We start from the raw sequence: 57,671 nt of genomic DNA on the forward strand, positions 1-57,671 counted from the left end.
CAGTTTTTCTTCTTTAACGAAGAAAGAAAACATACTCTCTACCGAATTTTCGAAGTAATTGCCTAACAGCTTTTCTGTTGCATGGCGCTTGTACTCTTCTTTACTGATTAAAGGGTAATACTGATGGGCCTTACCAAAGGCTTCGTGACCAATAAAACCTTTGGTTTCTAAAATTCTAATAATGGTTGATACGGTATTGTAAGCCGGTTTAGGGAGGGGTAATTCATCAATAACCTCTTTAACGAATGCCTTCTCCAATTGCCATAAAACCTGCATAATCTGCTCTTCGGCTTTGGTTAAATCTTTAATTTCCATAATAGTTAATAATAATAATAAGGATGATGGCAAATGAATTGCCTTAACTAAAGTTAAAACTAATTAGTTAGTTGTCCAAATTTTATTTAATAATTATTTTGAAAAGTAAATTCGGTGCAAATTTCTTTTACTTAGGGATTATTCTTTACAAATAAATTGTATAATTTTTAATCGTATTTTACTGTAATACAGTGCTTTGATTGTAGTCTGGGCTAGATGTTAATCAGGTTGTTTTTGATGCCGTATACCACTAATCCGGTGCGCGACTTCATGTTTAGTTTAGCAAAAAGGGATTCCCTATAGTTGTCAACTGTTCGGGGGCTAACATTCATGAGGTCGGCAATTTCTTTATAGGTAAGCTCAGTGCTGCAATGTTGCAGAAAAGTAAGTTCCCTATCAGAAAATGTTGGTTTAATGCCATTGTCTTTTAAAGCGACCAAAAGCCTGCCCGATACGAGCTCATTTATATAGAACCCTTTATTTACAATTACTTTAATGGCTGTTAATAAATCAGATGGTGTAGCTTCTTTAAGCATATAACCTCCGGCGCCAGCTTTGAGCATCCCAATTATTGCTTTTTCATCTTCGAGCATGCTTAGTGCAAGTACATGAACATTTGGATGGTTGGCTTTAACCCATTTAGTGGCGGCAAAACCATCCATTACCGGCATGTTAATATCCATTAAAATAAGCTGAACTTCAGCGTGCTGATTAATTTTAGTTTGAAGATCGATTCCATTCATGGCTTCGAACATAACCTCTATTTCATCAAATTCTGATAATAAACTAGCTAATCCGGAGCGGAAGAGGGTGTGGTCATCAACAATTGCAATAGAAATACTTTGGTTCTGCATAATTAAGGGTAGGGGATTTCAATTGAAATAGACGTACCTTCGCCAGGCACCGAATTTAGTGCTAATTTTCCATTGATCATCTCAATTCTTTTATAAATTGAATTTAGCCCCATTCCAGATTTTTTAGCTTTAATCATATCTTGGTCAAAGCCTATACCATTCTCAGTCACCTTTAAATGTAAAGCACTATTCTCTAGATAAGAATCGATCTGTATATATTTTGCCTGGGCATGTTTTATAATATTATTGATAATTTCCTGCAATAAGCGAAGAATGATCAGATCCTTATCAGGAGATGTGATCTGAAGATCTACCAATTGGTTATTAACTTTTAGTTCATACGTTCCTGCTTTATTAAGCCAGTTAATTTCCTGATCTATTGCATGGCCAATGCCATTTTCTACCAGTTGCTCTCCATGTAACAGCTTGGCCAGCTCTCTTAATTCTTTGATGGATTTGCTAACAAGTGTTAATGAATTATCGATTTTCTTTTTGGCCTTTTCTCCATCATTTAAATTTATAGAGTTTAAGGTGAGTGTGGTAAGACTGAGCAACTGGCCAACATTATCATGTAATTCTGTTGCTATACTTTGCATTGTTTGATCTTGTACTTCAATGCGGGTTTGAAGCATTTCGGACTCAAATTTTTGTTGCATATGCTGCTTTTCCAGAAAATGGTTTTTTTTATGCTGGTTGTAAGATCTGATATATAAAATCAAAAATACCGGCACCAGTAAGAATACCAATGTCGAAATGGCAACTAAGAGTGCAATTTTCGTTGTTTCATTCTGCATATAAACGAATATACCCAAAGGCTATATAAAATAAGGTTTAACAATACGTAAATACAATATCTTAATGTTGCAACACCTATAATTTTTACTGTGAATAAGCCATCAAAAATATTCGACATGGTGCTTCCGAAATAATAAAACAGGACACCTGTTACCCACCAAAATTCGGGATGGGTTTTGATATTGATAAAGTTTTCATCTTTTAACAACAGGTAGTAATAGTAGAGGCAATAAAGGGTGAAAAATACAGACATTACGCTAATGGTAAGCGTATTTGAATCAGTAAATGGATGCGTAAAAAGAAAAATGAAATAGGTAAGGTAAATCACACCCGAACCGATTAAAAAAATAGGTTTCGGGCTGGTGTATTCTTTCAAACAACAATAAAGGCCATATAAAATGGTACTGCTTTCGAATATTAAAAAGATATTGAAAAGCCATAAATTGTGTGTGTGTTTCGACGCAAGATAAATGGCATAAAGTTCTGTACCCAAAGCAATGGCAATGTAGCAGGTGACTACCTTCCAAAAAACCTTCTTGTCTTTCCAAACCAACAAGATTGCGCTGGTTAAACAGATAATCTCCGATATAACTATGGGCGATATGTACCTCATTCTTTATAAACTGGTTCCTTCACACATATCCGGGCATGCAGTACCCCTGTTTTCAATATTGCTCAAATCATCTCTATGGTTTTCTTCGCCGTTTCCATTGCCATTACCCACGCCTGGTGTAGTTGGTACCAACAGTAAAGTATTTCTGCCTTCATAAGATTTAGGAACACCTTCTATTGCTCCTTCTAAATACTGTGCAAAATAAATTCTTAATCCATCATATTTGCCTTCGCTCATTGATTTTGCGATTTCTAAAATCTGCTCAGCGGGAAACCATACTGCCTTTGTGTAAGATTCTGTAGAAGTCATCCCGTCTTTGGCATAGGCAACAACCATGGCCTTCGCAACCTTCGGATCGATAGGTTCCATATTTAATTTTTTGCTCATAAAATTAAAAGAGTTTTTTGGTTTGTAAAGAGACTAAAAATCGATAATAAATTATGATCTAGCAAGAAGTATTTACAATTAAATACCGTAAAAATACCCTTCTATTTAAGGCATTTTACGCTAACATCAAATTGCGCTCCGCCACTACTTTTGGTATACAATAACAACTAAATATTTGTGATTGTAAAATAAATACTGTCTATCTCATGAAAACAAACATTTTGGACTGATATCAAAATAAGTCTGTTTTCTAGTAAAGCTTGACCATTAAAAACATTCACCATTAATTCTCAAAATGATAAATAACATCCTATTGCAGGAAAATCATAGTTCGATTAGCGAAAGGGAAGTCGAAATTGTACACCTGTTATCAATGGGCTACAACAGTAAAGAAATTGGCTCAATGCTTTTTATTAGCGAGCATACGGTTAATACACACAGAAGAAACATGGTAAGAAAGCTCGACCTTAAAAATTCTTATCAGTTAATTGTTTGGGCATTTAAAGAAAGAATATTATCCATCTAAGGATATAAAGTACATATAACCTCTCATTCTAACAATAAAACCTGCTATTTGATACTAAAGTCAAATTAGCAGGCTTTTGTTTGTAGGTATGTTTATTTGGGTAATTACTTTTGTTCTTGAATTCTGTTGGTGATTAAGCGGGATTACTTTATGCTCTTTTTGGTTACGATAAAATAGCCAACGATGAAAAGAACCGAAGCATAAATTAAACTTGTCCATATTTCTTGCGTAAAAACAGGAAAAGCTAATGGATCAGCACCTTTTGTTACTTTCGTTATTCTTAAAGCCAACGTCGGTAAAGAATAGGGGATTACATAAGCATATTTCCAGCCTACATTTGCAGTAATAATGCCCATAATGGTGCCAACAAAACCAATGCCCATTGGTTTAAGGAAATCGCTCCATAATAAACTTAATATAAACTGTAGCGATAAAATCCCTAGAGAAGCTAAGAATAATTTAGCGTAAGAGTTAATCAGAATATTTGATGGGTTGTATTGATTAAAATTAAACTTAGGGATTAATACCTGTAATATGTGACCAAATGTGTAGGTAAGTGTAGCAAATAAGAATAAGCAGATAAATATTAACAATACTGCATACAGGTATTTTGCCGCATAAATCGAAAATTTATTTAAGGGTTGGGCAAATAACATTTTCCAGGTATCGTTTTTATGTTCAATATTATTGACTGAAAAGGCCATGAATATGACATAAAAGGGCATGATCAAAAAACCCATTACGCCGAGTGCTGCACCGCTATAGTGAGCCCATAAGAGCATTGGAGGATAATGGTTGGAGATGATTTTTTCAGCGTCGTAATAAAAGCCAAAGCTGATTAAGCCGCAAATAATAATAGGTAATAGTATGGCTGCCCAGAAAGCTAAAGTTTTTCGGGATTTGTAAAATTCTGATACTAAAGAAATATAAAGAGCGTGCATGTTAGTTTGTTTTAGTAATATCCAGGAATAAATTTTCCAGATCTTTTCGTTGCTGATAAAGACTGCTCACTGTAAAACCATTTTGGATCAGCAATGTGTTTAGTTCTCCACTTTTTTGCGATGAGGCATATGGCAGGGTGATTACCTTATCTGTTTTTGCCACAATTTCATAACCCGAATTTGTTAAAAAGGTACCTGCACTTTCGATATTATCTACTTCGATTTGGAGCATCGGTTTGCTGAGTAGATGAAGTTCGTTAATCGTGCCCTGAAATAATAATTGACCTTTGTTTATAATGCCAACATGGGTTGCTGTTCTTTCTATTTCGGCCAGTAAATGACTTGAAACCAGTATTGTTTTTTGGTGTTTTGTAGCTAAATCGATCATCAGGTTCCGAACCTCAATAATCCCATTCGGATCTAAACCATTGGTAGGCTCATCCAATAGAAGTAATTCAGGATCTGAAATTAGTGCCTGCGCAATGCCCAGCCGCTGTTTCATGCCCAACGAATATTTGCTGGCTTTTTTATTTGCGGCTTCTGCCAAACCCACTAGCGATAGCATTTCATCAGCTTTCGCTTTTTTAATGCCTAACAAGATGCAACGGTTAACCAGGTTTTCTTTTCCTGTTAAATGACCATAAATGGCTGGTTGTTCAACCAAAGCACCTATGCGTTTAAGAATCGAGATGCGATTACTGTTTATTTCCTTACCAAATATAAATACCTGATCGGATGGCGACTTCAGCAGGTTCAATAGGATTTTTATGGTTGTTGTTTTGCCTGCACCATTGGGGCCTAAAAAACCATAGATGCTCCCTTTTGGTACTTGTAACGACAAATCTTTTACTATAACCTGGTTGCCAAAGTTAAAGTTCAGACCTACGGTTTCGATAGCGTAATTACCCATTATTTCTATTTGAAAATAGCAGTTGCCTGTTTCACAATAGAACCAGATGTTTTTGTAGTTTTTACAGCTATTTCGGCATCATTCTGATTGGTGTTAACGGTAAGCGTTAAAATAATCATCATAAATACAGGTAATAATAAAAGTAAAAATGGCGATGTGTTTGCTAACTTTTTCATGATCGATAGTTTTATTTGAGAGGTTGCGAAAAGACCATCAGTAATTACTGTTTGATTTTTGAAGTTGATTGCTGATGATGTTTTCATTTTGTTTTCGTTTTGATGATCAAAGAAACTCAAGAAAAATAACCTGCTAAAATCTATTATACCAAGTGCTCAAGATTCTAGATCAACAGACATTTTTGGCGTTTGTCGATAAAATTTGCCTATTGGGCCGTTCGTAGAAAAAAAATGCCCGTTGGTAGATTGTGTGAGTAAATCGATAAAACTTTATTTATTTTGTGGCTTGAATGATATGCTTTTTGTTAGTGTATATTGGCATTCATTACAATTTAATAGATATCGAATGAAACAAAGTAGGGGACCTTTAATATTACATGCTATTTTTTGGGGATTTATATGCCTTCTTATTATAGTTATATCTATGATGGCGAGTGAAAAGCATACCATTAAAGATTATTTTCTGTCGTATTTTGTTTTTGGAATCGTTAATGTTTCTGTATTTTATATTAATTATATTTTTCTGATCCCATCACTAATCAAAAAGAGAAAAAAGTACTGGTTATATGTCCTATCATTTATTCTTTTAATTGTTGTTGCAACATTTGTTAAAACTGTTATCGCTGTTTTAAACCCCGAGGAGATGCTTCGTTATACCTTCGATGGCAAAAGCCATAATATGTCTGTTAATAATTTTGCTATCAACACGGTTTTTATAATTGGTTTTTTCCTGGTTTCGAGCTGTATAATTAAATTCACCATCGATTGGTTTGCGAGCGAAAGGATTCAGCGCGATTTAGAGAGCGAACGCCGCGAAATGGAGCTTCAGTTTTTAAAGTCGCAGTTAAACCCACATTTTCTTTTTAATTCGCTTAATAACATCTATTCGCTGGCCTATCAAAAATCGGATAAAACAGCCGATGCGATTATGAAGCTTTCTGAAATTATGCGTTACATGATCTATGAAAGCAATACACCAACCGTAGCGTTAAGTAAGGAGGTAGATTATTTAACAAGTTATATCGAACTGCAAAAAATAAGGTTTAAAGATGGTGCTTATATCGAGCTTACCTTAAACGGCGAAATTGACAATCAAAAAATCGTTCCTTTAATGTTGATTTCGTTTGTGGAAAATGCATTTAAACATGGTGTAGTAACCGATCCGGCAGAACCTGTAAAAATCAATATCATTGCCAATCAGAAAATTTTGCATTTTAGTGTAGTGAACAAAAAGAACCAACAGAATAAAGATGCGCAGGGTGGAGTTGGCTTAACCAATGTAGAACGACGATTACAATTGGTTTATCCTGATAGATATAAATTAAATGTTGTAAATTCGGCTACCCATTATACCTGCGAACTGATGATTGACATATAATCCGGTAACTAACCTTACCCGGATTTAAAATCATTAATTAAAATAATAACCTAAAATGAACTTAAACTGCATTGTTGTTGATGATGAGCCTCTGGCGCTTGATATTCTACAGGACTATATTTCGAAAGTGCCTTTTTTAACTATGGTTAAAAGGTGCGAAAACCCTATTGAAGCCTTGCAGATTGTTCAGGGCGGAGGGATTGATCTGGTATTTTTAGATATTCAGATGCCTGAGCTAACCGGAATCCAGTTTTTAAAAATTGCCGGTAATAAATGCCACTATATATTAACTACTGCTTACCCACAGTATGCTTTAGAAAGTTACGACCTTAATGTTTCGGATTACCTGTTAAAGCCAATTGCATTCGACCGTTTTTATAAAGCGGTAGAAAAAGTTCACAATCAGGTAAAACCGGTTGAAACTCCTGCTAGTGTGGCCCAGCCGATTGTTACTCCAGCACCATTTTCCGGCTCACCAAATCCAGTTCAGGATTATATTTTTGTGAAAACGGAACATAAGATTCAAAAAATCTATCTGCACGATATTTTATTCATAGAAGGTTTAAAAGATTACATTTCAATTTTTACAAAGGATGAACGTGTAATTACGTTACAAAGCATGAAAAAGATGGAGGAAGCTTTGCCTCAAAGTCAGTTTATCCGGGTGCACAAATCTTATATTGTGGCTGTCGATAAAATTGAAAGTATTGAGCGCAGCCGCATTACCATCAACCAAAAAATTATTCCGGTTGGAGATACTTACCGCGATGAATTTTTCAGGGTGATTGGAAATAAGAATATTTAGAAAATATGTAAGATGTGAAATGGGAGAGGGAAGGCCATGGCCACGAATCGTCATTTCGACCGTAGTGGAGAAATCTTTAAATTTGATTTCAATACTTGGTACAAAAGATCTCTCCATTTCGCTGCGCTACAGTCGAGATGACGACCATTCTATGGAAATCTGTCTATGGTGTCGGAATCGAAAGATCCTTAATGAGATTAATAAAATTATAAAGTAGCTGGCTGTGCCATCGGCTGACCCAGAACTTTCCTGATTTCGTTTTCTATTTCCAAAGTAATATCGTTTGCTGATTTTACGTCCGGTTCTATTGGTTTTAAAACGGTCCATCTTAAGGCATTTCCTGTAGTTAGGGGAAACATGCCAAAGCGGACAATTTTCCATGAATTTTCTATCGCCACCGGAACGATCAAAGCATTAGGAACTACTTTTAATATGGTAGCAATACCTCCAAATTGAAAGGTTTTCAACTGACCATCTTTCGCACGCGTTCCCTCAGGGAAAATAACAGTACTCCAGTTATTTTCTTTCATTCTGCGGCCAAGTTTTATGATTTCAGAGATGGCTTGCTTATTGTCTTTCCTGTTGATGTTTGCCCCACCGCCTAAACGCAGGTTAATGGATATGGATGGAATGCCTTTGGTAAGCTCAATTTTAGAGATAAATTTTGCACTGTGTTTCCTTAAGAACCAAATTAACGAAGGAATATCGTACATGCTCTGGTGATTTGCGGCAAAAATAATCGGCCTATCTGTTGGTAGCTCGTATTCATTTTTAAAACTGACTGAATTGAAAAGGAAAATCTGGCAGTAGGTTAGAAAAAAATTAAGAATATCTACAGAGACCTTGTGCGCTTTATATCCAAAAAGCTTAAAACAAAGCCATTGTATAGGATGGAAGATGCAAAGTGTTAATCCAAAGAAAATATAAAAAATAGGGCTTAAAATATATCCGAAAAGCTTGCTCATTTGGTTGATTAATACGTGGCAAAGATAATAATAAATTATTCTGGTTCTTTGAAGATGTATCTTTCTTCGTATTCAATCTCAAACGTTTTTAAGAAATGGGTGTACTCCTGTAAAAAGCTCTCTTTTTTATGGTGCTGTTCCTGGTTTTGAATGTATTGAATGACCTGTTGAATATGGCTTTTCGAATATGAAAATGCACCATAACCTTCTTGCCAGGCAAATTTTGTTTTACAAAATCGCTGGTCATTAATCCATTTAGAACTTTCTGTCTTTACATTTTGAATCAGGTTGGAAATAGACTGATGTGGCCGCATGCCAATAAAAATGTGAATATGATCGGGCATACAATTAATCTGTATCATTTTATGGTTATTTGCCTGAAATATTCCTGTGAGATATTTTAATAGCCTTTCTTTCCACTCCGGACGAATTAATGAAGCACGAAATTTAACAGCAAAAACAAACTGAATGTGTAATTGGGTATAGGTATTCGGCATAGCGTTCTAAATTTAAATCATAATCAAACGTTCCTACGGAACGAAAATTGCCGTCTGCAATTTCTACCGAGGAAATGTCCATACTGGACATTAATAATTATTAGGATGATTTAATATTTAGGGATTGCAGCAGCAATATAAAACAAATGGCTTTATAGAACAAGCGCTTACGCAATATATTTAGGTATTGGGCAAATTTTATAACAACCCACTGTTAAAAGGACTAATAAGCCGATATTTCTCTGGGACATCAATGATTTTTGGAGTTATTTAACATTTAGGGATTGCACCAGAAATTTAAAACAAATGGCTCTATAGAACAAGTGCTAATGCAATATTTTTAGGTATTGGGCAATTTTATAATAACCCACTTTTAAAGGGCTAATAAGCCGATATTCCCTGGGATAACAATAATTTTTGGGATGACTTAACATTTACGAATTGTAGCAGCAATTAAAAAAATGCCTTTATAGGACAAGTGCTTACGCAATATTTTTAGATAATAGGTAAATTACAACAACCCACTGTTAAAAGAACTAATAAGTCGATATTTCTCTTGGACATTAATAATTTTTAGGATGATTTAATATTTAGGGATTGCACCAACAATTTAAACAAATGGCTTTATAGAACAAGTGCTTACGCAATATTTTTAGGTAATAGGTAAATTACAACAATCCACTGTTAAAAGAACTAATAAGCTGATATTTCTCTGGGACATCAATAATTTTTGGGATGATTAATATTCAGGGTTTGTTCAGTAGATTAATATAGATAATTTTAACATCTAATCATGCGAATGTCCCATAGGGACATATGCCTGGTAGAAAAAATATATAATATTTTTTATGTTCCGTTAGGAACATTTGGTGGTTCTGCCGGTTACAATTCACCATTTAACATCATCAGCTTAGCTTTTAAGATTGCAACTACGCTCATCGAGTCGGTAATCTGTCCATTCAAAACCATTTGATAGGCCTCATCAAATGATAATTTTTTTACGACGAGTTGTTCCGTTTCTTCTGGCATCGCGATACCTTGAATTAAACCAGTTGCAACATAGATTATGCTCAATTCATCGCTCACAGAGTTGGATAGGTGCATCCTTTGTATCTCTTTCCAGTTTCTTGCACTCATTCCCGTTTCTTCCAATAATTCTCTTCTTGCACTTTCTAATGGCACTTCATGGAATGGCCCCCCGCCTTCGGGAATTTCCCAACTGTAGGCATTTAGTGCATACCTGTACTGGCCAACCAACCAGGTATTGTAGGTTTCATCCAAAGGAAGAATTCCGATGGCCAGATTCTTAAAATGAACAGTGCCGTAAATTCCTTGCCCGCCAGATGGATTAATGACCTGGTGTTCGGTTAAACGAATCCAGTTGTTGTCGTATTTTACCTCGCTTTCCAGCGTTTTCCAGGGGTTAATCTCTTCCATGGCCGCAAGATAACAACTTGTTATAGTTTTAAGAAGAAAGGATTTGTATTGAAGAAAATTTAGGATAAAAAAAGAGTGCTTAGATTTTCTAAGCACCCTTGGATAAAATTAGAACGATCCTTCATCAGGACGGTTATCCTGCTCTTCTTTCTTCTTTTTGTTTGTACCGGTAAATGTAGTTTTTCCAAAGCGGTAAGAGAAAGTTAAATTCCCCATTGTTCCCTGAAACTGGCGTTCAAAATCAACAATTGTGGCTCTATCTTCAGTGGTCATGCTCCATCTTCTGGTATTAAATACATCTCTGACATTGAAACTCAAAGATGCTTTTTTGTTTGGGAAATCGTATTTGGCCCCACCGTCAATCCCATACATCGCATTACGTTTTCCCTGTGCCATCACTTCTGGCGCTCTATAGTCACCGCGTACCTGTAGCGATAGACTTTTAACTACTGTTAAATTTCCGGTCAGGTTGGCGTTCCAGCTAAAGCCACTGCTTGATGGAATGTCAAATCGTGCATCACCGGCAAACTTGGCCTGGTACAAGTTTACATTGGTAGTGAAGTTTAAAGCTTTAACAAGGTCAAAACGGCCAATTAATTCTAAACCGCTATTAATCTGGTTTGTTAAATTTTGAGGGGTTGAAGTAATAATTCCATTAACTGGTGTACTTCTTACGCGTTGGATCACATCATTGGTCTGACGGAAATACAAGCTTGAAGTTAAGGTTACTTTTTTCCAGTATTTACTATAACCCAACTCAAAAGAGTGTACATCTTCTGGTAATAAATTAGGATTACCGCCTCTGTAGTTTAATGGATCAGAAACATCTAAAAATGGATTGGTGTCCCATGGGCGTGGACGGTTTACACGACGGGTATAACTCAGTTGAAGCTGGTTATCGCCCTTCAGTTTCTGTGTTAAGAACACACTTGGGTATATCCTTTTGTAATGGATATTTCCTTCGGCAGTGGTTAATACATTGTTGGTGTAGCCTTCTAGATGGGTATCTAAACGTGCATCTTCCCCCCTTAAACCAATTTGGTAACCAAAATCTTTAATCTGGTTCTGGTAATTGAAATACAATGCATGCACCTGGTCTTTGCTATCAAAACCATTAATCAACTTATTGTTGCTGATGTAGATACTGCTATTGGTTAGGATTGAATCTGCATATTGATCATTCTCGCCTAAGCGGATCTGGCTGCGGTAACCCACTTCAATTTTACCCGCTTTACCTACAGGTAATGCGTAATCCGTTTGGATATTGTAATTGGTGTTGTTACCGGTATTAAATACGCGCTGTAAACTTAAGGTTTCATCAATGGGTACACCATTGCGGTTAGTGGTGTTTGTTCTATAATACTGATTACTATTATTGGTGCCGTAAGAATAACCAAAATTAAAGCTTAGTTCTTCTTTCGGTTTCTTGAACTTTTGTACATAATCTAAATTTGCATCATAACTTGTTCCAAAACCGTCGGTGCTGTTCGCTCTGTTGCTTAGCAGAACTGGCGACCGGTTTTTATCTAATTGTATGATGTCGAGCTGATCATTACGGTCATTATCTCTTGAGTTAAAACCTCCTGATAAGCTGATTACACTTTTAGGGGCTAAATAATAATCAATACCCGCTTTGGCATTATGTCCTTTATCCAATGATGTGGAAACTGTATTTTGACTGGCAAATCTTGTTCTCAATGAATCTGATTTATAGGTAATATCCTGAAAACCACCTCCAACACGATTCCCGTAACGATAGCCATAGTTTCCATAAATATTAACTTTACTGTTCTGGAAACTTAAGTTGGTATTGGCATTATAGTTATCGCGGTTACCTGCTGTTAAAGCAACTGAGCCATTAAACCCAAGTTTTGTATTTTTCTTAAGAACAATGTTGATGATGCCTGATTGACCTTCAGCATCGTATTTTGCTGATGGATTGGTAATTACCTCAACACTTTCTATGGAGCTGGCCGGGATGGATTGCAGGATTTGCGCTACGTTACCGCCTGCAATTAAAGATGGCTTTCCATCAATTAATACCTTAACACCTGCAGAGCCACGTAAACTCACATTGCCATCCATATCGGTAGAAACAGAAGGAACATTTTGCAATAAATCGCCGGCAGAACCGCCTTCGCTGATCACACTCTGATCAACTGCGAAAATCTTTTTATCAATCCCCATTTGCATGCCCTGTTTCTGGCCGGTCACGGTAATTTCGCTTAGTACATTACCCTTTGCCGCATTCATTTTAATGTCGCCAAAATTTAAGGTACCAGTACTGGCAGTTATCGTTACATTGTCCCTAACCATGGTTTGGTAACCAACAAAGCTGATTTTAAAGGTAAAAGTCCCGGTAGGGATTTCAGTCATTACAAATGCACCATTCACATCTGTTTGAACTATTTTGGCGTTTTTTGCTGTGGCTTTATCAATTAAGATTGCTGTGGCAAAAGGAATGGTTTCTTGTGTTTTGGCATCTTTAAGTACTCCGGTAATTTTTGCGTTTCCGCTTGTTTGCGCAAAAAGACTAAATGAAAGGGTGAGCAGTAATAGGGTAATCTGTATTGTTCTTGATTTTAAAATTCTCATTAAAAATAAAATTTCGTGTGTTTTTATAAAGGGAGACAAAGTAACGGCAAGTAAGTTTAATAAATGGGCCGTAACTATTTTATTACAGCCATTTTATAGTAATATTTTTGTGGGTTAATTTACAGTTGGTAGTTCGTAATTAGCAGTTTTCAGTTTTGCCTAAAACAATGATGGAATATTACAATTGGTGAATGTGCAAAATGTTACTTTTGTTCATTATGAATAAAATATTAATTGTTGATGATTTGCACCCTGTATTTAAAGAGCAGGCCATTGCCATGGGCTACCAGGTTGATGATGAACCGCAGATTACCCGTCAACAAACTTTAGATAAAATAAAAGATTATACCGGTATTGCCGTAAGGACTAAATTTAGGATAGATGCCGAAATTTTTGCTGCTGCTCCGAATTTAAAGTTCGTGGCCAGGGCGGGAGCAGGTTTGGATAATATTGATGATAAAATAGCCTTTGAAAGAAATATAGAGTTGATTAATGCTCCGGAGGGTAATTGTGATGCCGTTGGAGAGCACGCCACGGGTTTGCTTTTATCATTAATGAATAACTTCCGCAGGGCAGATATGGAAATTAGGAACGGTGTTTGGGATCGGGAAGGAAACCGCGGTTACGAGCTGAAAGGCAAAAAAGTAGGTATTATCGGATATGGTTTTATGGGGCAGAGCTTTGCTAAAAAACTGGCAGGTTTTGAGGTGGATGTAATGGCTTACGATAAATATAAAACAGGTTTTAGCGATGCTTTTGCCCGTGAAGTAAGCATGGAAGAAATTGTAAAACACAGCGATGTGCTCAGTTTGCATATTCCACTAACTGCCGAAACCAAACAAATGGTTGATGATGAATATTTGTTCCACTTCAAGAAGCCGATTTTCTTTATCAATACGGCCCGCGGCGAAATTGTAAATACACCTGCAGTGCTAAATGCCTTAAAAAGCGGCAAGATTTTGGGCGCAGGTTTAGATGTTTTACAGACAGAAAAATTCCCTGCTTTGGGTGAACAGCCTTGGTATGATGAATTAAAGAATAACGAAAAAGTGATTTTAACTCCACATGTGGGTGGCTGGACTTTTGATTCCTACCGTAAAATTTCGGAAGTTTTAGTTGAGAAATTACGTAATATTTGATCTTTTATGGCAAATAAAGTTATCCATTCAGGAGAATATATTAAAAGTATCGATTTTGAATATATAGAGACCTATTCCTTTCAACAAGAGGCTTATTATTCTGAAACTAATAGAGATACAGGAGAAATGTCTTGGCATAAGCAGCGTATTACTGATCCAGATAAAAAATTAAATCTATCTTCAATGAAAATCAGTTCATTCCAATTTAATGATGCTGATGTATTGACATTGGTCCACATTTTGGAAATTGATGTAGTAAATTTGCCTTCTTGGATGTGTGTCCCTATTTACAGGGATGCAATGGTATTCTATAATAAAAAGAAGGAAATGGTTTCTGCACTTAATATATGCTTTGAGTGTTTGTATATGGAAACCGATAAGCAAATTAATATTAACGCAGATGAAAGAACTTATGAATTGCTCAAATCGTTCTTAAATTCAAAAGGACATCATATTCGGTAAGACCTCGCAGGTTTCTGAAACCTACGAGGTCTGGAAGTAGGTGCAAAAACAGGAAATCTCCATTTTATTTTCTTAAATTGGCTATATAATCTAACCAATTTTATCATGCCGAAAGATCATTTATATTCTACCACAGTTACCTGGACGGGCAATAAAGGCTCGGGTACAATGGATTACCGTTCGTACGATCGCGATTATGTAATTTCAGTAAAAGGCAAAGCCGATATTTCCGGTTCATCAGATTCTGCCTTTTTGGGCGATAAATCTAAATACAATCCCGAAGACCTCTTATTGGCATCAATTTCGAGTTGCCACATGCTTTGGTATTTGCATCTATGCTCTAAGAACGAAATCGTAGTTATCGATTATAAAGATGAAGCAGTAGGTACAATGGAAGAATTGGCTGATGGAAGCGGGAGATTTAAAGAAGTTACCCTTCATCCGCAGGTTTTAATAGCCGATAAGGCACATTACGAACTTGCAGCAACGCTGCATCATGAAGCCAATAAAATGTGTTTTATTGCCAATTCATTGAATTTTCCGGTTAAACACGAGCCGATTTGTAAAGCGGAGAACGGTTAACGGTCTTCAGTTACGGTTCATATTTATCGTCCTCGTTTTGTAACGAGGATGAAAGAGAAAGGCGATTTTATCGCCACAAATTGTGCTTTAAGCCGCATTAAAAATGCGGATCTCAATAATCCCCGTTGCAAACGGGGACTATAAAGTTAGTAGTTTCAGTTCACAATTTTCAATTGGCATTTATATCAAATTGCCAGCTGAAAATTGCAAGCTGTTAATTATTTCGCTTTCCAAACATTGTCTTTTGGAGTAGCATCTACATAAATGCCATTATCCAAACTGATTGACGTTATTTGTTTAGTGGTGTTAACTGTGATATTAACTTCTTTCTGGTTTGCTTTCCAGACCGCTGGTGTTTGGTGTATGGTATCAACTTTACCATCAGCATAGCTTACCAACACATCAAAAGGAATTGCAAAACCACCAACATTTTTAACAGCTACCGTCGATTTTCCTTGTGCAGGCGTTACTTTGCTAATCGCTAAATCAAGATAATTGTTGGTAAAGAACCAGTTTTGGAAAAACCAGTTTAAATCCTGCCCAGAACCTGCATTCATCGAATTAAAATAATCCCATGGAATTGGGTGCTTGCCATTCCAGTTGCTCATATAAGTATGTAATGCTTTTTTGAATAAGTCGTCTCCAAGCATATCCTTTAACGCAAGGTAAGATAATGAAGCTTTTCCATAAGAGTTATTTCCATAACCAGCTCCCGAAACCTGGTCGGACATTGAAATTACCGGTTGATCTTCTTCTGTAGATTTATCGTTAATGTATTCATCAACTCTAAATTTCTTGTAAAAATCATCAGCAGCTTGCTTGCCATGCTCGGCAATACCAATTAAATATTCGAAGGTAGTGGCCCAGCCTTCGTCCATATAGGCGTAACGGGTTTCGTTAATACCCATGTAGAAGGGGAAGTAAGTATGTGCCACTTCATGATCCTGAACCAACTGTGCGAAAACAGGATCGCCAAATTGAGAATCGTTTACCATCATTGGGTATTCCATATCGGCAAAACCCTGAAAAGCAATGGTTTTTACATAAGGATAGGGGATGCCAGGCCAATTATTTGAGAACCAATCTAAAGCGTTCAAATTGTATTTAACCGAGTTAACAAAGTCTTTTCCGGTGGTTGGATTATAAGCCGCCTGAGCGCTCGATCTGCGGTTAGTTTTTTTATCTACAATTACACTCGCACCATCCCAAACATAGTGGTTACTTAGGGCAAAAGTAACATCGGTAATGTGGTTAACCGCAAATTTCCAGGTATTCCAGTCTTTTTGCTGGGTTACTTTACCATCCTTCATTTCCTGTTCGGTAGCAATATGGATGACCTCATCGCCATTATACGATTTTTTTAAACGGGCAGAAATTTCGGGTTGTAACACCTCATCCGGGTTAAGGAAATCGCCTGTGGCATATACCACATAGTTTTTAGGTGCTTTAATGGAGAATTCGTAATCGTTAAAATCGTTATAAAACTCGGCTCTATCAGTATGTGGAATGCGGTCCCAACCATTATAATCATCGTATACCGATATGCGCGGATAGCTATAGGCTACAAAAAACGAGTTAGGATCAATCTGCCCCTCGCGGCCACTTTCTTTTGATAATGGGTAATCCCACTCTATTTTAACTGTAATTTTCGATTTTGGCAATAAAGGTTTCGTTAGCGGTACATTACCTACTGTTCCCCAGCTTTTGCTATCCACTTTATAGGTTTCGCCATTTACCGAAAAAGCGATAATATTTAGACCCGTACTCAAAAAATCTTCACTTACAGCGCCACTTCTTGGCGAAGTTGGTTTATGCAGGTTGTTTACAAAGCGGATGGCCAGGTTTTTTAAGGTATCGGAACTGTTGTTGCTGTATAAAATTTCTTCTTTACCGCTAACCACTTTGGTTTCAGCATCTACCTTAATATCCATGTTGTATTTACCATGGTTCTGCCAGTAATTTTGACCGGGTTTTCCATTCATTGAGCGTGTGCCTTTGGTGTATGCCGCTTTGATATTTCGAGGCATATAGAGCTCCTGGGCCGAAGCCATATACCCGCCCAGACTGAGGAGCAGAGCGATAGAAAATAACTTTTTCATTTTTTAAGAATAATTTAAGCTAAATTAAAACTAATGATTGGATTTTAAATGGGTTTATATTTAATGTTACGTTTTTAATGGTAAAGTATTAAGGGTAGGTGTTGATTCGTATCTGTTCTCAACTGTCCTATTTTGGGTATATTAAGTCCTATTAATCCTTAAATCGTAAAAATCATGAGTATTTATTTGCTTTTGTAATTTCCACATTTTATCTTCGTTATAATTGAAGCAAGACTATGTAGCAAACCAACTATATAGTCTTGTTTGTTTTTTATAGCGTTTGAATAAAATTAATAGAGCAATGACAGAGGTAACATACTATACCCAAGAAGGGTTAGATAAATTAAAAGAGGAAGTTCATTATTTAACAACCACCGGTCGTCAGCTTATATCTAAAGCAATTGCAGAAGCAAGGGATAAAGGTGATTTATCGGAGAATGCAGAATACGATGCTGCTAAAGAAGCGCAAGGTTTGCATGAAGCTAAAATTTCAAAATTAAAAAATACGCTGGCAAATGCACGTTTAATTGATGAGTCTAAATTAGATTTATCGAAAGTATTGGCATTGTCTATCGTAAAAATAAAAAATGTTAAAAACGGTGCAACCATGACTTACCAGTTGGTGGCAGAAACAGAAGCTGATTTAAAAACCGGGAAAATTTCTGTTAAATCGCCAATTGCGCAAGGTTTATTGGGTAAATCGGTAGGCGAATTTGCCGAAATTGAAGTACCTGCAGGTAAAATGCAGTTTGAAGTTTTAGAGATTTCGAGATAAGCGAATAGCGTTTGGCGGTAAGTGATTATTAAAACGCCTGTCGCCAAACGCTTAACCCTATACCTTCCACCTTTTAACCTTCCACCTTATGACTGTCTTTTCAAAAATCGTTGCAGGCGAAATCCCTGCACATGTTGTAGCCGAAACCGTAGAATATTTAGCCTTTTTAGATGTTCAGCCGTTAACTGCAGGGCATGTATTGGTGATCCCTAAAATTGAAACCGACTATATCTTCGATATGGATGAGGATTTATATGTTGGGTTGTGGATGTTCGCGAAAATTGTAGCCAAAGGGGTAAAAATTGCTTTCCCTTGTAAAAAGGTAGGTGTTTCGGTAATCGGATTGGAAGTTCCGCACGCACATATCCATTTAATCCCGATGAATAGTGTAAGCGATATGAACTTTAGTAAAGAAAAATTAAAGCCAACCAATGAAGAGTTGGCTGAAGCTGCTGAGAAAATTAAGCAGGCTTTATTAGCTGTATAAAAAAGGCCGGCTGCGAAAACATCAGCCGACCGTCCTAACCCGCCTAACTCAATTATTTTTATTGTGCCGGGGCAACAGTAGCGTTTAGCTGCAACACTGGCCAAACTGAGCCAACTGGGGCATTTGCTGGTTTTATTGTAATGCCATTGTTATCGCCTCTTTTTACATCTGATATCCAGTAGTATAAAGGCCATCCTTTATAGGTTAACTGTTTTTTGCTAATTGTAGCTACAGTAATTACACCAACATCGGTTTTTGTTATTGCAGAAGGTACATTAAGCACTTCAGATTCATACACTGGCCAGATACCTTCTTGTGTTACACTCTTGGTGTATGTATTTACGCCATTTTTGTCTGGCGCAAAAGCATACAAAGTACGTCCTTTACTATCGGTTAGGTAAATGGTTTTTCCATCGCCAACAGCATAAGTACTGGTGTAATTGATATTGTTTCCAGTTAATTGTGCATTAGCCAGCATTAACGAATAATCGGGTTTGGCTACAAACCAGATGCCACCAACACCATCACCTTTAATTTCACCTTTTGAGGCATCGCCAGCGTAATAATAAAGTGGGTAACCACGGTAAGTGCTTTGTTTACGGCCGTCAGCGCGGGTAACCTCGCCAACTTCTGCTTTGTTCAGGTTTAAATCGGTGCTGGCATCTGCTGAGTAATAAAGTGGCCAGGCGGTTTCACAACCATCAGTACAGGTTGGAGTACCTGCAGCATCGTTTGCAAAAAAGTATAGGGTTTTGCCGTCTTTATCGGTTAATACTGATCCGAATTTGGCATCTGTTGCCAGTTGGATTCCTTTTTTGTTATTACCCGCGGGTGTAGGGCCTTCTGAATTATTTTTTTTGCAGGCCATAAATACCATGGCTACACATACAACAGCCAATAGGTTTCTTTTTAAGTAGATTAGCATAACATTTCGTTTTTAGTTTTAACTTTAATAAAAATTGATATGCTGCTATTACGCCCCCAAGTTGTAAATGGTTGCTTGCATAATGGAGATTTTTAGACCAAAATGAATAATATAAAATTTTTTAAAAAAAGTAATTTTTGAAGCAACCTTTCGTTGTTCCTCATCGTAATATATTTTGAAAGGAGAACTTGTGACCGCTAGCCGCGATAGTGAAGGAATTATACAAAAGTACATTCAGGGCTGCATTAGAAATGAAAGAGATAGTCAGAAAGCACTATACAAACATTTCTATAGCTTCGCTATGGGCATTTGTTTGCGTTATACAAACGATCGGTTAGATGCCGCAGGTATATTGAATGATGGATTTTTTAAAGCTTTTAAAAATATAACCAAGTATGAGCCTTCTAAGGCTTTTTTGCCCTGGCTTGGGCGTATAATAACCAATACTGCTATTGATTATTATCGTGCCAATTTAAAATTTGCTGATCATGTAGATATTGAGGATCATGAAAATATTGTGCAGGTAAGTTCTGTATACGATAAGCTTGCCTACAATGATTTATTAACCTTAGTTCAAAAGCTAAGTCCGGCATACCGTACCGTTTTTAACCTTTTTGCAATAGATGGTTACAGCCATGAGGAAATTGCCGAGATGCTTGGAATATCAGTAGGTACATCAAAATCTAACCTGTTTAAGGCAAGGCAAAAATTACAGGAAATGTTAAAAGCTACAGATGCGAAAACTTACCAGGTAAGGAATTCGGAAGTAGATAGAAACCTTTTACAGGTAAGGTTAAACACAAATATGCAATGAAAGAGGGAAAAGATATAGATAAATTATTTAAGGAGGGATTGGAAAACCCCGATCTGCCTTTTAATGATTTAGATTGGGATAATCTGGAGGAGAGATTGCATCCGTCGCCAAAAAGAAGGGTTGTGCCGCTAATTTGGTTAACTGCTGTGGCTGGGATAGCCGCGATGTTGCTGCTGGTGTTTTTATTGGTTAAACCGAAAGCTGATCAGACCGGGAACAAGCCACTGGTTAAAACAAAAAGAGAAACAAACAAAAAAAGTGATAAGCCTTTAAATGATAAAGACAATTTAATTAATAAGCCAGCAGATGAAACCACTGCTAACGAAAATGAGGGGATAAGTTTATTGGCTGGGAATAACAATAAAAACAAAGGCGAGAATGCCCAAAAAGGAGCCGAAATAGGATTTACGCATGAAATTTCCACAAAATCTATAGAAATTAGAACCAGTAATGCGATCAACTATTTAGCAAATGTTATTTATAATCCTGAAATAAGTGCTGAAACAAAACCAGTAGAATTTGAAAAACAAAATCTTACAATTGAACCTTTCAAAGGAAAAATGCCAGGAATTAAAGATCCAATTTTTAAGAAAAAATCACGGTTTGTGTTGAGCATTCTGGCTGCACCAGATTTAACCAGCGTGCAGAAATCAGGGCAAAGTAGCTTAAGTGGTGGTTTCGGCATAGAAGCGACTGTAATCCTGACGAAAAAATTAAGTGTTACTACCGGGGCTTCTTATGCAAAGAAAATTTACGATTCGGATTTTAGTTTATATAATCCCAATACAAACTATGTATTCAACATAAAACCAACAAATATTCATGCCAATTGCGATGTTATTGATATCCCGATTAATTTAAACTATAAAGTTTTTAATGGACGTAGAAATTCTATTTTTGTAAGTACAGGCCTATCCAGTTATTTAATGTTAAAAGAGAAATACAGCTATTCTTATAATGGAACTTATCAAGGTCCTGAAAATTTCGAAGTAAGAAATCAGAACCAGCATTATTTAGGTATAGCCAATGTAGGTGTGGAGTTTCAGCATAAAATAAATAATAATTTAAGTATAAGCGCTAAACCATTTATGAAAATCCCTTTAACGGATATTGGCTATGGAAACTCTAAATTATCATCAACTGGTGTTGCCGTTTCGGTAAATATGAACCTGTTTAAACGGAATTAATGTTTAATATTTTTAATAGGATCTGGTAAAGGCACAAAACCTGTTTCACCAGGAACGGGTTTGAAACTTTGTTCTATCCATTTAATTTTGGCTTTTTCAATTAATTCCTTATCCGAGGCAACAAAGTTCCAGTAGATAAAACGTTCTTCAGGAAAAGGTTCGCCGCCGAAAATGTAAACTGTGGTATTTGCATGCATGGTAAATTCGCAGAGTTTGGCATCGTTGGCAATTAAAATCTGGCGGGGTTCGAAAATATGGGCATCACTCTCTATTGCGCCTTCTAAGATATACAGGGCACTCTCGCCGAAAAGATAATCGCCAATATTCACTTTCTGGCGATCAGTGCTTTTTAACTCTAAAAAATACAGTGGGCTATATACCGGAACCGGAGATTTATGGCCAAAAGCTTCTCCCGCAATCAGTTTAAAGCTAACGCCATCTTGGGTCCAGCTTGGAATGTCGGCCCCTTCAACGTGGCAAAACTCAGGTTCCATTTGTTCTAAATCTTTAGGTAGAGCCACCCAGATTTGTAAGCCATGGAGCATTTTGTCGGTATGGCGGAGATATTCAGGGGTTCTTTCCGAATGTACAATGCCACTGCCTGAGGTCATCCAGTTTACCTGTCCGGGTTTAATCACAATATCTGAACCCAAGCTATCTTTATGTGTAATCTCGCCCTCAAACAGGAAGGTTAAGGTAGATAAGCCGATATGTGGATGAGGTGGAACGTCGAGATTTTCATGATCGCTCATTGCTGCCGGCCCCATGTGGTCGATAAAAGAAAAAGGACCAACCATGCGTTTCTCTCTGAAAGGCAACAACCTGCCAACCATAAAATTGCCAATATTTGCGGGTCTTTCTTCAATAATGAGTTTAATGTTCGACATGGGATGATCAATTTTAAAGAGGTGAATTTAAGGAAAAAGGATGGGATTTAAATTGAAATTCTATTCGTCACTTCATTTCAAGCGAAGTGTAACGGAGTCGAGAAATCTGTCTCGATGACGCTCAAATCGAACTTTTAAGAGCTTGTTTAAAATTAAATAAATTTATTTCGTATGTCAGTCTGAGCGTAGTCGAAGACCATTTCAATGCGTTAATAAAGCAATCGACTACGCTACTATTTACGGGGTCTATCAATACGGTCGTCATTCTCGCGCAGGCGGGAATCTTAAAGCGCTTGCATTACGATTCCCAATCAAGTTGGGAATGACGATTCTCGCAGCCTATAATCCGCTTAAAAATCTGTCATTCATATTGATTTTAATGATAAATTATCCCCTCAGTGCGACAGCAAAAGGCTATTTATGCTTGTTATAAAAATTTAAACAGGCTCTTAGTTAAAACTTTAATTCAATTATATTTTCGTTGTTTTCCAACGTAATTTCAGTTGGATTACTTTCAGATGGAGTTTGGGTTGGATACCAATTTCGATTTGGACGTACCAAAATCAATAAAGCTTCATTATCACCAATCGCAGAAAAAACTTCGCTATTAGCATTTTTAGAAAAGAAGTGCAATTGGTGTTCTGCAATTAATTTATTTCCTAGTTCCAAAGGATTTTCAGTAACGATTCCGATTTCACTTATATTTAAAATTGATGCGCCAGTAAATTTACCAACCTGTTCATTATTGAGGTCATGTCGGGCAATGAATTCTAATAAGTTCCCGTTATTGTCGTAGAAATAAACGGCATGTGCATTCCAGTTTTCAAAATGGGTAATAACATTTTTATCTTCAATAGGAATTAAATCAACTTTGTTTTTGCACCATTTAATGGCCTCTTCAAGCTGATTTTCTGGAATGTTAAACGCAAAATGATAAATGGAATTGAACTGAGAATCTTCGACAAATTTTAAAACCGAATCCCCAGCCCTAATCATCACAGAATTTTGATCATTTTTCAAAATAAAAAGATCTAATACACTTTGATAAAATGTCCTGGTTTTCTTAATGTCATTGGTTTTAATTTGAATCTGACTTATTTTCATGGTGTATTATTTATAAAGGAAATATAAAAGCTTCTTCTTGTTAAAACGAATTTATAATGTGGTGTCGTATGGTAACATCTGACACCACTGGAAAAGAAGAGGGCCTGTTTTGTTTTGGAAAGCAATTGCAGAAGCTTTTGGGTGGTTGTAGTCCCGCTTTCGCTTCTGCCAATTTGAAGGAATTGGCATCCCGCTTTAATCGGGTTTAGGTGGACACGGCATTGCTGCTGTAAGAGGTCAAATAAACCCGACCGACAGCGTTATTCCGACATTTTCAGTCGGGATTAAGCAAAGGGCGGGTCTGGAGTAACCGAAGCATTGCATGCACTGCTTTCCTAATCATAGAGAAAAAAATCTATTCATTTATCATACAACTCACGAAATTTCTCCTTCGATGCAGAAAAAGCCTGCTCGTAATGACGGACTAGGCGAAAGTGTAACTAATTCCGTGATTTCTGTGCTCTCCGTGGCAAAAACTCTAATGTCAGATGGTAACATCTGACATCACAAACAAAAAAAGCATCCCTTTCGAGATGCTTTTCTAAGTTTAAAAAGAAAAAATATGGTTTTATATCAATTCCATTAAAGCCTCTTTACTAAAGCCTTTCAATTCTTCCATGCGGTTATGTTTAATTTTTTCTACCCAGTTCGGATCTGCTAAAAGCGGACGGCCAACGGCTACTAAATCAAAATCGCCACGGTCCATTCTGCGTACCAGTTCGTCTAACGAGCTAGGTTGTGAACTTTGACCTGCGAACGCACCAAAGAAATCCCCATCCAAACCAACTGAGCCTACTGAGATTGTGGCTTTTCCGGTTACTTTTTTGGCCCATCCTGCAAAATTTAAATCAGAACCTTCAAATTCCGGTTCCCAGAAACGGCGTTGCGAACAATGGAAAATATCAATTCCGGCTTCAGCAAGTGGGGTTAACCACTGTTCCATTTCCTGCTCATTTTTAGCCAGTTTAAAATCGTAGGCAGCAGGTTTAAATTGCGATAAACGGATAATTAAGGCGAAATCTTCACCAACCCTTTTCCGTACCTCTTTAATTACTTCAACGGCAAAACGGGTACGCTCGGCTAAGGTTTTGCCACCATAAATATCGGTGCGGTTATTTGTACCATCCCAAAAAAACTGATCGATCAGATATTGGTGTGCACCATGTATTTCAACGGTATCAAAACCTAAAGCTTTGGCATCAGCAGCTGCCTGGCCAAAAGCTGCAATCGTATCTGCAATAGCTGCATCCGTCATTGGTACGCCGTTTTCGAAACCTGGTTTATTTAAGCTTGATGGGCCTTCGAAAGGTGCGCTTGGTAACCAACCTGATGCGTGGTTATCCATAATCCCCTGGTGCCAGATCTGCGGCCCCATTTGTCCGTCTGCCTGGTGAACTTCGTTAATTACATGTTGCCAACCTGCTAAAGCTTCGGTACCGTAAAAATGAGGAATGTTAGGATCGGCAGAGGAAGATGGACGGTTAATCACGGTTCCTTCTGACAGAATTAAACCCACTTCGCCGGCTGCTCTTTTTGCATAATAGCTGGCAACATCGGCCGTTGGTACGCCACCCGGAGAAAATGACCTCGTCATTGGGGCCATTACTATTCTGTTTTTAATATTTAATGTTTTAAGGCTAAATGGCCTGAATAAACTATCTGTGTTCATATATATTGCTAAATTATAATGCGGTGTTGATGATTTCGCTTAATTTTTCTAAACCTTCTTTATTGCGTTTGTAATAAGTCCACTGACCTACGCGCGTGGAACTGATTAAATCGGCACGCTGTAAAATAGACAGGTATTCGGAAATGGTACTTTGAGATAAGCCACTTTTAAGCTGGATCTGCCCAACGCAAACCCCTACATTTTCAAAATCGGCATTTGGCTGTTCCGGAAAATTAAGTTCGGGCTCTTTTAGCCAGCCTAAAATCTGTAAACGCGTTTTGTTCGAAAGGGCTTTGAATATTTCTACCTGATCCATGGCACAAAGGTATATCGACTTTTCCCGATATGTCAATTAAAAGAATAAAGTTTACAATTGGATGTAAAACATAGTTATTGCTGAGAAAGAACGATGAAATAATCTTTCCTATTGCAAATTTGCATTAGAGATTGATTCTGCCGATTAAATATCAGTCTAGGGATAAGCTCTGGTGGAGATTTCGAGGTTGTTATGTATGCAGAGCTAATGCTAAAGATTCTTCGCTTTGCTACCATTGACGTTATTTTACAAATTATTATTAATCAACACTTTAATTACTATAGTATTTCCACCCAGCTAGGCCATAGCACGATATCTCCGTTCTATTTAAATCCGGCCTAACAAATTTTTCGGGCTGCACTGTCCAAGCCTGGCTACTAGCTTCGAAAGAAAAATTTTCAGCCGGCAGTTTTTGTTTTTTCATATGTGTTTATATTTTTAATGGCATTCAAGCTAGCTTCGCTGGTCTTTTTGATGCCAAAAAGAAAGAGCCCTTCGGCGGCGGCGAGCCGAGGCAAGACCGAGCCCTGGGACAAGAGAAGACAATTATACGTCACTCATATTGATTTTAAACAATTAATTAACCCTCAGAATGACAAAGATGTATGCAAGGGCAAAAAACGGCTAAAAAAGAACGGGGATAAATCATACCGACCTATCCCCGTCATCTAAATTAACGCTCTCATATATATAAACAACCAAAAAGGTGATTTATTATATTTGATGTAAAATATTTTTTATTTTTTTGCTGCCGGCTTTTTTGCCGCTGCTTTTACTTTCTTTTCAACTACTGGAGTCTCTTCAACTGCTTCCGCTTTTTTCTTTGCAGGCGCCTTAGCTTTTTTAACTTCTACAGTCGGTTCTTCAACTGCTTCAGCTTTCTTTTTAGCAGGTGCTTTTGCTTTTTTAACCTCGGCAGGCACTTCTTCAGTTACAGCTTCTTTCTTCTTAGCTGGAGCCTTCGCTTTTTTAACTTCGGTAACTGGTATTTCAACAACAGGTTCTTCTTTAACCTCTACTGCTTTCGGAGCATGATCTTGTTGTAGATAGTTTGCCAGGATCTGTCGCAAATAGACCTCTGGTTTTGGCATATTAATGATGGTTCCTGGTTCTTTATCCTGAGATTGTTTAATATAAGCTGATTTTATTTTGCCCCAATCTTTAGAGTAAAGTCTGATAAACATCTCTACAAATTGTTCGTCTGTATATTTTTTAGGCAACCTACCCAGCACTGCCTGAATTTTTTCTTCTTTTTTATGTAATACCGCCATCGATTTTATTTTGTACAAAGATAACCGAATTTTATCATTATCAGTTTTTTGCTTTTTTTGATAGAATGGATGGCCCGTAAGGTTAAATTTAACTCCTAAAGAGAAGCTGTTATCTCTGCTACGGCCGATTCGGTTTTTCTATTCTTAACTAACCGTTCGCGATGTTTTAATCCCCAATCCCTTAATTCATTAATTACTTTATCTAATGATTCGCTGTATGGGGTAAGTTCGTAAGTTACGGTAACCGGAGTGGTAGCATATACTTTGCGGATCACAAATTCATTTAATTCCAGATCTTTAAGTTCTTTCGATAATATTTTGGGTGTAATTTCTCCAAGCGATTTTTGGATCTCATTAAAACGTTGCGGTCCTTCTTGCAAAGAAATAATCAGGGGAAGTTTCCACTTGCCATTTAACACATAGAGTGCGTCTTTTACGGCATTTAAACTTGCTGTACAGGTTTCTTTATTGTGGTGTTCTTTTCTCGGTCCCATAATACAAAGGTATAAGCTTTCATAAAGGATATCACTATCCTTTTGGATACTACTATCTTTTAGATAGTAAAACTACATGAGTTTAGCCACAATAAAACAAACGGCTATTTTTTCCATCCTTTCTGCATTTTTTTATAAGCCTTTTTACTGATGGTTGATTTCTTCTTCGATCTTGATTTTTTTTTCTTCTTTCGGGCATTGATGTTGTTGACCAGCGAATTTTTAACGCCTAATTTATTCTTTTTTCCACTTTTCTTTTTCTTATTTCCTTTTTTCTTTTCTTTCGCCATAACCCATTGTATCTACCTGATTAAAATAACAGCGTTTGTACTTAAAAGTTCTGATAAACCCAGTTGAGCTTTTTAACAAAGTAAGTTGAGCCTTTAAGCAAAGCTTTTCCTTAATTATCGACCTACCTTTGATTCATAAAATATAGAAAAATGAAAAAAGTTTGGTTTATAACCGGTAGCTCACGTGGATTAGGGCGTGACCTAACCGCACAGGTACTGGCAAAAGGCGATTTGGTTGCCGCAACAGCAAGAAATACTGATGCTTTAAAAGGCTTGATAGAAAAATATACCGATCAGATTCTGCCAATTACATTAGATGTTACCGATTACGATCAGGTTCATATGGCAGTTGAATCGGCTATTGCACACTTTGGTAAAATAGATGTTTTAGTCAACAATGCCGGCTTTGGTATTGTAGGCGCTGCCGAAGCTTTTACCGAAGATCAGGTTCGCAGCCAGCTCGAAACAAATTTATATGCACCTATAGAGATTACCAGGGCAGTATTGCCATTTATGCGCAAACAACCTTCTGGCAGAATTCTTCAGATTAGCTCAATAGGCGGACGTGTAGGGAATGCAGGGGTGAGTATTTATCAGGCAGCAAAATTTGGCCTTAGTGGTTTTAGTGAAGCGCTGGCGAAAGAAGTGATTGATTTGGGTATTTATGTAACCAGTGTAGAACCTGGTGGTTTCCGTACTGATTGGGCAGGCGCTTCTATGTCTTATGCACCACACATCGCAGGGTATGAAAATACGGTAGGGAAAAGAGCTGATTTTTTTCAGAGCGGTAATTTTGTACCGATGGGTGATCCGGAAAAGGCGGCCAGAGCAATGCTGGAGCTTGTAGAAAATCCTGAACCACCGGTACACCTGGTATTTGGGAGTGAAGCCATTGGAATGCTTAAACATGCTGATGCCGCCAGAGCTGCAGAAATGGAAAAATGGATGCAGGTAAGTTTATCAACAGATCATGATGAGGCCGAGAATTTTTTAGCTACTGATCTGGGTAAATCTTTTATAAAGAAGTAACTGGTTGTATCGTCATTTCAAATGGTGTGCAACGCAGTATGGAAATCTATTAAAGGTTTATTAACACTTGTAAGTGGTTTATTGTCAATGATGTACGTGTAGGGTTGATTGGAGATCTTAATGCCATTACCAGGGCTTATTTGCATTAAGATCCTCGTCTGCACCTATCGTTTGGGACACATCTTTGATGTATGGGTTTTTATGCATTATGCTGACCTGCTTTAATAATACACATGTTTTAACCGAAGAACGCCGTCAATCCCAAGGGCCAGAGAAATCAAAAAAACAGTTGTAGGAAAGAACTAATAGTACTGCCAAACCTAAACGCAGTGGTTTTGTGTTCATAAACGCTAATTTAAGTTTAAAGAAATATTGAACACAAAACGAAGTGCCGCTGTTTTTTTGATGTGTGTAGGATTGTGCAAAAGGCCCATTGCTGGATTGACAGAGCGCTTTGGGTACTTTGGCGCTCCAAAGTACCATGCCCCGCGGCATAGAGCGAAAAGACAATGTTATAAATTTAATTAATATTTTTTTTCGAAATAAATGCTTTTTAGCTGAAAGATGCTGAAATAAATTCAGCATGACGACCTGCCTTAATGAATGTGTACTAAAAACAAATATAGAATTAACAAAAGATGTGTCCACACGATTGGTCTGCACAGGGATGACGATGTCTCACTATAAAATCTTAAATTTGATCAACATGCCAAATCAAACCAAACGTCCTGATATCCTGTATTCCTGCTATTCGCATAAAAGTAGCGAGGGCGAACAGTTTATTCCCAATCATTCGGTAGGATTAGTTATTGCAGGTACTTCTGAGATTTTTATCGGTGGAGAAAAATTTGTTTTCTCTGATGGTGATTTTAGATTTTTCAGGCGTAACCAACTGGCAAGGTATACTAAATATCCACCTGCAGGTGGGGAGTTTAAATCTATCAGCATCAATATTAATCAGGATATTTTGCACAGCATTAGCAACGAATATGATTTGCACATGCAAAAGCCTAATCACGATGTTAAGGGGGTAGCACTCGAGGCTAATAGCTTGCTGAAGAATTATATTGATTCGATATGGCCGTATTTAGACGGAAATAACGGGTCTAACAAAGCTTTAGTTGATTTAAAGGTTAAGGAAGTGGTCATGATCTTATTGCAGACCAATCCGGCACTAAAAGATGTACTTTTCGATTTTTCTGAACCTGGAAAAATCGATCTGGAAGCTTATATGAATGCCAATTATAAGTTCAATGTAGATATTAACCGGTTTGCTTATTTAACGGGAAGAAGTTTAGCCACATTTAAAAGAGACTTTGAAAAGATTTTTAACCTTTCGCCGAACCGCTGGCTACAGAAAAAGCGTTTAAATGATGCCTATTATCTTATTACAGAAAAGGGCTGGAAATCATCAGATGTTTATCTCGAAGTTGGTTTTAAAGATTTATCGCATTTCTCTTTTGCATTTAAAAAGGCTTATGGCAGGTCACCATCACAGATTGGTAATTAATTTTCTTCGTTGTACCTGAAGCAAAAAGCACCAACCTTGGAAGATCGATGCTTTTAAATAATTTATTAAACTTTTTTAGGAGGAAGATCGAATGCAATGGCCTCATGCTCAAAATGGCCATTGTGTGCGCCATCGCAAAAAGGTTTGTTTTTGGATAAACCACAACGGCAGATCGAAAGAACTTCTCTGCCCTGTAGGCCATAAACGTTTCCGTTTCTATCTACAATTTCGAAATCGCCCTCAATTTTAACAGAGCCGTTATTGTTAATGGTAAGTTTTGTTTTAGACATGTTTTGTTATTTGTATGGCAAAACTAAGCCATAAAAACCGTAATTTTTTTACTGATTTCTATTTAGAAACATTCTCTCTTGAACCTATAAAGCCTCTTTTTTGATGACGTAGGCAATCATATCGGTCCTGATTTCGAAACCCAGTTTCTGATAAAGCTTGATAGCAGCCTCGTTATCATTCCTCACGTGTAAAAAAGGGATTTCGTTGCGGAGCAATATGCGTTTGATCTGCTCCTGCAGGATCTTAAAAGAATAACCTTTTCCCAAATGATCTGGATGGGTACAAACCGCGCTTACCTCGCGGTAAGGGCTGGGGAAAAAGCGGTGACCAGCCATAGATGCCAGTTTCCCATCTACGAATATGCCGGTATAATTGCTCAATTCTATGGTTTTGGAAAGGAAAGGTCCTGGTTTAGTCAATTCCACAAGATCAATCATCTCGGCAACATGTTCCTGATCGAGATCTGTTATTCCTGTTGTATCTGCTGTCGGTATTTCTTTACCGCGGAAAACAAACTGAAACATATCGATATGCGTCAATAATTTCCACTGTTCTGGAATTTCGACCGGTGCTTTTGAGAAAAATACGAAAAGGCTTTCTGCCGGGCTGATCTGATAAAGGGTATTTAAATCCTCCTGCGAATTATCTTTTAAACCAGCAAAGGCAGTAACATCCTCGGTATAATACTTTACTGTTTCTATACCTTTTGCAAGGTGGTTATGGCCAGAAGTTAAGGCATAATAAATGGGATTATCCAATACGTGTTCCATCTGGCAAAGATATTAAAGCTAAATCAGATGTGGGTAATTTTACGGCCACTTCACTCAATTATGATCAGATCATTAATATAAGAATAATCGTCTATAGGAATTTTGAGCACCATTGCTGCCTCGGAGATAGCGCTGTATGTTTTTAAATCAATGTTGATGTTGTTCTCATACATTTGGGTTGCAATTGTATCAAAACAAAGTCCGTATTCGTGGTGAAATAAGAACTCGGTTGCTGTATCCAAATCACTTTGGGGTAAACCTGATGTTTCAGCTATTTTAATTAATGCTTCTAATCTCTTTTTCATTTCGCCTCCTGATTAGTATTTACCCATTCAAAAAAGTTTCCACCAGATATGCTGTAATCTCAATCGTTTTGTCGCTTACCTCCGGATTAAGGTTTTCACCGATCATAGCGCCGTGTACGCCAGGCAAAATAACCAGTTGTGCATTTGCAATCAATCTAGACATTTTAACCACATGTTCGGGCTTGATCACATCCTTATCTGCGACCATTAAAAGTGCATCGGAGGTAATTCCTCTCAAATCATCATCGCTGAGGTCGACAAAATCGAGCATGCGTTGTTTGTCTTTCTCAAACATGGTTTGCAATGCTTTTTGATCTGGATTTATGGCTAGGAAAGCTGTTTTTAGTGGTTCAGGCATGTGATCGATAGTGGCATCTCCAAAGCCATTATAAAAGCCATCAATTAAACCTTCCCGTTGGTAATTGGCAGAAATCACGATGATTTTATTTACTACATCGGGATAATGGGCGGCAATATGCAAAGTTGTTGTTCCACCATTACTGAAACCTAAAAAATTGGCCTTTGCTATTTGGAGTTGATTTAATAAAGCAGTCACATCCTTTGCATCTTGCTCAAAAGATTCAGCCTGGTCCCGATCGCTGGTACGGCCATGTGCCTGGAGCTCAACTGCAATAACCTTCCCCAAATTTGCCAAAAGAGGGATAAGTCTTCCAGATGAAGATTGAATGGTGGAGCCGCCGCCATGGATCAGCACCAGGGGGACTTCTCCTTCTCCATAAATCTCATAATACATGTTAATGCCATTTACCTGCTCGTATCAGCTTTTTGGTGAGTTTCCATTGGTTTTGAATTTATATGTTGCTAAACAAAGCTAAGCAAGATGGCTGAAAATAAGGCACTCATAACAGACAAGTTTAGGGGTTTTTGAGCCATTTTAGAACCTGATCTCTTGTACGTACTTTCAAAAGCTACTTCCCAAGTTTTTTCATATTCTATTTTTTTTCCTTCCCCGGCCTTATGCAAATAACTATCGTTTCGCATACGGTAATGAACGGTGTTTTCCTGCTTATTTTTAATCTAAATTGCTTTGATTCAGATTTGTTTTTTTTCTATAATTACAAAATGAAATTTAAACTATTAATTCTCTCAATTCTTGTTTCTTCGTCTATTCACGCACAAACAAATTTGAACCCAGGTTGGGAATATTTTTTCAAAAACAACCGTACAGCAGCGCGCGATTTTTTCACCAAGGCGGCACTTAAACCTGCATTTTCAGACGAAGCAAATGTTGCGCTCTCTATGATGTCTGAAATGGACCGGCCGGCCAAAGAAGGTTTTAACTATCTAAATAAATTATCGAATACTTCTAAAAATCCACAACCATACCTAGTTGCGCTTTGGAGCGATCTGCCTAATAAAGCTTCGAAGATAAAAACGGCCGACCAGTTGGATTTTTATAAAAAACTGGCAGCGAGAAAAGACGTAGACGGAATCATAAATGCATTGGCCAATGCGTCATTAGGATCGCATTTCGAAGAGATAAAACAATACACCGAGGCTGATCAGTATTTCAGTAAGATAGGTGAAATCGAAGATTGGTTAATCACAGGCGAGTATGAAAATATTTCAACTAGTGGTTTCGATAAACAATACGCTGATATTTTAGCCCATCCAGAACTTGATTATGTTTTTACGGGTAAGAAAGACAGGAAGTTCAGTTGGAGAACGGTGCCGTATGTACGGCACGATAAATGGTTCGATTTTAGCTATTATAATACTTACGAAAATGCATTACAGTTTGCCCAAACATTTGTTAATGCACCGGCAAGTACAGTAGCGCAATTAAGAATCGGTGTATCGGGATCGGTAAAGGTTTGGGTAAACGATCAGCTTTTAATCAGCGAATCTGAAGAAAGAAACAATGATCTCGACGCATACATGTTGCCAATAAAATTAAATCAAGGTTACAATCGCATTTTAGTGCAGATAGGCGAAAGTTATGCGGGCAGATCGAATTTTATGCTGCGCTTAACAGATGCTAACGGAACACCGCTAAACAACCTTTCTACCACCAGTACGCCACAGGCATATTTGAAAGAAACAAGCCCTGTGCCAATTCAGCTAAAACCAGTTGGATTTAAATATTTTGAAGATGCCCTGAAAGCAAAACCACAAAGCTATTTAAATCAGTTAATGATGGCTAAACTTTATTTGCGTTTAGGAAATGTGTTCGATGCAAGGTTAATCCTGGAGAAGCTTAAAAAACGTTTTCCTGAAAGTACCTACCTCAACCTGATGATGATAAAACTGTTTGTTAAAGCTGATAACAGAACCGGAATTGAAACCCTCAGAGAAGAAATTAAAACACATGATCCGGACTGTTCCTTAGCCCTGGAGCTTGTATATACGGAGCATTTTCAACAGAATGATTATGTACGTGCAAAAGAAGTTCTTGCGAAACTTGAAAAAATTTATGGAGAGAACGAAACGGTGTTGATTAAAAAACTAAATATCCTGGGTCAGGAGAAAAAGCAACCTGAAATTATAGATCTGGTTGAGAAAGTTTATCCTCAATATTTGAATTCAGCAGATATTGTCAATTTAAAATACCTGATTGAAGTGCAGATTAGAAAGAACCCAAAGGCGATTGATATTTTGCAAAAATACATTGATGAAAATAACGATTATAAGGCTGCTAAATACGTAGCAAAACTACATCTGGACAAAGGAGAAACCGATGCAGGTATAGATATTTACAAAAAGGAATTGCAGAACGATCCGATCGGATTTTCGATCTACACTGACCTGGCAGATATTTATTACTCGTTACAGCAGTACGATGAGGCAGAAAAATTATATTTAAAAGTCCTTGAGATCGATCCAAACAATGCATTTGTATATGCCCAGTTAGGTACGCTGTACAACGCAAATAAACGGAAAGAGAAAAGTATAAAGGCATACGAAAAGAGTTTACAGATCGATCCGAATGATTACACGGTTATCCAGTTGTTAAGAACACTTCAGGACAAAAAAGCTGTATTCGATTATTTCGATAAACCAGATGTTAAAGCGATGGTTAGCAAAGCGCCATCTAAAACCGAATATCCCGATGGGCAGGTTGTGGTTTTGAATAATGAAGTGCAGAAAGTTGTTTATGAAAACGGTGGATCAGAAGAGAAACACTTTTATACTGCAAAAATACTTACCCAAAAAGGGCTTGAAAGCTTTAAAGAATATGCTATTTCTTATAACAGCGATCAGAATTATGCTGTAGAAATAGCTGAGGTAATAAAAGCCAATGGAACGAAAGTTCCTGCAGAAACCAATAATAACGAGTTGGTATTTACGAATCTCGAAATTGGCGATGTGATTAATATCCGCTATAAAATCGAAAATTTCCATGTTGGGACAATGTCTACCCATTTCTGGGATTCTTTCTATTTTAGCGATGGTTTGGATAACCTTAATATTAAATATTCATTGTTAATTCACCGTGATAAAGCTTTCAAATATGTTTTTTCGCAACAAGATATTACTCCTGTTAAAACGGCAAAAGATGAATTCGATTTGTATGTATGGGAAAAGAATAAACAGGAAGCCTTAAGATATGAGGATAAGATGCCTCCAATGGACGATGTAACCAACATGCTGTATTTATCATCTATTCCCGATTGGAAATTTATTGCAGATTGGTACGACAATATTGCATCGGCTAAAGCTCGGAGCAGTTATGAGATTAAAACAGTAGTGAATGATTTATTTGCGGGTAAAAGTAATTTAGATGATTTAACCAAAATCAAGATGATTTATAATTATATCATTACCAATATCGCATACAGCTCCGTAACCTTCAGGCAAAGTGGTATTATTCCCCAAAATCCATCAACAGTAATTAATACAAGAATTGGCGATTGTAAAGATGTATCTACGCTTTTTGTGAGCATGTGTAAAGAAGCTGGAATTACAGCAACGCTGGCTTTGGCAAATACCAGAGATCGCGGACAACATACGTTATTGTTACCGAGTATAGAATTTAATCATTGCATTGCCAAAGCTACGATAGGAGGGAAAGATTACTGGGTAGAGCTTACTTCCGGAACCTTGCCATTTAATACTTTCAGTAATACTTTCTTAGGATCTAATATCCTTGAAATTAACAAAACAAGCACAGCGCTAACCAAATTTAATCCTGGAATAAGAGGAAGAAATATGATGAAATACAAAACCGAAGTGAAGTTGGAAAATGCCGATATGGTGGTTAAGGAAACCAATTGGAATACCGGATCAATGTCAAGCTACATCAGGGGTGTTTTTTACGATTTGAGCAGTGCAGATCAAATCAAGAAAATGAAGGAAGATCTAACCGGTATATACCCGGAAAACGAGATTTATAGCCTTAGCTTTACCAACCTCAACACGTCAAAGGCTACTTCTGATACTGTGGGGACAGCCTGTTCATATAAGTTGCTCAATGTTAGCAAAAGTGTAGCGGGCATGTCGATATTCTCTATTCCATGGTCGAACAAATCGTATGCAACATCCTTACAGGTGGTTTCACCACGCAAATTTGGTATCGATTTAACGCAGTTATTTGGTGTTGACGAATCCAATCAGGAACTCTCATTGGAATTTCCAAGCGGAAAAGAATTGGTTCAGCCTTTTAAAACCGTTCAGTTGAGTAATGATTTTGTTGATTTTAAATTGGAAAGTGTGCTACAAGGTAATAAACTAATATTAAAAAGAAGTTTTGCCTTAAAGAAAGATTATGTGCCTCTTGATAAGATTGATCAGTTTAAGGCTTTTTATAAAGAAATGGCCGAAGCAGATGATCAGCAGCTGGCTATGAAATAGATGTAGAATAAAGGAGGCTGTCTCATAAATATAGAATTGTTATCCTGAGCTTGTCGAAGGGGCTGTTTTAAATATTTTCGATACTTCGTCAAGCTCTCAGTACAGGCTGAACTCAACTTGACAAATTCAATTGAATTACAATTTATGATACAGCCTCTTATGTTCTATAGAAAGTTACCAAAAAACTTAACTATATTTCAAGATCAAATTCACTCTTACCATGGACTAATTCCCGTTTCAGGCGCATTGTCATCACTAAAAAATTGACCTGTTGCCCCATCTGGACCTAATGTTGCTGCTTTTACCACCCTTGCTGCGGCATCAGGCACTGTTCCTGGGCCAGAGTGATGATTAAAATCTGTAGCAGTATAGCCAGGATCAACCGCATTCACTTTAAAAGGGGTATTCAGCAGGTTATTGGCCAATAGAATGGTATACGCATTAAGTGCTGCTTTCGAAGAAACATAACCGGCTGGCTTTATGCCATAATACTTCCAGTTCGGATCATTGTGTAAAGTAAGTGAACCTAAACCTGATGTAACGTTCACGATTCTTGGTGCAGCCGATTGCTTTAATAAATCCATAAAAGTTTGGGTGACCGTAATTACACCGAAAAAATTAGTTTCAAATACCTGCCTAAAGACATTAATATCTGTTTCCAAAGCTGGGTGCATAGTACCACTAATACCTGCATTATTGATCAATACATCAAGAACTTTAATTTTCTTTGTGAGTAGCGTTCCGGCAGCCTGTATCGATGCGATGTTATCTACATCAATTTCTATAGGCGCTACGTTGTTTAAGCCTTCTAATTTTAATTGGCTTACGGCCTCTTCTCCTTTTTTAATATCCCGGGAGCCTATATATACATAATACCCTTGTTGTAATAATTGTCTGGCTGTTTCAAAACCAATACTTTTATTTGCTCCTGTAATCAATGCTGTTTTCATAATTTTAAATGTTTATGGTACAAATGTAGTTGTGTTGACTAGCCCGGGTGAAACACATCCAACGGTATTAATGGTACATTTTGCGGATACTGGCACGGTACGCTGAGGGTGTTAGCCCCGTTTCGCGTTTAAAGAAGCGGTTAAAATAGGAAGTGTCAGAAAAGCCAAGATCAAAGGCAATTTCTTTCAACGCATGATTGGTATGAAAAAGCAAACGCTGTGCCTCCAATATTAAGCGTTCGTGAATATGCTTAATGGCAGGTTTACCACTTTGTATTTTCACTAATTCGCTTAAATGTCCGGCAGAAATATTCAATAAAGAAGCATAATCGCTCACTTCGCGCAGTTCGCGATAACATTCATTTATTTTGGCCTGAAAACTTTTCAATAAAAGTTTATCTGCGGAATGATCACCTCCTTTAAACTGTTCAATATACAGCCGGCTTAAATAGGTAAGCAGCACAGTAAGATATGCGGTAAGCATGCGTTGCTGCCACTCACTTTGGCTTTGGTATTCTACATTAATTTTTGCGAGTATATCCTCAACAAAATCAAGGTCAGCTGTGGTTAGGGTCAGTTCATGCCCATTATGTGGGTTTTGTATCAGCGGAAGTTTACTTAATGAAGCATTTTCCTGAAGCGACAGAAACTCTTTGGTAAAGGCGATACCGGTGCTCCATAACTGCTTAAAACCTTCTTTTACAATGATATGGCTTGGGCCAGAAAAGTAAACGGTGTTATCTTTAAGGATATAAGGCGTCATATCGATCCACTGTCGACTATTTGCTTTTCTGATCAAAACAATCAGGTAATGGTTTTTCCGGTGTGGAATAAGCAGTTCCGATTGGTTTGGTAAAGTTCCTTCAAATTGATATAGCCTGAAGTTCTTATTGCCCGCAATTTCATCAGGTTCTAGTGTGTAAATGGGTAATTGTTGATTGTGGTTGAGTGTCTGCATGGCTGAATGCAAATTGAAAGAAAAATCTCATAGGGCACCTAAAAATATACGTTGATTTTTTGTAAAAAATTTAGGCATCAATCTTTTAAGAAAAAAGCAGTATTAAAAAAGTATAGTGATTTCAAGCATAATTGTATTTTATGTATTACTTTATTGTAATTTATAAATGTATATATGTGTAATTTTAAAAGATATTAGATATGTCTATTTTTTATTAAAAATAAAGTTCGTATCTATGTATAAACCAAATATATCTCAATCGCCTCAAACCTTAGAACCGCTCATCGAAATGTAACACGCCCTTTCATCAGTATTCCGATTATTATCTTTAAATTTTAATTTTTTTGTCTGTATATATTTGTTTGTCAGTTATTTGAATTGTGTTTTACTTTTCAATATTAATGATCACATCTAATAGTAACAAGCTAATTTATCGCTTAGTCTTTTAATGTTTAAAACAAAATAAGAATATTTTTATCTGTATAAATTTACATTTTTAATAAACCTTAAACCAAACAATTGTGAAAAATTTATTGTCAGTTATTATTCCTGTGCTCGAAGGGATGGAAGAATCTCCATTGAAGCACCAACTCCTGGCCTATTTCCCTCAACAGGCTGAACATTTTACAACAATCGAAGAAAGTTTTGTGAAACTTACAGCAATTTTGCATGATAGGGAGCACCTTAAACCTTTTTTTCATAGCTGGAGCCAAACTAACAATAGTGCAGTTACTGTTGCCGGATTGAGTAACCGCATGACCATGCTGATCCATAAAAACATACCTGTGCCAGATGAAGCGCAGCTTTTCAGGTCGGTAGCAAGCCTGAACAGGATTGTTGATGAAGACCTGGCTGTTGTTGGTAAAGTATTACATTCCGATCTATTCTATACCATGGCCACAAATACCTGCGGCGATGATGGATGGTTGTTGAGGCAATACCTCGATCCAAGTGCCCGTGCTTTTAAATATTGGAAAGACCAGAATTCGCTGCGCAATAAAGATTTATTGATTGGCCTTTTAACCACACTGGTACACGAAATTTATACCCATGGCGAAGTGGAATTTATATTGCCAAAGTTTACGCGTTGGCTGGAGGATGATTTCGGCTTTGACAAAGATACCCTGAAGCATACTTTGGCCTGGATAACCGTACACTGTGGGCCAACGGAGAAAAACCATTTCTTTTATGCCGTAAATGCCGTTAATTATTATGTTAAGGCGATGGATGTTAATTTGGCTGATTACGACTTACGCGATATCGTTGCTGATTATTTGAGTAAAAAAGCTGCAGTAATGGAAACCATTAGCGCTAGTTTAGAACCCGTGATGTCTGATGAAGAAATGGCATAAATTATGACAGGCGAGCTTATAGAAGAACAGACAATCTGTAGCAGGGAAACACTGAATAAATTACTGATGAAACACCTCGGCGAAATACCCTGTAATGGTGCCGATTCATTTTCTCCAGTGCCAGTTGCCGTAAACCGTAACGAAATTGTGCGGATGGAAGAACTGTGTCAGGTTTTGAACAAAGCATTAACCAGTGTTGTAAGGGCCTATTTTTCCGATGAAAGGATACGTGCAATCTATAGTTTTGATGAGCGCCTGGACAATATTTTGAGCATCGCAAACGCACAGCCTTACGAAGTAGGCATGTACCGCCCCGATTTTTTGCAGGCAGAAGATGGCAGTATTAAAATCTGTGAAATAGGAGCAAGGTACCCAATTAATGGGTGGATGTTGAGTTATTACCTTAACGTGATTTCTGAAGATAGTAGTTTGCCTTTATTGGAGGCTGTTCCTCATCAGCGCGACTTTATTAACACCATTTTTGACCGATTTAACAACAATGAACCTATCGTGCTGGTGCACGAGAAAGAAAAGGGTACAGAGGTATTTTACCTGTTAAATGAATTCAGTAAACAGGGCTTGAATTATATTTCTGCAAGCCCTGCTCAGCTAAGCTGCCAAAATGGTGAATTAATGTTGCAAGGCAAAGCTGTTAACCAGTTTATATTGGAAATGGATAGGGAAGAACTGCGCAATTTTGATCCTGAAGTATTGAAATTGATCATCAGCAAGGGAAATTATTTTAACGATGTGCGTACGCTGATCTTAGTGCACGATAAGCGTATACTTGCTGTTCTGTATAATGAAGAGATTATGAGGGATTATCTTTCTGAAGAAGAATACCTCTTTTTACGCTCTTTTTTAATACCTACTTATGCCTTGCATACCGCGGAAAAGCGAATGGAGGTAAGCAATTCTTCATTAAACTGGGTATTAAAGCGCAACAGTGGTGGCCGTGGTATCGATATGTATGTGAAAAGTGATTGTGAAGCCGCAGTTTGGTCTGATATTATTGCCAGACAATGGCCTGAATACATGATCCAGCAATATGTGCCCCAACGCTGGTTTAAATACGGTACTGGTTCTGAGAAAAGCCTGATCAATTTAGTCGGGATGCTGCTGTGTTACAATAACAGGTTTTTTGGCCCTGGTTTATTCCGCGGTTCGGCAGAAAGTGTGGTTAATGTTCACCAGGGCAGGGGAGTTATTTTTCCCGCAATGATGTCGACATCATAAAACATGACACATGCCATCGTTATACCCCTGTTTAATAAAGCTGATTATGTTAGCCAAACGTTAAATTCACTCATCCGGCAAAGTAAACTGCCGGATGAGTTGATTATTGTCGACGACTTAAGTACAGATAATAGTCTTTCTATAGTTCATGGTTTTTTGCATGATCATATTTCCAGCTTCGGCAATTGCAGGATACAGGTGATTGAACTCACCGGGAATAAAGGTCCGGGTAATGCGCGGAATATTGGTTTTGCCGCTACCAATTGTGAGTTAGTCAGTTTTTTAGATGCTGATGACGAATATCATCCAAAGCTGCTGGAAATAGCCTCACGTGCATTTAAAGCGCATCAGCTCGATTTTATGGTGCTCAATATCGCTTTTATGCCTGGTAATGAAATATATCCAGATCTGGAACCATTAAAAAAGTACCTGGAGCCGCTTGATAAAGAGCTATACCTGATTAAAGATCCTTTGACGGCAGTTAGCGATCCACATTTCATAATGGGGGTTGGCAGTAACGTAATCGTAAAAAGTAAGTGGATCGCCAATAACCAATACCAGGCCGAAGCGCAATTAAATGAAGGTATCGATTTTTGGTACCGGGTATTAAAAGGCATACTGAACAAGGTGCAAGGGAAAATAGCTTTGCAAACAGGAGGTTATCTTCATGTTAACGAGGTGCCGGGGAGCCTTTCACGGAAAAAATATAGCCATTTTAAACAGATCGAATTGCCTCCGGTAATTTCGAGGTATGTAAACAGTAAAGATAAGCACGACCGGCTGCTAATGGGCATGATCGGTGAACGCTGGTATAAACACGCCCTGCAAAATTTGCCGTCAAATATCCAAAAAGCACGCTTTTTATGGCATTACCGTAGCTTTTTGCCAAAATACATTGGCTATCTGCTCATCAAAAGATAAATTTTAAAAATGATCTATTCCCTCCTTAATCAATACTATCAGATTGTCAGGCAGTCTGAGCTTTTCAAATCCTATTATCTTAACCACGAAAATTATCAAAACGCCCCCTTAATAGGTAAAAAGGAATTGATTAATTTGTTAAATGATCATTTTGACCTACATAGCCAGGAAAAAGGTGTTTATTTGGTGCGTTCTGGCGGATCTACCCAAAAGCCGTTAGTTTTTCCGGTTGATATTGTAGAAAATCTGGAACAGCGTGCAGCACTTGCCGGCGCATTAAAACAAGCCGGGGTATTTACCCCAAAAACCATTGCACTCAATATGTTTGGTTACATGGATATGTACCGTACAGCTGCTATTATGGACGATCTTTTGGAGCGCTGCAGTGCAACCACACTGGTAGCAAGTGCCAGTTTACCTTACGAAGAGGCTTGCCAGATGGCTTTAAATTTTAAACCCGATTTATTACTGGGTACACCTTCAAAATTATTCCTTTTTGCGCAATACCTTAAAAAGCATCAGCTTAGTTTGTCCATCACCAATCTTGTGTTTGGTGGCGAGTTTTTGCCATCCTCACACATCAAACTTTTCGAGGAGGTTTTCGGAACCCGGCAGATCTATTCCTTATATGGTTCTGCAGAAACGGGAATATGGGCCTGGTGCGATTATAGCCGATCGCCATCATTGTTCAGGGTAATTGATAGTTTGATTGTTGAAATCCATGCTCCAGATGCTGATGGTTATGGCAATTTGCTGGTAAGCAATTTGTTCCGGAAGCGTTTCCCTGTTTTTAGATACAATACTGGTGATGCCGGTAAATGGCTCGATATTGATGGGCAACTTTACCTGGAGCTAAAAGGGCGGGAACATCGGTCGTTTATGTTTAACGAATGCAATTACGAACTGGATGATTTTAATATTGTTTTCGCAGATGCGGAAAGGTTTCAAATCCAGATTGTTCCAGGTGAAGGACATACGGAAATAAAATTTTTGCTGGTAACCCATTTTATGGATATTGCAAAAGAAGAATATATTGAACTAAAACTTCAGCAGCTCTATGAAATATTTGGTTACCAGGTGAAAAACTTAGAGGTATTAGCAGGTAGTGATTTAAACCTTTATACCAATGCTACCACGGGTAAAACCCCGGTAATTATTGATCATCGGGTATGATATTGATTGTGGGCGGATTCTGCGATGAATGGACAGAAAAGCCGCATCAGGTAGAAGCGGCTTTCGTAGCGTGGACGGGAGTTTGTACTAGCTTTTTCGAAGCCTTATGGGAATTTTAGGTTTTAAATTCTGAATGGCGGAGTTTCTTTATTGATGATCAAAATTTAGGGTATAAGCTTTGCCAGACGCAATTGCTCAAACAAATCATAAAAACTTTCTTCTGTGTTTTGGAAAACGGTGAAGCCAAGTTTACGGCTTTTAGACATATCGGTCATCACTTCGATTGGCCTGCCAAGATCAAGATCGGTATGCCATGCTGTTGCTAACCGGCTTAAGTCTTTCTCTTTTAGGTTGTATTTTTTAGCAATCTTTAACCAAACCTGAGCATCATTAGCCATTTCTTTTTCTAACGATTGAATTGGCCCATTAAACTCAACCGGTGTTATATTAAAGTAGTTTGCTAAACGGTTCCACAAACGGCTCCACCTAAAAACATCACCGTTTACAATGTTGAAAGCTTCATTTTGCGCTTGCTCAGTAGTGGAAGCCCAAATCAGGTGTTCGGCTAGCACACGTGCATCAGTTACATCTGATAAGCCATTCCATTGTGCGGCTGACCCTGGCCATATAAATGGTCGACCAGTTTCTTTGCAGATACTTGCATACACAGCTAAAGTAGTTCCCATGTTCATCGCATTTCCGACGGCCTTTCCAATCACCGTATGTGGTCTGTGGATACTCCAGGTAAAACCGTCTCTTTTAGCCGCGGCATAAACCTCATCTTCCTGTGCATAGTAAAAGTTCTCCAATTCTAAGCGTGGATGTTCTTCCCTGAGAGGTGTTTCTGGAAGAAAACCATCTTGTGCATAAGCTTCAAAAGGGCCTAAATAATGTTTAAGCCCGGTTACTAAAGAAACATGTTTAACGGAATTATGGTGTGATAATGCAGCTAAAAGATTACGGACCATCAGGCTATTTACCCGAATGTTTTCTGCTTCGGTATCGTTACGCATCCAGGTAGTAATATATACATGTGTTGGTTTAACATCTTTTAATGCTTGTTTTAAGCCATGCAAATCAAGTAGATTGGCCGCAACAGATTTGAGGTTTTTATTTTCTAAATTGTGGTTACGGGCAAGGCCATAAGTTTCCCAGCCTTTGGAAATTAGTTTTTCTGCCAGATTACTTCCTGCAATACCACTGGCTCCAACTACTAATGCTATTTTACTCATCGTGATTAAATTATTTTGCCCTAAAATTAGGAATGCTCACGATAAAGGCTCTTGACCTGCGTCAAATAATGAACTTGATCTGAGTCAAGATTTTGGTTATTCCTAAACAGGGGATTTATGTTTGGAAAAAGTATCTTTGTTCCTAAATAGCTAAATGATCGATATTCTTTTTAAACACATTCAAGAAAAGGTTTCGCTCACAGAAAAAGAAAAAGAACTCATACAAACTTTTTTTATTCAAAAGCGATTGAGGAAACACCAGTATTTGTTGCAAGAGGGAGATGTGTGTAAATACCTCGCATTTGTAGCTAAGGGTTTATTACGCACCTACAATATTGATGAAAAGGGCGATGCACACATGAGTGTTTTTGGATGGGAAGGGTGGTGGCTATCTGATTTCAATAGCTTTCTTTCTAGCGAACCAGCAGTATTTAATATTGATGCGATTGAGGAATCAGAGCTGCTATTGATTTCTAGGGTAGATTACGATGCCATCACTGTTGAAGTGCCGATTATGGATCGTTATTATCGGATTCTTTACCAAAATAGCCTGGTAACCAAAGAGAGGCGATTGATGAGTTCAATTACGCATACTGCGGAAGAAAAATATTTGCAACTGCTAGCATTAGATCCAAAGATTGTTGAGCGTATTCCACAAAACCTAATTGCCTCTTACCTGGGTATTGCGCCTGAAACGCTCAGTCGTATTAGAAAGAATTTAGCATTTAGAAAGTAAGTGGAAGCGTGTTTCAATATTTTGCAGATTAATCAGTCCGGTTAAACCACAGTTTATGCGCTGATTGGTATACATTTTGGCTGCAAGTACTGCTAATAGTAAATTTACCGGAGGCTCCTAACTTTATTAAATTGTTGGCAGATATAGATTAAATTTCAAATATTATCCAATTATTTGAAAAAATTGGGATTAATTTCTAGTGTTGACTTGAGAGACTGGTTGTTAAGGTGGCATACGGATCTTTTCATTTTTTGGAAAATACTATTTTTGAAAAACAAAACTAAAATAAGAAATTATGTGAGACATACTATTCGTTATTATGGATTAATTTGTAATATTAACTTAAATCCAGCTACCGGATTTATATACCTTTATTTCTTTATTCGTTGGATTTATCCAAATGACATCATCTTTTAAATTCACAACAGGTTCTTCGGGAGTTATCAAAAGCATATCATTTGCTCTTTTTGTATTAGTCCATTGCCCAATTTGCTCGGCAATAAACCAATAATTATTATGATACTCAAGTGTTAATTTGCTTCCGATTTCTCTAGATGATAAGTTTCCTCCAACAACATCTGGTAAGATGTTATTTGCATCAGAAACTATTGTCATCCAATTATTGCTTTCAACGAGAAAGCTTATGCGTTGCCCCTCCGTGTACTGCTCATTTCTAATATAATATATGGGATTATTTGACAAGCCAAGATTTGTATACACCGTGTAAAATCTACCATAGGTTACGATCTGGACAGCCGTCGAAGTCTCCCAATGGAATCCTTTTAGAATATTTCTGATATCAGAAAGCACTAATCCCTTTTTAGCCTGTATATATTTTACATCGGAATCTAAGATAGATAGATATATAGATTTTGTATTTGGGTTTGTACTATCTATTACAATAGGGGTCGTTGTATCATCTCCAACCTCCGTTTTTCTTATTGTCAAATTGTGAATATTGATTCCTATATTTCGATACTCATTAACCGGATCTTCTTTAATAATATTTATACCATTCCTGTAATAAAAAAAATCGCTGCGTGAAGTATTCCAATTCGTCAATATTGGATTGAGAATATTGAGCGTCAACGTTCCTTCCTTTCCAAAGTTTGATATCAACAACGCACCCTGTTTATTATTTTGCCAGACTGGATTTAGTAAATTGATACTTCCCACTAAACCATCGCGCACATTAGGTATGAAAAAACCGTGCTTACTGCTGTCATCGATATGTTTTGAAATTGAAATATCAATATTAGGGTTATTTTCTATAGTAACGTCGTTAGTGAAAAACAACATGATACCTGCCCCAGCATTGTTGGAAGTAAACGGATCGTTAATTACTATGTTATCGATTATAATCGGCATCCCATTCAATCCCTCTGGTTCAATATCTATTCCAGCCTCGGGGGCAGCTCCATTGGTATTGAATATTTTCGGGTTATTTAATGTTACATTTTTTGTTGATGTAATGGAGATACCGTTCCTACGGACATTGTCAATGAAAGCATTATTTATAGTAACTTTATTCGTCGAAATTGTCGAAGTTGCATCCAAATACTGATTTCCTATGTAAATGCCATCGCCCCAACAATTGCTAATTACGGGATTTTCTATAACAATATCTTCCGAATTTGTTATCGAGATTCCATGGCCCCATTCTCCTGAGATTCCAACATGATGGACTCGCTCACCCACAATTCGTGGATTTACTATCCGCACATTTCTTATGTTATAAATATTTAGTAATCGATAATTGGGAGATGATGAAGGAAGTGCTATTATTTCCCCAAGAGGGTTGAAAACAAGTTTGCTATTACTCTTTAATTGGATTCCTGAATTATCATTATCTGCACTTATGTAATAAGATTTACTGATAGACACTGACAAACAAACTTCGATACACTTTGTAATTGCACCCGCATTATCCACTAACGCGTTGGCAACTGCTCCAAAATATTGAACATCTACTTGCCCTTCAAAATTATGCTTTAGCTTAATACCTCCTATGTTAAAAACGCTACCGCCGTCGTCTTCTTCGGATGTATCAGTTAAGAAGTAATTTATTGGATAGGGTGTATCATCTTTTATGTAATAACCCAATAAGGTTACTCCTAAATATTGCCCGCTTTCCAGACTGGCTATATTTTCAACTGATAAATTTCTTAACTGTTGAACATTCTCCACGAAGATAAATTGGCTCATATTAACATCTTTTGATTTCTGAAATTAGCGAAATATACTTGTAAAATCAAAGGTTAAATTCAGTATTGGAAAGATGGCCTTAAGGGTCACTTACACACTAGAGCTTGAAAAAAGATTGAAGAATTAGAAGAAATCGGTAAAGCAAGCAGTGAAAAAACAAGTAAATGGGATTTTCCACAATTAGCCAGTTTAGGTGATCTACAGAAAAGTCCGCACAATAGATTAATATCAATTAATTAGGGGGGGCAAGCATAATTTCATTTATTCTAATGGTTCATTTAGAACACCTAGTTTCAACAAAATATTTGTATATAACTATTTGAATTTCGATGAAAAAGTGCTGATGTTAGTAGAACAGTCCTTATCTCTGAGCATACATACGAAACCCACTTTATTAGCTATTGCGGTTTTAATCGTAACAACTCTTTTATACTCAACATATGAAGCTGAATCAGACGGTTTTACTTTAATAGGATTTCCTTTAACGTTTAACAAATACACAGAAGGCAAAATAGATCCCTTTGATATTGGATTGGCTCATATGGGCTTTAATACCAGTAATTTTCTATTTGATATGCTGGTGTTATTGCTATTCATCTGGGGATTTAATTTCATATGGACGAAATATTTAAAAAACAATAGTATATGAAATTAACACACACTGTAATGTTTGCGGTTCACTATTTTCAATTGTGAAGGGTAATTCAAAGTTTAAACACTCGTGTTATAAGTTTGTTATTTTAAGAGCCTGTTAAATTTTGTTTAATAATAATTTTATGGCTGATAGTTTAACCATATTTTCAGATGATTCCATCAACCGTTCATAGTTTCTGTAAAGTCTTCTATCATTGTCAACCAGGCAAATGTTCTTTCGATTACCCATCTTTTATTTACTGGTTTAAATATTTGGCAAAGTTTACAGGAAGTATTTGCTAGTAGCATCCTGTTTTGACTAGGTATTCAGCAGCATTCCAAATAGAACGTAAATCATGTTTTTCGTTTGCGATCCTTAAATTGTAAGGTCTTTTTTATAGATTGCGAATGGCTTTCGCTTAAATCGGTTGGATAAATTTTTAATTCTAATTGCATTTGTAGTTACTCACAATTAATATTTATTTATCCAACCAGTGATCGCCTTTTTATTCAATCTCAACAAATACTCATTTTTATTCAGCCATTTTTCAACATGTTTGAGAACTGGAATATTGACTAAAGCATCCAAAGGCATAACGTCTGTTCAAAATCTAGTTGCCACCATATTGCGCTTTACAGCATTTCCCTAAATCGGTGACTTTTGGAAGCTCCCAATTAACTTCTCTATTGTGAAAGCCTGCTAAATCATGCCAAAACTGGCGAAACCGCTTTTTATCTGTTTTAGAATCGGATAATGTGAAGATCATTAAATCGTCAAGTACTTTATTGAAAATAATCCTCGTGCATTGATCCAGTCTTTTATTCATTTCCACCAACGCGGCAGGATCGTTATTGATGCGATCACCATGGAAAAACTTAGATCTGATATCGTAAGCTTTCTTGAAGAAAGTGATGTGATCGTCCACCTCACTCTCAGTCCCGCCAATGAACAAGGCAGGTTTCTCTGTGACCTGTTCGGTAAGCCTTTCTCTACCTATAGTAAAAAGCGCCTCATAAAGGGACATTTGAAAAGCAATTTTTAATATTACTCTGGCCTCAGATTGTACTTTAGCAAGCACCATAAGTGCTCTTAAATATCTGTTTAACGTATAGGGGAGAAAATTCAGTTCATCTGTCATCACGCCGTAAAGTCGAGGCGTTCGAGGTATCAGTTGCTTAATGGATGGATCAAGTTTCAAATTAATCTTTATGATCCTGTCAATATTAATCAGCCTTAGCATATCTGAAATGCTGACCATAGTAGTGGCAAAATTCCCGCTATGGTCGCTATTGTAGCGACTAAGAAAATGCCTGTTGCAATGTAAGCTTTTGAAACTAGCCGTTCCAACTATACCTTCATAATGTTCTACAAAGCATTCCTGAGCATAGACACTATTGTCCTTTACAAACCAAAGGGCGTTGAACAGAGACGAAGCAAAATTTAAAGCCGTATGCCCTATTTCAGCTAATGTGTTACAATCACTAAAAAAGCTTACCTCTTTTGGATCGCCTTGAAATCTCAGTAAATGACTGGAAGAAATTTTCGGCATTGAAGACATTCCAAACTGTTGCATAAAATTGCTGCTGAAAGAAATTCCGTCAACATTCATGCAATCAAACAGTTTAAAACTATCCAAGGTGAGCTCCACCGGCTCAGTTAACTTCAAGTTCAGAATGGGAATTGTAATTATTATCTGCATATTGAAAAACTTGCCAAAGATATGGTAAAAGTCTATTGGTATTGCAACGCTAACCCGATCATCGCATGTGCTGCAATCATTAAGGCATACAGTCATGTCGAAATGCCATTAAAAAAGTGTACTATTTGTACGTGGGAAATTAGCTAAAAATAGATTTTTTTGTTACATATAGGATTTGTTATATTGCTTATTATCAATTTTTTATTAAAAAAAAATGTGATTTTTCCCTAGGAGAATTGTTGAAGATTTCAGCTAATTTTAGAAAAGCACCATTTAACGCAAAAGCGTACATTTAAACCATAGCAATTGCAGCTAAAACATATCGAAAAAAATGGTGGGCGATTGGTGTCAAAATCGAAAACCGCACAAAACACTATTTAAGCGTTGAATGGCCATTCTTGTATTTTGTTGATTTAATATTTCCAGCTTTGGAGCATTGAGAATGTTACCATTTCAATTAAAAAAAATCTTTGATTATTAAAATTATTTTTTCTTGAGGCAATGATAGATTTTTTTTAGCTAACTAGTAAGGAGGTATATGTATAGCGTTTTAATCTATATTCTAACAATTCTCAAAAACTAAGGCTTAAATTCCCGCAGTCCATTTTACACTTACCGAAATATTGGCTTCACTACCTTTTAAAACAAGCCTAAATCCAGCATTAGAGAGCTCTTCTACCTGGCAATTGCCTAAATAAACGCCTGGGTTGCCCGCAGAGAAAGTGGAAATATTTAAAGGGGGTATCTGAATATTATAAGGCACATGAAAGCTGATATAAACTGTAGCATCCCCAGAAGAGTTAGTGTTAACTTGCACACTATCAGACTGAACTGTCCTTGAAGAAACAGTAGCACCGCTTACCACTTCCACTTGATCCGCATAGAATGGGATTATAGTAGTAGCCAAACTATTCGCGCCTAAGTAAATCAATTTGGTATATTGTCCATTAAAATCGTTATTTACAATTTCGGCATCTTCGCTATGCTCAAGTCTAATTGCATATGATGGATAATTAGCGCCATTGCCAAGAAAGAAGTTATTCTCTATGATTGTTTTTTTGATTAAATAATTGTCTGCTGTACCAGTTATGCCAACCCGGATATCACATCCAGCATTATATTCAAAATAGCAATCTCTTATCGACACACCTCGTGTATCACCATAATCGGCACTGTTTTCGTTGCTGATTGTGAGTCCATCACCTGAATTACTTTCAAAATCACACGTATCTAATGATAGTTTAATGGCACCATGAACAAATAGACCAAAATTTGTATTATTTGCAAAAGTACCTTGAATAACCTTTACAGCATTAATCCATTTTTTAAACGTCGCACCATAGAGATTTCCTTGTACCGAAAGGTTATTAAACTGGCATAAAAAAGATCCAAAAACTAAAAGTGGAGAACCACACCCTGGAGTTGTATAATTTTCAATTCTTACATCATCAAGTGTGCACTTGTGAATATTTTTTAGATATAAGGCACCAGTTTCGGCACATACCAAACCTGTTCCATCAAGTAAGAGATTCACAATTCTGCTTCTATATTCACCATTAACATTCTCTGAACCAATTTTTATTTGTCTAGCTTTAACTACCGCAGAATGCTCTGACCATATCGTAGCCATTTGTAGGTCAATGGGACTATTTAACAGGTATAGGCCCTTGTCTAGGTAAATATCTGAAGTTACTTGCCTTAACGCTGCAAATGCATGTGTATCATCTGAATTGTCGCCTTTAGCGCCAAACCACCTCGCATTTAATGGGCCAGAATATAATCTAATCCATCTTCCCACAGTGATGGCTTCGGGTTTAATAATGGTACCATCATTAGGATTTATTGTCGAACTATTATCGTAGTAAAACTGTCCCCCTCCGCCATCATTTGGGTGATTAAAACCTAATAAGGTTACTAAGGAATTATTGTCCCCTATTATTTGCTTTAGGGCCGCCAAAGAGATAACTGAAGTCATGAGTGCATGTTTTCTTCTAAGTTAATAAAATTATGATGTCTCTAATATCAAAAAGACGTGGAAACAGTCAGGATCTTTCAGTGCATGAAGGGTAAAATTCTACACTATTGATGGCCTGTAATTAAGTAGCGAATAGAAGGAGAAAAAATAAAAATTAGCGGATGGTTATTGAACTTTTTTTATGCCTAAAATCCCATAAAATGTGTTTTGATAATCTAAAATAAAAAAAAACCTGCAAATGTTTGATTTGCAGGTTTTTAACATCATTTGATATTGAATTTTGTAGCCCGTAGGGGAATCGAACCCCTGTTTCCAGAATGAAAATCTGGCGTCCTCACCCCTAGACGAACGGGCCATTAAATAATTAGAGTGTCTTTCAACTCTTTGGTAGCGGGGACACGACTCGAACGTGCGACCTTCGGGTTATGAGCCCGACGAGCTACCAACTGCTCCACCCCGCACTCTATAGCTTCAAATTTTCTTTGTTTGAAGGAGTGCAAAGGTATATAATATTTTTGCTTTTCAAAAGGCTTCATAAATTTTTATTGAATTTTTAAATTATCTGCTTGATTTGTAGTGGATTATTTTTGCTGCAGCTGACTTTTGTATTGCTCTTGTAAGTGGGGATAAAGGAAAGAGCTTGCATGTCTCAATTGATCATCAATCTTAATCTCATCGGAATAATTTTGATTTCACATCTCCTGCAAAGCGTTCCTGATGTAAGCCTTAGTTATAATGGCATTAAACAATGCTGGTATATATAGTGAATTAATTTTTGTGTAATTAATAATGCAGATATAGCTAACTTATAAATGTTTGTATTTATGTAAATGCTGATGATTGGAGTTGATAGTTATTGAACATTTGAACTGAAAATTTAATAAAAATTGCCATATACTAAAATGATAAGCCAATACATTTGAACTGCTAATCAATAGTTAATTTGGCTTTTAGATGCATTCAATTGATTTGGTGATGATTATGAATATTCGTAATTACAAGTATTAGTTAAAAATATATGCTTTAAGTTTAAATGTGCCCAGTTTTACAGCTAAGAAATATATAGTATTTGTTTTAATTGGTTGAAATATAAATATGTATTATTTATATTTTAATATTACATATAGTGTAAATTATTATTGGAACATACTTCTGAGAGAAATGCCTAAACTTATTTTTTTATAAAGTGGTAAAATTATGCAGCATTTGAAAACTGTCCTTTATAGTTTGGCATAAGACAACGTTTTATAATGATAACGCAGATTTAACAATTGCATAAAATCAGCTAACAAGCTACGAGAGAAATACATAGGTAGGAAACATTTTCAATAATCAATGCTAAAAAGACCTTTTGGGAATTGTAACGAAATAAAAGGAAACATTTACAGTTATAGCGTTAGTGAATTATTGTATAAGCTTAATCCAAGATATTTTAGCCAAAACCTTTAAAAGGCTGGTAATCTCAAATAAAATAGGTTATGAATCATTACACATATTCACATACATCATTTACCAATGATAGCCAGGCAGAAATATCAAAATATATTTTATTCAACCAAATTGCACACACTAAAAGAAAGGAGGGCATTCAAGTAAGTAACCTTTAGAGAATTTTTCAAAATAAGTGACTATCTACCTTTAAAAAACCTAAAACAAACAATCATGAAATTTAAAATTTGTGTTATCGCTATTACGCTATTTTTACTACAAGGCTGTGCAAAAGAAAAACAGCAAATTGAAGAAAATAAAGAAAAAAAGCAGATTGAAGAGAGTATTGAACCACAGTTAAAAGGGGGGGCAACTATTGATGGTAATACCTATTATCAAACCATTGATGGGCTTGGCTTTTCCAGTGCGTGGTGTGGTACGCTTACTACAGCTAAAAATGATGCACTTTATAATACACTGGGCTTTTCTTTGTTAAGGGTTCGTTTCGACCAGGATAATGCATGGACAGATGAAACGAACAATGCCGCTGCGGCACATGCCCGGGGCGCTAGAGTATTAGGCTGCCCCTGGAAAATACCTACTGCTTACCGGTCGGGCAATACTATTCCATCTAATCAGTATGTTAATTTCTGCAATTGGCTGGGTAGTGCTGCTTCAGCTATAAAATGTGATTTTGTGTCTATAAAGAATGAGCCTGATGGCTCTTCGGAAGATGGCAATTTGAATGGAACCCAGATACGTGATATTATTAAAGCTGGCGGATCAAATATTGGCAAACCCATTGTTTGTGCTGATGCTATTAATTTTAATGATACCTATACTGACCCAACATTGAACGATGCAACCGCTGTGGCTAAAATTTCTTATGTTTCCGGACATCTTTACGGAGGTGGTAATTATGTGCACCAAAATGCACTTAATAAAGGAAAACGCATTTGGATGACAGAATACTATGTTGCCGATAGCCGTGACAATATGGATAACTGTTTAGTTTTAGCTAAAAACATTAATGATTGTATGAACAACCAATTTAGTGCTTACTACTTTTGGTGGGTTAATGATAATGATGCAAGCGTTAACCTGGTTAATCAAAGTGGTACAATTTACAAAGCAGGCTACACCGGTGGTCAGTTTGCCAAATGGATAAGACCAGGAAAACAAAGAATTGCCTGTACCTATAATCCTACCCCTAACATTTATTTAACAGCCTATCGGGGAGGCGGATTGGTAATTGTGGCTGTTAATACAGGTACTACGGCTGTAAGCCAGTCTTTTTCGGTTGCTAATGTTAATGGTGTTTCTTCGCTGAATATTCATCGCACATCGAGTAATGAAAACATGTCTTCGATAGGATCAGTTGCTGTTTCAGGTAATGCATTTACGTATACACTTCCTGCTAAAAGTATCACTACCTTTCACCAATTTTAACTGGTAGTACGGCTTATTGCTTAGGCCACAAAATGCCGGATACTACCTTCAGGGGCATGAAACATTATTGTTTCGTGCCCCTGATATTTCCATAAAGATTTAAGAAAAAGCAAATTTTATTCATGACGGTATATGCGGCGTGTTTTTATCTTAATATGTTTATGAAGCTTATCTGCAATTGTTTTTTGTATTGCTGTTAGGTGTAAAATCTCAGCTGGCCGGAACTTTTAATTTGCACTGAAATCCATTCTTTGGTGCCACGCAACTGTCCGCAAAATCTTCTTTTGTGAACCAATTATGCTTTTTAGTATGCCTGTAAAGTTAAAAAGGCTGCAAATCTATGATTTACAGCCTTTTTAAAATGTTTTGATGTAATAAGTGTAGCCCGTAGGGGAATCGAACCCCTGTTTCCAGAATGAAAATCTGGCGTCCTCACCCCTAGACGAACGGGCCATTAATCTGAGTTTTGACTTTGGAGTCTTTAGTTTGGAGAAACTCCTAACTTAAAACTCTCAACTCCCAACTTCTTGGTAGCGGGGACACGACTCGAACGTGCGACCTTCGGGTTATGAGCCCGACGAGCTACCAACTGCTCCACCCCGCACTCTATACAACTCGTTTTTTCTTTGAATTAAATCCTTAACTCTGTTTCCGAATTGGAATGCAAAGATATAATTCGTTTCTTTGTGCTGCAAATTTTTTTTAAAAAATATTTTAATGGCGCATAAAGCAGGTTTTGTTAGTATAATAGGTAAACCAAATGTAGGTAAATCTACCCTCATGAATGTGCTTGTAGGCGAGCGACTTAGCATTATCACTCCTAAGGCACAAACCACAAGGCATCGCATTTTAGGGATCGTAAATGAAGAAGAATATCAGATCGTTTTCTCTGATACACCGGGTATAATTAAGCCAAAATACAGTTTACAAGAGAGTATGATGAGCTTTGTAAACGGATCTTTGACCGATGCCGACGTACTTTTATTCGTAACCGATATCAACGAAGAGCACGATGAGGAAGACGTTATGGAAAAAATTCTGAACCGTAATATTCCTACCATTGTACTCATCAATAAAATCGATAAAGCATTACAAGAACAGGTTGATGAGAAGATTACTTACTGGCAGGAGAAGTTAAATCCGATTGCTATTTATGCAATTTCGGCTTTACATAAACACAATGTTGACGGATTATTGGATCGCGTGCTCGAAATGCTGCCAGAACATCCACCATATTATGATAAAGAAGATTTAACCGATCGTTCAGAACGTTTCTTTGTTTCGGAGATTATTCGCGAAAAAATCTTCCTTAATTATCAGAAAGAAATTCCTTACAGTACCGAGGTAATTGTAAAGAGTTTTAAAGAAGAGGAAATGAAAAATGGCAAAGGTGCTTTGATCCGGATTACTGCAGAAATTGTGGTCGAACGCGATTCGCAAAAAAATATTTTAATCGGTACTGGTGGGAGTATGCTAAAAAAGGTTGGTACCGAGGCTCGTTTAGAAATCGAGAAGTTTTTAGATAATAAGGTTTTCTTAGAAATGTTTGTGAAGGTAATTCCAGACTGGAGAAGTAAAAAGAATTACTTAAAAAGCTTTGGTTACGATAATTAACCGTACCTTTGCAGCCCGAAATGAATCGGTTAGTAGTTGATAGTCAATGGCTGATAGCCAAATAGTTTGAGCAGCTTGCCTAAACACCACGACCATTAACTATAAGCCATTAACTATCAAAAGAACACCCATGAGTAATATTATAGCCATCGTAGGCAGGCCAAACGTAGGCAAGAGCACCCTTTTTAACAGATTAACAGAAAGCCGTAAGGCCATTGTAGATGATATCAGCGGCGTAACCCGCGACAGGCATTATGGAGTAGGTGAGTGGACCGACAGACAATTTACCGTAATTGATACTGGTGGTTATGTAGCCAACTCAGAAGATGTTTACGAAGCGGCAATCCGCGAGCAGGTAATGATTGCCATCGAGGAAGCCAGTGTATTAATCTTTATGGTTGATGTAACTACTGGTATTACCGATTTAGATGATGATATTGCCCAGGTATTGCGCAGAAGTAATAAGCCCGTTTATGTTTGTGCAAATAAGGTAGACAATACCGCTTTATATAACGAAATCCATACTTTTTATGGTTTCGGATTAGGCGAAGTATATGCATTATCATCAATGACGGGTTCCGGAACAGGAGAGTTGTTGGATGAGGTTGTTAAAAATTTCGAAGATATTCCTGAAGAAGAAAATCAACTGCCTAAAATTACCATCGCAGGTCGTCCTAATGTGGGTAAATCATCTTTAGTTAATGCATTAATTGGCAAAGAACGTAATATCGTTACTGCAAATGCAGGTACCACCCGCGATTCAATTAAAATCCATTATAACCAGTTCGGTCATGAGTTTATGCTGATCGATACTGCCGGATTACGGAAAAAAACAAAGGTTAAAGAAAACCTAGAGTTTTATTCGGTAATGCGCACCATTAAAGCTTTAGAAGAAGCTGATGTTGTGGTATTAATGATTGATGCCGTAGAAGGAATTGAAAGTCAGGATATTAATATTTTCCACCTTGCCGAGAAAAACAAAAAAGGTATTGTAATTCTGGTTAACAAATGGGATTTGATCGAAAAAAATACACAAACGATGAAAGCTTTCGAAGAGCAGATTCATGAGCGTATTCGCCCGTTTACCGATGTGCCGATCGTTTTCACTTCCGTAATAAATAAGCAACGTATTTTTAAAGCAATTGAAGCCGCTTTAGAAGTTTATAAAAACCGTAGCAAGAAAATTCCTACATCTAAATTGAATGATGTAATGTTGCCGCTGATTGAGAAATTCCCGCCACCGGCATTAAAAGGAAAACACATTAAGATTAAATATATCACCCAGATTAATGCTACTTCGCCAATGTTTGCCTTTTTCTGCAACTTGCCACAGTACATTAAAGATCCATATAAACGTTTCATCGAGAATAAGTTGAGAGAAAACTTCGATTTTTCTGGCGCACCGATCCAGATTTATTTCAGACAGAAATAAGTTAAGGTTGAGGGCTTGAAGGTATAAGGCTTAAGGTCCGAATTTCCATAATTAAAAACAGGGCTGTTTCTTAAAGAAGCAGCCCTGTTTTTTTTGCTATTTATGTCATTCTGAACGCAGTGAAGAATCTGTCTGTTGTTTAAAGTGTACTTGAGTGAATTCACTAACGTTCACGTGTTACAGTTTGGATGGCAGTTTTTTGTAGGCTAGGGATTCTTCACTGCGTTCAGAATGATAGCAGATACTTTTTTTGTTTATCGGGATT

The 57,671-nt window shown here is 37.1% G+C and carries 53 protein-coding genes and 4 tRNA genes (1 of these 57 only partly in view); 22 read left to right on the forward strand and 35 right to left on the reverse strand.

Annotation, left to right across the window (positions count from 1 at the left end):
• The 5 genes from ACUN24_RS06425 to ACUN24_RS06445 all read right to left on the reverse strand — a co-directional run.
• Nucleotides 1-315: the 5' portion of a BlaI/MecI/CopY family transcriptional regulator gene (locus tag ACUN24_RS06425; protein ID WP_121284368.1), read on the reverse strand. Its footprint begins 63 nt before the window's first position; the window shows 315 of its 378 coding nt (coding positions 1-315); its start codon is at nucleotides 313-315; the stop codon falls past the left edge of the window.
• 212 nt (nucleotides 316-527) lie between these two features.
• Nucleotides 528-1,169 (reverse strand): response regulator transcription factor, encoded by a 642-nt coding sequence (locus tag ACUN24_RS06430; RefSeq protein WP_445561754.1) that lies wholly within the window; start codon nucleotides 1,167-1,169, stop codon nucleotides 528-530.
• A gap of 2 nt (nucleotides 1,170-1,171) precedes the next feature.
• Nucleotides 1,172-1,963, reverse strand: a complete 792-nt coding sequence (locus ACUN24_RS06435) for a sensor histidine kinase (protein ID WP_445561755.1) — start codon at nucleotides 1,961-1,963, stop codon at nucleotides 1,172-1,174.
• On the reverse strand, nucleotides 1,930-2,577 hold the full coding sequence (locus ACUN24_RS06440; protein ID WP_445561756.1) for a hypothetical protein: 648 nt from the start codon (nucleotides 2,575-2,577) through the stop codon (nucleotides 1,930-1,932). Before ACUN24_RS06440 ends, ACUN24_RS06435 begins: the two co-directional genes overlap by 34 nt.
• Before the next feature lie 3 nt (nucleotides 2,578-2,580).
• Nucleotides 2,581-2,964 carry a hypothetical protein gene (locus ACUN24_RS06445; RefSeq protein ID WP_445561757.1) on the reverse strand — a complete coding sequence of 128 codons (384 nt, stop codon included), beginning with the start codon at nucleotides 2,962-2,964 and terminating at the stop codon, nucleotides 2,581-2,583.
• Between the two features lie 295 nt (nucleotides 2,965-3,259).
• Here ACUN24_RS06445 and ACUN24_RS06450 point away from each other — a divergent pair, with 295 nt between their 5' ends.
• Nucleotides 3,260-3,490, forward strand: coding sequence for a response regulator transcription factor (locus ACUN24_RS06450; RefSeq protein ID WP_445561758.1), 231 nt, complete (start codon nucleotides 3,260-3,262; stop codon nucleotides 3,488-3,490).
• A 143-nt stretch (nucleotides 3,491-3,633) separates the two neighbouring features.
• Here ACUN24_RS06450 and ACUN24_RS06455 read toward each other — a convergent pair whose 3' ends face one another.
• From ACUN24_RS06455 to ACUN24_RS06465, 3 genes are read right to left on the reverse strand one after another with little or no spacing between them, the layout of a single operon-like run.
• Entirely contained in the window at nucleotides 3,634-4,431 is a 798-nt protein-coding gene (locus tag ACUN24_RS06455; protein WP_445561759.1) for an ABC transporter permease, read from the reverse strand.
• 1 nt (nucleotide 4,432) lies between these two features.
• Nucleotides 4,433-5,341 (reverse strand): ABC transporter ATP-binding protein, encoded by a 909-nt coding sequence (locus ACUN24_RS06460; RefSeq protein ID WP_445561760.1) that lies wholly within the window; start codon nucleotides 5,339-5,341, stop codon nucleotides 4,433-4,435.
• A 5-nt stretch (nucleotides 5,342-5,346) separates the two neighbouring features.
• The gene (locus ACUN24_RS06465) at nucleotides 5,347-5,604 is read right to left on the reverse strand and encodes a hypothetical protein (RefSeq protein ID WP_193421302.1); all 258 of its coding nucleotides are present in this window, start codon (nucleotides 5,602-5,604) and stop codon (nucleotides 5,347-5,349) included.
• 337 nt (nucleotides 5,605-5,941) lie between these two features.
• On the opposite strand from ACUN24_RS06465, the gene ACUN24_RS06470 reads away from it, so the two are divergent.
• Nucleotides 5,942-6,895, forward strand: a complete 954-nt coding sequence (locus ACUN24_RS06470) for a sensor histidine kinase (RefSeq protein WP_445561761.1) — start codon at nucleotides 5,942-5,944, stop codon at nucleotides 6,893-6,895.
• 55 nt (nucleotides 6,896-6,950) lie between these two features.
• Nucleotides 6,951-7,700 carry a LytR/AlgR family response regulator transcription factor gene (locus tag ACUN24_RS06475; RefSeq protein WP_055908986.1) on the forward strand — a complete coding sequence of 250 codons (750 nt, stop codon included), beginning with the start codon at nucleotides 6,951-6,953 and terminating at the stop codon, nucleotides 7,698-7,700.
• 206 nt (nucleotides 7,701-7,906) lie between these two features.
• Here the strand turns inward: ACUN24_RS06475 and ACUN24_RS06480 are convergent, their stop codons facing one another.
• The 4 genes from ACUN24_RS06480 to ACUN24_RS06495 form a co-directional block, all read right to left on the reverse strand.
• Nucleotides 7,907-8,665: a lysophospholipid acyltransferase family protein gene (locus ACUN24_RS06480; protein ID WP_445561762.1), complete on the reverse strand. Its 759-nt coding sequence runs from the start codon at nucleotides 8,663-8,665 to the stop codon at nucleotides 7,907-7,909.
• A 35-nt stretch (nucleotides 8,666-8,700) separates the two neighbouring features.
• Nucleotides 8,701-9,162, reverse strand: a complete 462-nt coding sequence (gene tnpA / locus ACUN24_RS06485) for an IS200/IS605 family transposase (RefSeq protein WP_445561763.1) — start codon at nucleotides 9,160-9,162, stop codon at nucleotides 8,701-8,703.
• Nucleotides 9,163-10,044: 882 nt separating this feature from the next.
• Nucleotides 10,045-10,599, reverse strand: a complete 555-nt coding sequence (locus ACUN24_RS06490) for an NUDIX domain-containing protein (RefSeq protein ID WP_445561764.1) — start codon at nucleotides 10,597-10,599, stop codon at nucleotides 10,045-10,047.
• 108 nt (nucleotides 10,600-10,707) lie between these two features.
• Nucleotides 10,708-13,194: a TonB-dependent receptor domain-containing protein gene (locus tag ACUN24_RS06495; protein WP_445561765.1), complete on the reverse strand. Its 2,487-nt coding sequence runs from the start codon at nucleotides 13,192-13,194 to the stop codon at nucleotides 10,708-10,710.
• Between the two features lie 218 nt (nucleotides 13,195-13,412).
• Here ACUN24_RS06495 and ACUN24_RS06500 point away from each other — a divergent pair, with 218 nt between their 5' ends.
• From ACUN24_RS06500 to ACUN24_RS06510, 3 genes are all read left to right on the forward strand, one after another.
• The gene (locus ACUN24_RS06500; protein WP_445561766.1) at nucleotides 13,413-14,333 is read left to right on the forward strand and encodes a 2-hydroxyacid dehydrogenase; all 921 of its coding nucleotides are present in this window, start codon (nucleotides 13,413-13,415) and stop codon (nucleotides 14,331-14,333) included.
• A gap of 6 nt (nucleotides 14,334-14,339) precedes the next feature.
• Nucleotides 14,340-14,795 carry a hypothetical protein gene (locus tag ACUN24_RS06505; RefSeq protein ID WP_445561767.1) on the forward strand — a complete coding sequence of 152 codons (456 nt, stop codon included), beginning with the start codon at nucleotides 14,340-14,342 and terminating at the stop codon, nucleotides 14,793-14,795.
• A 105-nt stretch (nucleotides 14,796-14,900) separates the two neighbouring features.
• Nucleotides 14,901-15,377 carry an OsmC family protein gene (locus ACUN24_RS06510; RefSeq protein WP_445561768.1) on the forward strand — a complete coding sequence of 159 codons (477 nt, stop codon included), beginning with the start codon at nucleotides 14,901-14,903 and terminating at the stop codon, nucleotides 15,375-15,377.
• Between the two features lie 218 nt (nucleotides 15,378-15,595).
• Here the strand turns inward: ACUN24_RS06510 and ACUN24_RS06515 are convergent, their stop codons facing one another.
• Nucleotides 15,596-17,476, reverse strand: coding sequence for a M1 family metallopeptidase (locus tag ACUN24_RS06515; RefSeq protein WP_445561769.1), 1,881 nt, complete (start codon nucleotides 17,474-17,476; stop codon nucleotides 15,596-15,598).
• 301 nt (nucleotides 17,477-17,777) lie between these two features.
• On the opposite strand from ACUN24_RS06515, the gene greA reads away from it, so the two are divergent.
• Complete coding sequence (gene greA, locus ACUN24_RS06520; protein WP_029276724.1) at nucleotides 17,778-18,251, forward strand: transcription elongation factor GreA; 474 nt, start codon at nucleotides 17,778-17,780, stop codon at nucleotides 18,249-18,251.
• A gap of 88 nt (nucleotides 18,252-18,339) precedes the next feature.
• Nucleotides 18,340-18,738: an HIT family protein gene (locus ACUN24_RS06525; protein WP_132399271.1), complete on the forward strand. Its 399-nt coding sequence runs from the start codon at nucleotides 18,340-18,342 to the stop codon at nucleotides 18,736-18,738.
• Nucleotides 18,739-18,796: 58 nt separating this feature from the next.
• Here ACUN24_RS06525 and ACUN24_RS06530 read toward each other — a convergent pair whose 3' ends face one another.
• Nucleotides 18,797-19,663 (reverse strand): hypothetical protein, encoded by an 867-nt coding sequence (locus ACUN24_RS06530; RefSeq protein ID WP_445561770.1) that lies wholly within the window; start codon nucleotides 19,661-19,663, stop codon nucleotides 18,797-18,799.
• A 175-nt stretch (nucleotides 19,664-19,838) separates the two neighbouring features.
• Between ACUN24_RS06530 and ACUN24_RS06535 the strand changes: the two genes are divergently transcribed.
• Both ACUN24_RS06535 and ACUN24_RS06540 read left to right on the forward strand, forming a co-directional pair.
• Complete coding sequence (locus ACUN24_RS06535) at nucleotides 19,839-20,477, forward strand: RNA polymerase sigma factor (RefSeq protein ID WP_445561771.1); 639 nt, start codon at nucleotides 19,839-19,841, stop codon at nucleotides 20,475-20,477.
• Nucleotides 20,474-21,664, forward strand: coding sequence for a hypothetical protein (locus ACUN24_RS06540; RefSeq protein WP_445561772.1), 1,191 nt, complete (start codon nucleotides 20,474-20,476; stop codon nucleotides 21,662-21,664). Before ACUN24_RS06535 ends, ACUN24_RS06540 begins: the two co-directional genes overlap by 4 nt.
• On the opposite strand, the gene ACUN24_RS06545 is transcribed toward ACUN24_RS06540, so the two are convergent.
• From ACUN24_RS06545 to ACUN24_RS06575, 7 genes are all read right to left on the reverse strand, one after another.
• Nucleotides 21,661-22,551: a pirin family protein gene (locus tag ACUN24_RS06545; RefSeq protein ID WP_445561773.1), complete on the reverse strand. Its 891-nt coding sequence runs from the start codon at nucleotides 22,549-22,551 to the stop codon at nucleotides 21,661-21,663. The two genes, ACUN24_RS06540 and ACUN24_RS06545, sit on opposite strands and share 4 nt — an antisense overlap.
• Before the next feature lie 453 nt (nucleotides 22,552-23,004).
• A complete protein-coding gene (locus ACUN24_RS06550; RefSeq protein ID WP_445561774.1) occupies nucleotides 23,005-23,571 on the reverse strand; it encodes a VOC family protein in 567 nt (188 codons plus the stop codon).
• A gap of 652 nt (nucleotides 23,572-24,223) precedes the next feature.
• The gene (locus ACUN24_RS06555; protein WP_445561775.1) at nucleotides 24,224-25,324 is read right to left on the reverse strand and encodes an NADH:flavin oxidoreductase; all 1,101 of its coding nucleotides are present in this window, start codon (nucleotides 25,322-25,324) and stop codon (nucleotides 24,224-24,226) included.
• A gap of 13 nt (nucleotides 25,325-25,337) precedes the next feature.
• A complete protein-coding gene (locus tag ACUN24_RS06560; protein ID WP_445561776.1) occupies nucleotides 25,338-25,640 on the reverse strand; it encodes an ArsR/SmtB family transcription factor in 303 nt (100 codons plus the stop codon).
• A gap of 737 nt (nucleotides 25,641-26,377) precedes the next feature.
• Nucleotides 26,378-26,929: a hypothetical protein gene (locus ACUN24_RS06565; RefSeq protein ID WP_445561777.1), complete on the reverse strand. Its 552-nt coding sequence runs from the start codon at nucleotides 26,927-26,929 to the stop codon at nucleotides 26,378-26,380.
• A 77-nt stretch (nucleotides 26,930-27,006) separates the two neighbouring features.
• Nucleotides 27,007-27,405, reverse strand: a complete 399-nt coding sequence (locus ACUN24_RS06570) for a winged helix-turn-helix transcriptional regulator (protein WP_445561778.1) — start codon at nucleotides 27,403-27,405, stop codon at nucleotides 27,007-27,009.
• A 104-nt stretch (nucleotides 27,406-27,509) separates the two neighbouring features.
• A complete protein-coding gene (locus ACUN24_RS06575; RefSeq protein ID WP_315417818.1) occupies nucleotides 27,510-27,695 on the reverse strand; it encodes a hypothetical protein in 186 nt (61 codons plus the stop codon).
• Between the two features lie 150 nt (nucleotides 27,696-27,845).
• Here ACUN24_RS06575 and ACUN24_RS06580 point away from each other — a divergent pair, with 150 nt between their 5' ends.
• The gene (locus ACUN24_RS06580; protein ID WP_445561779.1) at nucleotides 27,846-28,724 is read left to right on the forward strand and encodes an oxidoreductase; all 879 of its coding nucleotides are present in this window, start codon (nucleotides 27,846-27,848) and stop codon (nucleotides 28,722-28,724) included.
• Between the two features lie 706 nt (nucleotides 28,725-29,430).
• The gene (locus tag ACUN24_RS06585) at nucleotides 29,431-30,234 is read left to right on the forward strand and encodes a helix-turn-helix domain-containing protein (RefSeq protein ID WP_445561780.1); all 804 of its coding nucleotides are present in this window, start codon (nucleotides 29,431-29,433) and stop codon (nucleotides 30,232-30,234) included.
• Nucleotides 30,235-30,299: 65 nt separating this feature from the next.
• On the opposite strand, the gene ACUN24_RS06590 is transcribed toward ACUN24_RS06585, so the two are convergent.
• From ACUN24_RS06590 to ACUN24_RS06605, 4 genes are all read right to left on the reverse strand, one after another.
• Nucleotides 30,300-30,524 carry a CDGSH iron-sulfur domain-containing protein gene (locus ACUN24_RS06590; RefSeq protein ID WP_010600649.1) on the reverse strand — a complete coding sequence of 75 codons (225 nt, stop codon included), beginning with the start codon at nucleotides 30,522-30,524 and terminating at the stop codon, nucleotides 30,300-30,302.
• Nucleotides 30,525-30,608: 84 nt separating this feature from the next.
• Complete coding sequence (locus ACUN24_RS06595; protein WP_445561781.1) at nucleotides 30,609-31,295, reverse strand: GNAT family N-acetyltransferase; 687 nt, start codon at nucleotides 31,293-31,295, stop codon at nucleotides 30,609-30,611.
• A gap of 50 nt (nucleotides 31,296-31,345) precedes the next feature.
• The gene (locus ACUN24_RS06600) at nucleotides 31,346-31,600 is read right to left on the reverse strand and encodes a MafI family immunity protein (RefSeq protein ID WP_445561782.1); all 255 of its coding nucleotides are present in this window, start codon (nucleotides 31,598-31,600) and stop codon (nucleotides 31,346-31,348) included.
• Between the two features lie 19 nt (nucleotides 31,601-31,619).
• Nucleotides 31,620-32,354, reverse strand: a complete 735-nt coding sequence (locus ACUN24_RS06605; RefSeq protein ID WP_445561783.1) for an alpha/beta fold hydrolase — start codon at nucleotides 32,352-32,354, stop codon at nucleotides 31,620-31,622.
• A gap of 329 nt (nucleotides 32,355-32,683) precedes the next feature.
• On the opposite strand from ACUN24_RS06605, the gene ACUN24_RS06610 reads away from it, so the two are divergent.
• The gene (locus ACUN24_RS06610; RefSeq protein WP_445561784.1) at nucleotides 32,684-36,412 is read left to right on the forward strand and encodes a tetratricopeptide repeat protein; all 3,729 of its coding nucleotides are present in this window, start codon (nucleotides 32,684-32,686) and stop codon (nucleotides 36,410-36,412) included.
• Nucleotides 36,413-36,627: 215 nt separating this feature from the next.
• On the opposite strand, the gene ACUN24_RS06615 is transcribed toward ACUN24_RS06610, so the two are convergent.
• Together ACUN24_RS06615 and ACUN24_RS06620 are read right to left on the reverse strand one after the other, a co-directional pair.
• Nucleotides 36,628-37,362, reverse strand: coding sequence for an SDR family oxidoreductase (locus ACUN24_RS06615; protein WP_445561785.1), 735 nt, complete (start codon nucleotides 37,360-37,362; stop codon nucleotides 36,628-36,630).
• A 67-nt stretch (nucleotides 37,363-37,429) separates the two neighbouring features.
• Nucleotides 37,430-38,320 carry an AraC family transcriptional regulator gene (locus ACUN24_RS06620; protein WP_445561786.1) on the reverse strand — a complete coding sequence of 297 codons (891 nt, stop codon included), beginning with the start codon at nucleotides 38,318-38,320 and terminating at the stop codon, nucleotides 37,430-37,432.
• Nucleotides 38,321-38,841: 521 nt separating this feature from the next.
• Between ACUN24_RS06620 and ACUN24_RS06625 the strand changes: the two genes are divergently transcribed.
• The 4 genes from ACUN24_RS06625 to ACUN24_RS06640 are packed head-to-tail and all read left to right on the forward strand — an operon-like array spanning nucleotide 38,842 to nucleotide 43,002.
• A complete protein-coding gene (locus tag ACUN24_RS06625) occupies nucleotides 38,842-39,672 on the forward strand; it encodes a hypothetical protein (protein WP_445561787.1) in 831 nt (276 codons plus the stop codon).
• Nucleotides 39,673-39,675: 3 nt separating this feature from the next.
• Nucleotides 39,676-40,908 (forward strand): hypothetical protein, encoded by a 1,233-nt coding sequence (locus ACUN24_RS06630; RefSeq protein WP_445561788.1) that lies wholly within the window; start codon nucleotides 39,676-39,678, stop codon nucleotides 40,906-40,908.
• Nucleotides 40,909-40,911: 3 nt separating this feature from the next.
• Nucleotides 40,912-41,829 (forward strand): glycosyltransferase family 2 protein, encoded by a 918-nt coding sequence (locus tag ACUN24_RS06635; RefSeq protein ID WP_445561789.1) that lies wholly within the window; start codon nucleotides 40,912-40,914, stop codon nucleotides 41,827-41,829.
• A gap of 9 nt (nucleotides 41,830-41,838) precedes the next feature.
• Entirely contained in the window at nucleotides 41,839-43,002 is a 1,164-nt protein-coding gene (locus ACUN24_RS06640; protein ID WP_445561790.1) for a hypothetical protein, read from the forward strand.
• Between the two features lie 164 nt (nucleotides 43,003-43,166).
• On the opposite strand, the gene ACUN24_RS06645 is transcribed toward ACUN24_RS06640, so the two are convergent.
• Nucleotides 43,167-44,234, reverse strand: coding sequence for an SDR family oxidoreductase (locus tag ACUN24_RS06645; RefSeq protein WP_445561791.1), 1,068 nt, complete (start codon nucleotides 44,232-44,234; stop codon nucleotides 43,167-43,169).
• A gap of 154 nt (nucleotides 44,235-44,388) precedes the next feature.
• Between ACUN24_RS06645 and ACUN24_RS06650 the strand changes: the two genes are divergently transcribed.
• Entirely contained in the window at nucleotides 44,389-44,970 is a 582-nt protein-coding gene (locus ACUN24_RS06650; protein WP_445561792.1) for a Crp/Fnr family transcriptional regulator, read from the forward strand.
• A 342-nt stretch (nucleotides 44,971-45,312) separates the two neighbouring features.
• On the opposite strand, the gene ACUN24_RS06655 is transcribed toward ACUN24_RS06650, so the two are convergent.
• Entirely contained in the window at nucleotides 45,313-47,175 is a 1,863-nt protein-coding gene (locus tag ACUN24_RS06655; protein ID WP_445561793.1) for a right-handed parallel beta-helix repeat-containing protein, read from the reverse strand.
• 319 nt (nucleotides 47,176-47,494) lie between these two features.
• On the opposite strand from ACUN24_RS06655, the gene ACUN24_RS06660 reads away from it, so the two are divergent.
• Nucleotides 47,495-47,824 (forward strand): hypothetical protein, encoded by a 330-nt coding sequence (locus ACUN24_RS06660; RefSeq protein ID WP_445561794.1) that lies wholly within the window; start codon nucleotides 47,495-47,497, stop codon nucleotides 47,822-47,824.
• Nucleotides 47,825-48,419: 595 nt separating this feature from the next.
• On the opposite strand, the gene ACUN24_RS06665 is transcribed toward ACUN24_RS06660, so the two are convergent.
• The 4 genes from ACUN24_RS06665 to ACUN24_RS06680 all read right to left on the reverse strand — a co-directional run bounded on the left by ACUN24_RS06665 (nucleotide 48,420) and on the right by ACUN24_RS06680 (nucleotide 51,944).
• A complete protein-coding gene (locus tag ACUN24_RS06665; protein ID WP_445561795.1) occupies nucleotides 48,420-49,508 on the reverse strand; it encodes a hypothetical protein in 1,089 nt (362 codons plus the stop codon).
• Nucleotides 49,509-50,094: 586 nt separating this feature from the next.
• On the reverse strand, nucleotides 50,095-51,483 hold the full coding sequence (locus tag ACUN24_RS06670; RefSeq protein ID WP_445561796.1) for a right-handed parallel beta-helix repeat-containing protein: 1,389 nt from the start codon (nucleotides 51,481-51,483) through the stop codon (nucleotides 50,095-50,097).
• A 283-nt stretch (nucleotides 51,484-51,766) separates the two neighbouring features.
• A tRNA-Glu gene (locus ACUN24_RS06675) sits at nucleotides 51,767-51,838 on the reverse strand.
• 30 nt (nucleotides 51,839-51,868) lie between these two features.
• Nucleotides 51,869-51,944: transfer RNA gene (locus ACUN24_RS06680), tRNA-Met, on the reverse strand.
• 1,201 nt (nucleotides 51,945-53,145) lie between these two features.
• On the opposite strand from ACUN24_RS06680, the gene ACUN24_RS06685 reads away from it, so the two are divergent.
• Nucleotides 53,146-54,360 (forward strand): hypothetical protein, encoded by a 1,215-nt coding sequence (locus tag ACUN24_RS06685; protein ID WP_445561797.1) that lies wholly within the window; start codon nucleotides 53,146-53,148, stop codon nucleotides 54,358-54,360.
• A gap of 381 nt (nucleotides 54,361-54,741) precedes the next feature.
• Here the strand turns inward: ACUN24_RS06685 and ACUN24_RS06690 are convergent.
• Both ACUN24_RS06690 and ACUN24_RS06695 read right to left on the reverse strand, forming a co-directional pair.
• Nucleotides 54,742-54,813, reverse strand: a tRNA-Glu gene (locus tag ACUN24_RS06690).
• Nucleotides 54,814-54,888: 75 nt separating this feature from the next.
• Nucleotides 54,889-54,964: transfer RNA gene (locus ACUN24_RS06695), tRNA-Met, on the reverse strand.
• A gap of 113 nt (nucleotides 54,965-55,077) precedes the next feature.
• On the opposite strand from ACUN24_RS06695, the gene era reads away from it, so the two are divergent.
• Both era and der read left to right on the forward strand, forming a co-directional pair.
• A complete protein-coding gene (gene era / locus ACUN24_RS06700; RefSeq protein WP_445561798.1) occupies nucleotides 55,078-55,974 on the forward strand; it encodes a GTPase Era in 897 nt (298 codons plus the stop codon).
• A 130-nt stretch (nucleotides 55,975-56,104) separates the two neighbouring features.
• Nucleotides 56,105-57,406, forward strand: coding sequence for a ribosome biogenesis GTPase Der (gene der / locus ACUN24_RS06705; protein WP_121284311.1), 1,302 nt, complete (start codon nucleotides 56,105-56,107; stop codon nucleotides 57,404-57,406).
• Nucleotides 57,407-57,671: the final 265 nt, after the last annotated feature.

This window comes from Pedobacter sp. WC2501 (assembly GCF_052682415.1).

What these genes read in the sequence shown, in the direction of transcription:
- ACUN24_RS06430 (WP_445561754.1), bottom strand. Translation starts at nt 1,169, where the DNA reads ATGCAGAACCAAAGTATTTCTATTGCAATTGTTGATGACCACACCCTC.
- ACUN24_RS06435 (WP_445561755.1), bottom strand. Translation starts at nt 1,963, where the DNA reads ATGCAGAATGAAACAACGAAAATTGCACTCTTAGTTGCCATTTCGACA.
- ACUN24_RS06440 (WP_445561756.1), bottom strand. Translation starts at nt 2,577, where the DNA reads ATGAGGTACATATCGCCCATAGTTATATCGGAGATTATCTGTTTAACC.
- ACUN24_RS06445 (WP_445561757.1), bottom strand. Translation starts at nt 2,964, where the DNA reads ATGAGCAAAAAATTAAATATGGAACCTATCGATCCGAAGGTTGCGAAG.
- ACUN24_RS06450 (WP_445561758.1), top strand. Translation starts at nt 3,260, where the DNA reads ATGATAAATAACATCCTATTGCAGGAAAATCATAGTTCGATTAGCGAA.
- ACUN24_RS06455 (WP_445561759.1), bottom strand. Translation starts at nt 4,431, where the DNA reads ATGCACGCTCTTTATATTTCTTTAGTATCAGAATTTTACAAATCCCGA.
- ACUN24_RS06460 (WP_445561760.1), bottom strand. Translation starts at nt 5,341, where the DNA reads ATGGGTAATTACGCTATCGAAACCGTAGGTCTGAACTTTAACTTTGGC.
- ACUN24_RS06465 (WP_193421302.1), bottom strand. Translation starts at nt 5,604, where the DNA reads ATGAAAACATCATCAGCAATCAACTTCAAAAATCAAACAGTAATTACT.
- ACUN24_RS06470 (WP_445561761.1), top strand. Translation starts at nt 5,942, where the DNA reads ATGATGGCGAGTGAAAAGCATACCATTAAAGATTATTTTCTGTCGTAT.
- ACUN24_RS06475 (WP_055908986.1), top strand. Translation starts at nt 6,951, where the DNA reads ATGAACTTAAACTGCATTGTTGTTGATGATGAGCCTCTGGCGCTTGAT.
- ACUN24_RS06480 (WP_445561762.1), bottom strand. Translation starts at nt 8,665, where the DNA reads ATGAGCAAGCTTTTCGGATATATTTTAAGCCCTATTTTTTATATTTTC.
- tnpA (WP_445561763.1), bottom strand. Translation starts at nt 9,162, where the DNA reads ATGCCGAATACCTATACCCAATTACACATTCAGTTTGTTTTTGCTGTT.
- ACUN24_RS06490 (WP_445561764.1), bottom strand. Translation starts at nt 10,599, where the DNA reads ATGGAAGAGATTAACCCCTGGAAAACGCTGGAAAGCGAGGTAAAATAC.
- ACUN24_RS06495 (WP_445561765.1), bottom strand. Translation starts at nt 13,194, where the DNA reads ATGAGAATTTTAAAATCAAGAACAATACAGATTACCCTATTACTGCTC.
- ACUN24_RS06500 (WP_445561766.1), top strand. Translation starts at nt 13,413, where the DNA reads ATGAATAAAATATTAATTGTTGATGATTTGCACCCTGTATTTAAAGAG.
- ACUN24_RS06505 (WP_445561767.1), top strand. Translation starts at nt 14,340, where the DNA reads ATGGCAAATAAAGTTATCCATTCAGGAGAATATATTAAAAGTATCGAT.
- ACUN24_RS06510 (WP_445561768.1), top strand. Translation starts at nt 14,901, where the DNA reads ATGCCGAAAGATCATTTATATTCTACCACAGTTACCTGGACGGGCAAT.
- ACUN24_RS06515 (WP_445561769.1), bottom strand. Translation starts at nt 17,476, where the DNA reads ATGAAAAAGTTATTTTCTATCGCTCTGCTCCTCAGTCTGGGCGGGTAT.
- greA (WP_029276724.1), top strand. Translation starts at nt 17,778, where the DNA reads ATGACAGAGGTAACATACTATACCCAAGAAGGGTTAGATAAATTAAAA.
- ACUN24_RS06525 (WP_132399271.1), top strand. Translation starts at nt 18,340, where the DNA reads ATGACTGTCTTTTCAAAAATCGTTGCAGGCGAAATCCCTGCACATGTT.
- ACUN24_RS06530 (WP_445561770.1), bottom strand. Translation starts at nt 19,663, where the DNA reads ATGCTAATCTACTTAAAAAGAAACCTATTGGCTGTTGTATGTGTAGCC.
- ACUN24_RS06540 (WP_445561772.1), top strand. Translation starts at nt 20,474, where the DNA reads ATGAAAGAGGGAAAAGATATAGATAAATTATTTAAGGAGGGATTGGAA.
- ACUN24_RS06545 (WP_445561773.1), bottom strand. Translation starts at nt 22,551, where the DNA reads ATGTCGAACATTAAACTCATTATTGAAGAAAGACCCGCAAATATTGGC.
- ACUN24_RS06555 (WP_445561775.1), bottom strand. Translation starts at nt 25,324, where the DNA reads ATGAACACAGATAGTTTATTCAGGCCATTTAGCCTTAAAACATTAAAT.
- ACUN24_RS06560 (WP_445561776.1), bottom strand. Translation starts at nt 25,640, where the DNA reads ATGGATCAGGTAGAAATATTCAAAGCCCTTTCGAACAAAACGCGTTTA.
- ACUN24_RS06570 (WP_445561778.1), bottom strand. Translation starts at nt 27,405, where the DNA reads ATGGGACCGAGAAAAGAACACCACAATAAAGAAACCTGTACAGCAAGT.
- ACUN24_RS06575 (WP_315417818.1), bottom strand. Translation starts at nt 27,695, where the DNA reads ATGGCGAAAGAAAAGAAAAAAGGAAATAAGAAAAAGAAAAGTGGAAAA.
- ACUN24_RS06580 (WP_445561779.1), top strand. Translation starts at nt 27,846, where the DNA reads ATGAAAAAAGTTTGGTTTATAACCGGTAGCTCACGTGGATTAGGGCGT.
- ACUN24_RS06585 (WP_445561780.1), top strand. Translation starts at nt 29,431, where the DNA reads ATGCCAAATCAAACCAAACGTCCTGATATCCTGTATTCCTGCTATTCG.
- ACUN24_RS06590 (WP_010600649.1), bottom strand. Translation starts at nt 30,524, where the DNA reads ATGTCTAAAACAAAACTTACCATTAACAATAACGGCTCTGTTAAAATT.
- ACUN24_RS06595 (WP_445561781.1), bottom strand. Translation starts at nt 31,295, where the DNA reads ATGGAACACGTATTGGATAATCCCATTTATTATGCCTTAACTTCTGGC.
- ACUN24_RS06600 (WP_445561782.1), bottom strand. Translation starts at nt 31,600, where the DNA reads ATGAAAAAGAGATTAGAAGCATTAATTAAAATAGCTGAAACATCAGGT.
- ACUN24_RS06605 (WP_445561783.1), bottom strand. Translation starts at nt 32,354, where the DNA reads ATGTATTATGAGATTTATGGAGAAGGAGAAGTCCCCCTGGTGCTGATC.
- ACUN24_RS06610 (WP_445561784.1), top strand. Translation starts at nt 32,684, where the DNA reads ATGAAATTTAAACTATTAATTCTCTCAATTCTTGTTTCTTCGTCTATT.
- ACUN24_RS06615 (WP_445561785.1), bottom strand. Translation starts at nt 37,362, where the DNA reads ATGAAAACAGCATTGATTACAGGAGCAAATAAAAGTATTGGTTTTGAA.
- ACUN24_RS06620 (WP_445561786.1), bottom strand. Translation starts at nt 38,320, where the DNA reads ATGCAGACACTCAACCACAATCAACAATTACCCATTTACACACTAGAA.
- ACUN24_RS06630 (WP_445561788.1), top strand. Translation starts at nt 39,676, where the DNA reads ATGACAGGCGAGCTTATAGAAGAACAGACAATCTGTAGCAGGGAAACA.
- ACUN24_RS06635 (WP_445561789.1), top strand. Translation starts at nt 40,912, where the DNA reads ATGACACATGCCATCGTTATACCCCTGTTTAATAAAGCTGATTATGTT.
- ACUN24_RS06640 (WP_445561790.1), top strand. Translation starts at nt 41,839, where the DNA reads ATGATCTATTCCCTCCTTAATCAATACTATCAGATTGTCAGGCAGTCT.
- ACUN24_RS06645 (WP_445561791.1), bottom strand. Translation starts at nt 44,234, where the DNA reads ATGAGTAAAATAGCATTAGTAGTTGGAGCCAGTGGTATTGCAGGAAGT.
- ACUN24_RS06650 (WP_445561792.1), top strand. Translation starts at nt 44,389, where the DNA reads ATGATCGATATTCTTTTTAAACACATTCAAGAAAAGGTTTCGCTCACA.
- ACUN24_RS06655 (WP_445561793.1), bottom strand. Translation starts at nt 47,175, where the DNA reads ATGAGCCAATTTATCTTCGTGGAGAATGTTCAACAGTTAAGAAATTTA.
- ACUN24_RS06665 (WP_445561795.1), bottom strand. Translation starts at nt 49,508, where the DNA reads ATGCAGATAATAATTACAATTCCCATTCTGAACTTGAAGTTAACTGAG.
- ACUN24_RS06670 (WP_445561796.1), bottom strand. Translation starts at nt 51,483, where the DNA reads ATGACTTCAGTTATCTCTTTGGCGGCCCTAAAGCAAATAATAGGGGAC.
- ACUN24_RS06685 (WP_445561797.1), top strand. Translation starts at nt 53,146, where the DNA reads ATGAAATTTAAAATTTGTGTTATCGCTATTACGCTATTTTTACTACAA.
- era (WP_445561798.1), top strand. Translation starts at nt 55,078, where the DNA reads ATGGCGCATAAAGCAGGTTTTGTTAGTATAATAGGTAAACCAAATGTA.
- der (WP_121284311.1), top strand. Translation starts at nt 56,105, where the DNA reads ATGAGTAATATTATAGCCATCGTAGGCAGGCCAAACGTAGGCAAGAGC.